Source organism: Streptomyces sp. NPDC031100 (genome assembly GCF_055570785.1).
The window spans coordinates 619,663-675,526 of sequence record NZ_JBVIGN010000002.1 but is presented as its reverse complement, the minus strand read 5'-3'; the positions used below and the strand labels follow the sequence as shown (position 1 = coordinate 675,526).

General features: G+C 71.6%; 53 protein-coding genes and 1 pseudogene (2 of these 54 running past the window's edge). 36 read left to right on the top strand and 18 right to left on the bottom strand.

Annotation, left to right across the window (positions count from 1 at the left end; genetic code table 11):
* Positions 1–307 carry the 5' portion of a DUF5955 family protein gene (locus ACZ5DS_RS07210; protein WP_468234886.1) on the bottom strand. 8 nt of this gene lie to the left of the window's left edge, so only the first 307 of its 315 coding nucleotides appear in the window; its start codon is at positions 305–307; its stop codon lies off the left edge, out of view.
* Between the two features lie 131 nt (positions 308–438).
* Between ACZ5DS_RS07210 and ACZ5DS_RS07205 the strand changes: the two genes are divergently transcribed.
* Together ACZ5DS_RS07205 and aceB are read left to right on the top strand one after the other, a co-directional pair.
* Complete coding sequence (locus tag ACZ5DS_RS07205) at positions 439–1,047, top strand: nucleotidyltransferase family protein (RefSeq protein WP_468234884.1); 609 nt, start codon at positions 439–441, stop codon at positions 1,045–1,047.
* A 184-nt stretch (positions 1,048–1,231) separates the two neighbouring features.
* The gene (gene aceB / locus ACZ5DS_RS07200; protein ID WP_468234882.1) at positions 1,232–2,857 is read left to right on the top strand and encodes a malate synthase A; all 1,626 of its coding nucleotides are present in this window, start codon (positions 1,232–1,234) and stop codon (positions 2,855–2,857) included.
* A 3-nt stretch (positions 2,858–2,860) separates the two neighbouring features.
* Here aceB and ACZ5DS_RS07195 read toward each other — a convergent pair whose 3' ends face one another.
* The gene (locus ACZ5DS_RS07195) at positions 2,861–3,136 is read right to left on the bottom strand and encodes an Rdx family protein (protein ID WP_468234880.1); all 276 of its coding nucleotides are present in this window, start codon (positions 3,134–3,136) and stop codon (positions 2,861–2,863) included.
* Positions 3,137–3,146: 10 nt separating this feature from the next.
* The gene (locus ACZ5DS_RS07190) at positions 3,147–4,061 is read right to left on the bottom strand and encodes a HipA family kinase (RefSeq protein WP_468234879.1); all 915 of its coding nucleotides are present in this window, start codon (positions 4,059–4,061) and stop codon (positions 3,147–3,149) included.
* A gap of 129 nt (positions 4,062–4,190) precedes the next feature.
* Here ACZ5DS_RS07190 and ACZ5DS_RS07185 point away from each other — a divergent pair, with 129 nt between their 5' ends.
* Positions 4,191–5,405 carry an FAD-dependent monooxygenase gene (locus tag ACZ5DS_RS07185; RefSeq protein ID WP_468234878.1) on the top strand — a complete coding sequence of 405 codons (1,215 nt, stop codon included), beginning with the start codon at positions 4,191–4,193 and terminating at the stop codon, positions 5,403–5,405.
* On the opposite strand, the gene ACZ5DS_RS07180 is transcribed toward ACZ5DS_RS07185, so the two are convergent.
* Complete coding sequence (locus tag ACZ5DS_RS07180; protein WP_468234876.1) at positions 5,402–6,928, bottom strand: IucA/IucC family protein; 1,527 nt, start codon at positions 6,926–6,928, stop codon at positions 5,402–5,404. The two genes, ACZ5DS_RS07185 and ACZ5DS_RS07180, sit on opposite strands and share 4 nt — an antisense overlap.
* Positions 6,929–7,026: 98 nt before the next feature.
* On the opposite strand from ACZ5DS_RS07180, the gene ACZ5DS_RS07175 reads away from it, so the two are divergent.
* The 3 genes from ACZ5DS_RS07175 to ACZ5DS_RS07165 all read left to right on the top strand — a co-directional run bounded on the left by ACZ5DS_RS07175 (position 7,027) and on the right by ACZ5DS_RS07165 (position 10,674).
* Complete coding sequence (locus ACZ5DS_RS07175) at positions 7,027–8,526, top strand: IucA/IucC family protein (RefSeq protein ID WP_468234875.1); 1,500 nt, start codon at positions 7,027–7,029, stop codon at positions 8,524–8,526.
* A gap of 73 nt (positions 8,527–8,599) precedes the next feature.
* Complete coding sequence (locus ACZ5DS_RS07170; RefSeq protein WP_468234874.1) at positions 8,600–9,862, top strand: VWA domain-containing protein; 1,263 nt, start codon at positions 8,600–8,602, stop codon at positions 9,860–9,862.
* The gene (locus tag ACZ5DS_RS07165) at positions 9,862–10,674 is read left to right on the top strand and encodes a hypothetical protein (RefSeq protein ID WP_468234872.1); all 813 of its coding nucleotides are present in this window, start codon (positions 9,862–9,864) and stop codon (positions 10,672–10,674) included. Before ACZ5DS_RS07170 ends, ACZ5DS_RS07165 begins: the two co-directional genes overlap by 1 nt.
* Positions 10,675–10,816: 142 nt before the next feature.
* Here the strand turns inward: ACZ5DS_RS07165 and ACZ5DS_RS07160 are convergent, their stop codons facing one another.
* On the bottom strand, positions 10,817–11,443 hold the full coding sequence (locus ACZ5DS_RS07160) for a winged helix-turn-helix transcriptional regulator (protein WP_468234871.1): 627 nt from the start codon (positions 11,441–11,443) through the stop codon (positions 10,817–10,819).
* Between the two features lie 81 nt (positions 11,444–11,524).
* On the opposite strand from ACZ5DS_RS07160, the gene ACZ5DS_RS07155 reads away from it, so the two are divergent.
* The 6 genes from ACZ5DS_RS07155 (at position 11,525) to ACZ5DS_RS07130 (ending at position 16,400) form a co-directional block, all read left to right on the top strand.
* A complete protein-coding gene (locus tag ACZ5DS_RS07155; protein WP_468234869.1) occupies positions 11,525–12,733 on the top strand; it encodes a pyridoxal phosphate-dependent aminotransferase in 1,209 nt (402 codons plus the stop codon).
* An 84-nt stretch (positions 12,734–12,817) separates the two neighbouring features.
* Positions 12,818–13,846, top strand: a complete 1,029-nt coding sequence (locus ACZ5DS_RS07150; RefSeq protein ID WP_468234867.1) for a trypsin-like serine peptidase — start codon at positions 12,818–12,820, stop codon at positions 13,844–13,846.
* Positions 13,847–13,878: 32 nt separating this feature from the next.
* Positions 13,879–14,457, top strand: coding sequence for a DUF4232 domain-containing protein (locus ACZ5DS_RS07145; protein WP_468234866.1), 579 nt, complete (start codon positions 13,879–13,881; stop codon positions 14,455–14,457).
* Positions 14,458–14,545: 88 nt separating this feature from the next.
* Positions 14,546–15,145, top strand: a complete 600-nt coding sequence (locus tag ACZ5DS_RS07140; RefSeq protein ID WP_468234865.1) for a histidine phosphatase family protein — start codon at positions 14,546–14,548, stop codon at positions 15,143–15,145.
* Between the two features lie 159 nt (positions 15,146–15,304).
* Entirely contained in the window at positions 15,305–15,925 is a 621-nt protein-coding gene (locus ACZ5DS_RS07135) for a hypothetical protein (protein ID WP_468234864.1), read from the top strand.
* A 52-nt stretch (positions 15,926–15,977) separates the two neighbouring features.
* On the top strand, positions 15,978–16,400 hold the full coding sequence (locus ACZ5DS_RS07130; RefSeq protein WP_468234862.1) for an acyl-CoA thioesterase: 423 nt from the start codon (positions 15,978–15,980) through the stop codon (positions 16,398–16,400).
* Between the two features lie 12 nt (positions 16,401–16,412).
* On the opposite strand, the gene ACZ5DS_RS07125 is transcribed toward ACZ5DS_RS07130, so the two are convergent.
* The gene (locus tag ACZ5DS_RS07125; RefSeq protein ID WP_468234861.1) at positions 16,413–16,814 is read right to left on the bottom strand and encodes a winged helix-turn-helix transcriptional regulator; all 402 of its coding nucleotides are present in this window, start codon (positions 16,812–16,814) and stop codon (positions 16,413–16,415) included.
* A 91-nt stretch (positions 16,815–16,905) separates the two neighbouring features.
* On the opposite strand from ACZ5DS_RS07125, the pseudogene ACZ5DS_RS07120 reads away from it, so the two are divergent.
* Positions 16,906–17,491: pseudogene (locus ACZ5DS_RS07120) on the top strand (MFS transporter); the annotation flags it as partial.
* 50 nt (positions 17,492–17,541) lie between these two features.
* Here the strand turns inward: ACZ5DS_RS07120 and ACZ5DS_RS07115 are convergent.
* Positions 17,542–18,396 (bottom strand): NAD(P)H-binding protein, encoded by an 855-nt coding sequence (locus tag ACZ5DS_RS07115; RefSeq protein ID WP_468234860.1) that lies wholly within the window; start codon positions 18,394–18,396, stop codon positions 17,542–17,544.
* Between the two features lie 95 nt (positions 18,397–18,491).
* Between ACZ5DS_RS07115 and ACZ5DS_RS07110 the strand changes: the two genes are divergently transcribed.
* Positions 18,492–19,280 (top strand): helix-turn-helix domain-containing protein, encoded by a 789-nt coding sequence (locus ACZ5DS_RS07110; protein ID WP_468234859.1) that lies wholly within the window; start codon positions 18,492–18,494, stop codon positions 19,278–19,280.
* 49 nt (positions 19,281–19,329) lie between these two features.
* On the opposite strand, the gene ACZ5DS_RS07105 is transcribed toward ACZ5DS_RS07110, so the two are convergent.
* Complete coding sequence (locus ACZ5DS_RS07105; RefSeq protein ID WP_468234857.1) at positions 19,330–20,151, bottom strand: TMEM175 family protein; 822 nt, start codon at positions 20,149–20,151, stop codon at positions 19,330–19,332.
* A gap of 256 nt (positions 20,152–20,407) precedes the next feature.
* Between ACZ5DS_RS07105 and ACZ5DS_RS07100 the strand changes: the two genes are divergently transcribed.
* A complete protein-coding gene (locus ACZ5DS_RS07100) occupies positions 20,408–23,296 on the top strand; it encodes an AAA family ATPase (protein WP_468234856.1) in 2,889 nt (962 codons plus the stop codon).
* Between the two features lie 29 nt (positions 23,297–23,325).
* On the opposite strand, the gene ACZ5DS_RS07095 is transcribed toward ACZ5DS_RS07100, so the two are convergent.
* The 7 genes from ACZ5DS_RS07095 to ACZ5DS_RS07065 all read right to left on the bottom strand — a co-directional run bounded on the left by ACZ5DS_RS07095 (position 23,326) and on the right by ACZ5DS_RS07065 (position 29,048).
* Entirely contained in the window at positions 23,326–24,720 is a 1,395-nt protein-coding gene (locus ACZ5DS_RS07095; RefSeq protein WP_468234855.1) for a nucleobase:cation symporter-2 family protein, read from the bottom strand.
* Positions 24,721–24,952: 232 nt separating this feature from the next.
* Positions 24,953–26,332, bottom strand: coding sequence for an 8-oxoguanine deaminase (locus tag ACZ5DS_RS07090; protein WP_468234854.1), 1,380 nt, complete (start codon positions 26,330–26,332; stop codon positions 24,953–24,955).
* Between the two features lie 124 nt (positions 26,333–26,456).
* Entirely contained in the window at positions 26,457–27,380 is a 924-nt protein-coding gene (pucL, locus tag ACZ5DS_RS07085; RefSeq protein WP_468234852.1) for a factor-independent urate hydroxylase, read from the bottom strand.
* A gap of 4 nt (positions 27,381–27,384) precedes the next feature.
* Positions 27,385–27,795 (bottom strand): hydroxyisourate hydrolase, encoded by a 411-nt coding sequence (gene uraH, locus ACZ5DS_RS07080; protein ID WP_468234851.1) that lies wholly within the window; start codon positions 27,793–27,795, stop codon positions 27,385–27,387.
* 4 nt (positions 27,796–27,799) lie between these two features.
* Positions 27,800–28,312 (bottom strand): 2-oxo-4-hydroxy-4-carboxy-5-ureidoimidazoline decarboxylase, encoded by a 513-nt coding sequence (gene uraD / locus ACZ5DS_RS07075; protein WP_468234850.1) that lies wholly within the window; start codon positions 28,310–28,312, stop codon positions 27,800–27,802.
* A 122-nt stretch (positions 28,313–28,434) separates the two neighbouring features.
* Positions 28,435–28,803, bottom strand: coding sequence for a helix-turn-helix domain-containing protein (locus ACZ5DS_RS07070; RefSeq protein ID WP_468234849.1), 369 nt, complete (start codon positions 28,801–28,803; stop codon positions 28,435–28,437).
* The gene (locus ACZ5DS_RS07065) at positions 28,800–29,048 is read right to left on the bottom strand and encodes a hypothetical protein (RefSeq protein WP_468234848.1); all 249 of its coding nucleotides are present in this window, start codon (positions 29,046–29,048) and stop codon (positions 28,800–28,802) included. The genes ACZ5DS_RS07070 and ACZ5DS_RS07065 overlap by 4 nt, the downstream gene beginning before the upstream one ends.
* A 256-nt stretch (positions 29,049–29,304) precedes the next feature.
* On the opposite strand from ACZ5DS_RS07065, the gene ACZ5DS_RS07060 reads away from it, so the two are divergent.
* The 18 genes from ACZ5DS_RS07060 (at position 29,305) to ACZ5DS_RS06975 (ending at position 47,355) form a co-directional block, all read left to right on the top strand.
* Complete coding sequence (locus ACZ5DS_RS07060) at positions 29,305–30,312, top strand: lytic transglycosylase domain-containing protein (protein ID WP_468234847.1); 1,008 nt, start codon at positions 29,305–29,307, stop codon at positions 30,310–30,312.
* Positions 30,313–30,412: 100 nt separating this feature from the next.
* On the top strand, positions 30,413–31,423 hold the full coding sequence (locus tag ACZ5DS_RS07055) for an RNA polymerase sigma factor (protein ID WP_468234845.1): 1,011 nt from the start codon (positions 30,413–30,415) through the stop codon (positions 31,421–31,423).
* Between the two features lie 121 nt (positions 31,424–31,544).
* Complete coding sequence (locus ACZ5DS_RS07050) at positions 31,545–32,474, top strand: ABC transporter ATP-binding protein (RefSeq protein WP_468234844.1); 930 nt, start codon at positions 31,545–31,547, stop codon at positions 32,472–32,474.
* The gene (locus ACZ5DS_RS07045) at positions 32,471–33,241 is read left to right on the top strand and encodes an MlaE family ABC transporter permease (protein ID WP_468234843.1); all 771 of its coding nucleotides are present in this window, start codon (positions 32,471–32,473) and stop codon (positions 33,239–33,241) included. The genes ACZ5DS_RS07050 and ACZ5DS_RS07045 overlap by 4 nt, the downstream gene beginning before the upstream one ends.
* A 3-nt stretch (positions 33,242–33,244) precedes the next feature.
* Entirely contained in the window at positions 33,245–34,060 is an 816-nt protein-coding gene (locus ACZ5DS_RS07040) for an MlaE family ABC transporter permease (protein ID WP_468234842.1), read from the top strand.
* Positions 34,061–34,065: 5 nt separating this feature from the next.
* Positions 34,066–35,322 (top strand): MCE family protein, encoded by a 1,257-nt coding sequence (locus ACZ5DS_RS07035; protein ID WP_468234840.1) that lies wholly within the window; start codon positions 34,066–34,068, stop codon positions 35,320–35,322.
* The gene (locus ACZ5DS_RS07030; protein ID WP_468234839.1) at positions 35,319–36,359 is read left to right on the top strand and encodes an MCE family protein; all 1,041 of its coding nucleotides are present in this window, start codon (positions 35,319–35,321) and stop codon (positions 36,357–36,359) included. The genes ACZ5DS_RS07035 and ACZ5DS_RS07030 overlap by 4 nt, the downstream gene beginning before the upstream one ends.
* Positions 36,356–37,540: an MCE family protein gene (locus ACZ5DS_RS07025; protein WP_468234838.1), complete on the top strand. Its 1,185-nt coding sequence runs from the start codon at positions 36,356–36,358 to the stop codon at positions 37,538–37,540. The genes ACZ5DS_RS07030 and ACZ5DS_RS07025 overlap by 4 nt, the downstream gene beginning before the upstream one ends.
* Positions 37,537–38,646, top strand: coding sequence for an MCE family protein (locus tag ACZ5DS_RS07020; RefSeq protein WP_468234836.1), 1,110 nt, complete (start codon positions 37,537–37,539; stop codon positions 38,644–38,646). Before ACZ5DS_RS07025 ends, ACZ5DS_RS07020 begins: the two co-directional genes overlap by 4 nt.
* The gene (locus ACZ5DS_RS07015) at positions 38,643–39,908 is read left to right on the top strand and encodes an MCE family protein (RefSeq protein WP_468234835.1); all 1,266 of its coding nucleotides are present in this window, start codon (positions 38,643–38,645) and stop codon (positions 39,906–39,908) included. The genes ACZ5DS_RS07020 and ACZ5DS_RS07015 overlap by 4 nt, the downstream gene beginning before the upstream one ends.
* Positions 39,905–41,113, top strand: coding sequence for an MCE family protein (locus tag ACZ5DS_RS07010; RefSeq protein ID WP_468234834.1), 1,209 nt, complete (start codon positions 39,905–39,907; stop codon positions 41,111–41,113). Before ACZ5DS_RS07015 ends, ACZ5DS_RS07010 begins: the two co-directional genes overlap by 4 nt.
* A complete protein-coding gene (locus ACZ5DS_RS07005; protein WP_468234833.1) occupies positions 41,086–41,595 on the top strand; it encodes a hypothetical protein in 510 nt (169 codons plus the stop codon). Before ACZ5DS_RS07010 ends, ACZ5DS_RS07005 begins: the two co-directional genes overlap by 28 nt.
* 39 nt (positions 41,596–41,634) lie before the next feature.
* A complete protein-coding gene (locus ACZ5DS_RS07000; RefSeq protein ID WP_468234832.1) occupies positions 41,635–42,381 on the top strand; it encodes a hypothetical protein in 747 nt (248 codons plus the stop codon).
* Positions 42,382–42,543: 162 nt separating this feature from the next.
* On the top strand, positions 42,544–43,374 hold the full coding sequence (locus ACZ5DS_RS06995) for a TIM barrel protein (protein ID WP_468234831.1): 831 nt from the start codon (positions 42,544–42,546) through the stop codon (positions 43,372–43,374).
* Positions 43,375–43,434: 60 nt separating this feature from the next.
* Positions 43,435–44,325: a 2-hydroxy-3-oxopropionate reductase gene (locus ACZ5DS_RS06990; protein WP_468234829.1), complete on the top strand. Its 891-nt coding sequence runs from the start codon at positions 43,435–43,437 to the stop codon at positions 44,323–44,325.
* A 208-nt stretch (positions 44,326–44,533) separates the two neighbouring features.
* The gene (locus ACZ5DS_RS06985) at positions 44,534–45,991 is read left to right on the top strand and encodes a catalase (protein WP_468234828.1); all 1,458 of its coding nucleotides are present in this window, start codon (positions 44,534–44,536) and stop codon (positions 45,989–45,991) included.
* 396 nt (positions 45,992–46,387) lie between these two features.
* Positions 46,388–46,621 carry a hypothetical protein gene (locus tag ACZ5DS_RS06980; RefSeq protein WP_468234826.1) on the top strand — a complete coding sequence of 78 codons (234 nt, stop codon included), beginning with the start codon at positions 46,388–46,390 and terminating at the stop codon, positions 46,619–46,621.
* A gap of 161 nt (positions 46,622–46,782) precedes the next feature.
* Positions 46,783–47,355, top strand: a complete 573-nt coding sequence (locus ACZ5DS_RS06975) for a TIGR04222 domain-containing membrane protein (protein WP_468234824.1) — start codon at positions 46,783–46,785, stop codon at positions 47,353–47,355.
* 84 nt (positions 47,356–47,439) lie between these two features.
* On the opposite strand, the gene gcl is transcribed toward ACZ5DS_RS06975, so the two are convergent.
* Complete coding sequence (gene gcl, locus ACZ5DS_RS06970) at positions 47,440–49,218, bottom strand: glyoxylate carboligase (protein ID WP_468235114.1); 1,779 nt, start codon at positions 49,216–49,218, stop codon at positions 47,440–47,442.
* 279 nt (positions 49,219–49,497) lie between these two features.
* Here gcl and ACZ5DS_RS06965 point away from each other — a divergent pair, with 279 nt between their 5' ends.
* Complete coding sequence (locus ACZ5DS_RS06965) at positions 49,498–50,193, top strand: hypothetical protein (RefSeq protein ID WP_468234822.1); 696 nt, start codon at positions 49,498–49,500, stop codon at positions 50,191–50,193.
* A 64-nt stretch (positions 50,194–50,257) separates the two neighbouring features.
* Here the strand turns inward: ACZ5DS_RS06965 and ACZ5DS_RS06960 are convergent, their stop codons facing one another.
* Positions 50,258–51,850: an AMP-binding protein gene (locus ACZ5DS_RS06960; protein ID WP_468234820.1), complete on the bottom strand. Its 1,593-nt coding sequence runs from the start codon at positions 51,848–51,850 to the stop codon at positions 50,258–50,260.
* The gene (locus tag ACZ5DS_RS06955; protein WP_468234818.1) at positions 51,847–53,520 is read right to left on the bottom strand and encodes an AMP-binding protein; all 1,674 of its coding nucleotides are present in this window, start codon (positions 53,518–53,520) and stop codon (positions 51,847–51,849) included. Before ACZ5DS_RS06955 ends, ACZ5DS_RS06960 begins: the two co-directional genes overlap by 4 nt.
* A 147-nt stretch (positions 53,521–53,667) precedes the next feature.
* Between ACZ5DS_RS06955 and ACZ5DS_RS06950 the strand changes: the two genes are divergently transcribed.
* Together ACZ5DS_RS06950 and ACZ5DS_RS06945 are read left to right on the top strand one after the other, a co-directional pair.
* Positions 53,668–54,504, top strand: coding sequence for a helix-turn-helix transcriptional regulator (locus ACZ5DS_RS06950; protein ID WP_468234816.1), 837 nt, complete (start codon positions 53,668–53,670; stop codon positions 54,502–54,504).
* A gap of 179 nt (positions 54,505–54,683) precedes the next feature.
* A protein-coding gene (locus ACZ5DS_RS06945) for an ATP-binding protein (RefSeq protein ID WP_468234814.1) crosses the window boundary here: on the top strand, positions 54,684–55,864 show its beginning. The gene runs 1,654 nt beyond the window's last position; only the first 1,181 of its 2,835 coding nucleotides appear in the window; the start codon lies at positions 54,684–54,686; the stop codon falls past the right edge of the window.

Below are 55,864 nucleotides of genomic sequence, written 5' to 3'. Positions count from 1 at the left end.
TCGGTGGTTCACCGAACAGGTCCACCGCCTCCCTGACCCCCGACAACCCCCGCGCCAGCGCGCTCACCGAGCCGATCGCGCCTGCGATCAGTAAGAGGGACCTGCGCAGTCGGAGGATCTCCGGTATGCCGCCGGCGGCCATCGCGGCGAGGGTCGCCAGTTCGTCCTCGGCTATGTCCCGGTCGGGGAACTCCGACGGGAGCGCGGCGAGTTCGCGGCGCAGCCGGGAGACCGCGGTCCGCAGTTCCGCCACCCTCTGGTCCTCGTCGCCGCCGGTCACTGGCCTCTGCCCCAAGCTCCGCAACACAGCCCTCCCCCTCCCGCACCCCGTCGTGCGCGGGTCAGTAAACGCCACGCCGTCCGGCAGCGCCACAGCACGGACCGAAATTCAGCCCAAGGGAACCGGCCTCGGCGGCCCGCGTCAGGTATGCAGGACGTATGACGGACAAGCGGGACCATCGTGAGGAGATCGCCGGGCTGCTGCTCGCGGCCGGCGGCGGCAGACGGCTCGGCGGGCGGCCCAAGGCGCTGCTGGAACACCGGGGGCGCCCCCTGGTCGAGCACGCGGTCGGGGTGCTGCGCGCGGCCGGGTGCGGCCGGATCCACGTCGTACTCGGGGCGCGGTCGGACAGTGTCCGCGTCCGCGCCGACCTCACCGGCTGCGTCGTCGTGGACAACCCCGACTGGGCCGAGGGCATGGGCTCCTCCCTGCGCGCCGGGCTCGACTCGCTCGCCGGTACGGGCCTGCGCGCGGCCCTGGTGAGCCTGGTCGACCAGCCCGGCATCGGGCCGGAGGCGGTCGCGCGGGTACTCGGCGCGTACGAGGGCGACGGCTCGCTGGTCTCGGCCGCCTACGACGGCGAGCGCGGGCACCCGGTCCTGTTCGGCGCGGCCCACTGGGCGGGCATCGCGGCGACCGCCACCGGCGACCGCGGGGCACGCGCCTACCTGAAGGACCACGCGGCGGAGATCCGGCTCGTGGAGTGCGCGGACGTGGCCGAGCCCTATGACATCGACACCGAGGCCGACCTGAGCCACCTTGAGTGAACGGGGTGGCACTGGGCGCCACCTTGCCTCGACTCAGAGAATCTCGACATCAACAAACCATTGAAGTTCCACAATGAGGAAACTACTATCCACTGCTCAGAAGCGTCTGACCGCACAGCGGACGCTGACTGCCCTATTCGTGCCACTTGGCACCCGGTGCCACCGCTGAAGGAAGTGACAGCTCATGTCCGCACCAGCGCCGTCCCCGCTGGCCATCGTCGACGCCGAGCCCCTGCCCCGGCAGGAGGAGGTCCTCACCGACGCGGCGCTCGCCTTCGTGGCGGAGCTGCACCAGCGGTTCACCCCGCGCCGTGACGAACTCCTCGCCCGCCGGGCCGAGCGCCGCGCCGAGATCGCCCGCACCTCCACGCTCGACTTCCTCCCGGAGACGGCCGCCGTCCGCGCGGACGACTCCTGGAAGGTCGCCCCGGCCCCGGCCGCGCTGAACGACCGGCGCGTCGAGATCACCGGCCCCACCGACCGCAAGATGACCATCAACGCGCTCAACTCGGGCGCGAAGGTCTGGCTCGCCGACTTCGAGGACGCCTCCGCGCCCACCTGGGAGAACGTGGTCCTCGGCCAGATCAACCTGATCGACGCCTACACCCGGAACATCGACTTCACCGACCCGAGGTCCGGGAAGTCGTACGCGCTGCGCCCGAACGAGGAGCTCGCGACGGTCGTCATGCGCCCGCGCGGCTGGCACCTGAGCGAGCGCCACCTCGTCGACGCCGACGGCAAGGCCGTCCCCGGCGCCTTCGTCGACTTCGGCCTGTACTTCTTCCACAACGCCCAGCGCCTGCTGGACCTCGGCAAGGGCCCGTACTTCTACCTGCCCAAGACCGAGTCGCACCTCGAGGCCCGCCTCTGGAACGACGTCTTCGTCTTCGCGCAGGACTACGTCGGCATCCCCCAGGGCACCATCCGCGCGACCGTCCTGATCGAGACGATCACGGCGGCGTACGAGATGGAGGAGATTCTCTACGAACTCCGCGACCACGCCGCCGGGTTGAACGCCGGCCGCTGGGACTTCCTGTTCTCCATCGTGAAGAACTTCCGCGACGGCGGGACGAAGTTCGTGCTGCCGGACCGCAACGCCGTGACGATGACGGCCCCGTTCATGCGGGCGTACACCGAACTCCTCGTCCGCACCTGCCACAAGCGCGGTGCGCACGCCATCGGCGGCATGGCGGCCTTCATCCCCTCCCGCAAGGACCCCGAGGTCAACAAGGTGGCCTTCGAGAAGGTCCGCGCCGACAAGGACCGCGAGGCGAACGACGGCTTCGACGGCTCCTGGGTCGCCCACCCGGACCTGGTCCCGATCGCCATGGAGTCCTTCGACCGGGTCCTCGGCGACAAGCCGAACCAGAAGGACCGCCTGCGCGAGGACGTCCACGTCGAGGCGGCCGACCTGATCGCCATCGACTCGCTGGAGGCGAAGCCGACGTACCACGGTCTCGTCAACGCCGTCCAGGTCGGCATCCGGTACATCGAGGCCTGGCTGCAGGGCCTCGGCGCGGTCGCCATCTTCAACCTGATGGAGGACGCGGCCACCGCCGAGATCTCCCGCTCCCAGATCTGGCAGTGGATCAACGCGGGCGTCGAGTTCGAGAACGGCGACAAGGCCACCCCCGAGCTGGCCCGCAAGGTCGCCGCCGAGGAACTGGACGCCATCCGCAAGGAGATCGGCGAGGAGGCCTTCGCGGCCGGCCACTGGCAGGAGGCCCACGACCTGCTGCTCCAGGTGTCCCTCGACGACGACTACGCCGACTTCCTGACCCTGCCGGCGTACGAGCAGCTCAAGGGCTGACGGTCACGCAGGCTTGTCCGAGTGGCCCAGGGACTTTCCCGGGGCCACTCGGTCGCGTACGGCCTGCTTGACGGCCGTGGGCTCCGGGAAGCCCTGTTCGCGGCGGTCCCAGACGACCTCGTCGTTCACCCGGACGACGAAGACACCGCCGGTGCCGGGCTTGAGCGACAGCTCGGTCAGCTCGGTCTCGAAGGTGGTGAGCAGCTCCTGCGCCAGCCAGGCCGCGCGGGGCAGCCACCGGCACTGGGTGCAGTACTCGATCTGGACGCGATGGCTCATCCGAAGTGCCTCATCCCAGGTGCACCGACCAATCCCTGTCCGCCGCCGGCTTGCCGTGCAGGTCGGGGACCTGCTTGAGCCAGGCCGGGCGGCCCGCTTGCGTCTTGGCCGCACGGGCGGCCTCCTCGGCCGCGAGTTCCTCGCGGCTCGGGAAATCGGTGGGCAGCCACTCCCTCGACAGCCGTACGCGCGCGAGGAGGTAGTCGACATAGGCGGCACGGACGTCGTCGGGCGTGGCGAAACCGGCGTCCTCGGCCAGCCAGGGGTCCGGCACCTCGGCGACGACGGCCCGCAGCAGCTCCTCGGTGAGCCGGGGGGCCAGGTCGGCGTCGGCGGCCCGGACGTCGGGGGCGTAGTGGCCGAGGGCGTGGTGGCGGAAGTCGTACTTCTTGCCGGGGGTCGTGGTGTCCCAGCGGTGGTGGAAGACGAGGGCGGCGCCGTGGTCGATGAGCCACAGGCGCGGGGGCGCGGTGCCGAACGTCGGCCAGACCATCAGGTTCGAGCTGTGCACCGTACGGTCCACGTTGACGGTCAGGGCGTCGAGCCAGACGATCCTGCCCGCCTCCAGGGGGTCCACGGGGAAGATCTTCGCGATCTCCGGGGTGAAGTCGGCAGCGCCCGGCAGATAGTCCATCCCCAGGTTGACGCCCGCGCTGGCGCCGTGCAGCTCGCGCACCTCCTGGTGCGGCTCGTCCGCGGCGATGGCCGGGTCGAAGTGGACGAGGACCAGTTCGGGGAAGCGCAGGCCGAGCGCGCGGGCGAGTTCGCCGACGATCACCTCGGCGACCAGCGCCTTGTGGCCCTGGGCCGAGCCGGTGAACTTCACGACGTAGGTGCCGAGGTCGTCGGCCTCGACGACTCCGGGGACGGAGCCGCCGGACCTCAGGGGGGTCACGTATCGAACGGCAGTCACATCGCGCAGCACACCGGCCAGCGTAAGGCAGGGCGGGATCCAGCCGTCGGCGCGTATTCCAGGGTCATGTGATCGCCGGGCTGGCAGCATGGTCCCGCGCGGCGCACCGGACCGGCGCCGGGGACGACGAGGGGGCGCGGAATGCGTGGTGGCAGGGTCGCGGTCGTGGGCGGGAGCATCGCGGGATGCGCGGCGGCGCTCGCGCTGGGGCGGGGCGGGACCGAGGCGATCACGGTGTACGAGCGTGCGTCGGGTCGCCTGGCCGACCGCGGGGTCGGGCTCGCCGTGCACAACGCCCGCTACGCGGAACTGGAGGCGGCCGGCCATCTCGACGCCTCGATGCCGTGGGTACGGATGGTCCGCCGCCGCTGGTACGTCCGCGACGACGCGGCGGCGAACGGTTCGCTGGGCCGCGTGATCGCCGTGATGGCCTTCCCGTTCCGCACCTACACCTGGGGCCCGCTCTGGCACGAGCTACGCCGCCGGGTGCCCGGGACGGCGGACTTCCGGCCCGGCTCGGCCGTCGAGGCGGTCGAGGTGACACCGGACGGCGCCGAGGTGCACGCGGGCGGGCGCACCGAGCGATACGACGTGGTGATCGGCGCGGACGGCTACCGCTCGATGGTGCGCGCGGCGATGTACGCCGACGTCCGCCCCGAGTACGCCGGATATCTGGCCTGGCGCGGCGCCTACCCGTCGGCCCGGCTGCGCGACCCGGAGCTGTGGGCCGAGGACGAGTGCGCGTACGTCGTCTTCGAGGGCGGCCATCTCATCGTGTACCGGATCCCGGACGGGACGAGCGGTGGCCACCGGGTCAACTGGGTCCTGTACACGGCCCCGCCGCCGGGCCTCGACCAGGGCCTTCAGACCCCCACGAGCCTGCCTCCGGGCACGGCGGGCGACGGACTGCGCGCCCATCTGGCGTACGTCGCCGCCGAGTTGCTGCCTCCCTACTGGGGCGACCTGGTACGGGAGACGACCCACGACGAGCTGTTCCTGCAGCCCATGTACGACTTCACGGCGCCCCGTTACGCGGTGGGCCGTGCGCTGCTCATGGGCGACGCGGCCGCGGTGGCGCGCCCGCACACCGGCGCGGGTGCCGTGAAGGCGCTGCAGGACGCCACGGTTCTGGAGTCGGCCCTGACGTCGACGGCCACCTGGTCCGATGCCCTGGCCGCGTACGACGCCGAACGTGCGCCCGCCGGCCGGGTCATGGTCGACCTGGGGCGACGGCTCGGCCGGGCCCTGGTCCAGGAGACCCCGAACTGGCGGACGCTCGACCAGACGGGCCTGGAGACCTGGTGGCAGCAGGCGGACGGGACTGGAGCGTTCGGGGGGCGGGAGTTGAAGGGCTAGGGCTGCCCCGCGTCTCCGACAAACACCTGGGCGTTTTCCGCCAGCGGGTTGGGCAGCGGCAGATAGCGGGCGTCCGCGCCGTCCGCTCCCGTCCAGCGCAGCAGCAGGTTGGTCTTGCCGGGCAGGGTGGGCGAGGCGAGCAGGGCGGGGATCTCGGGCAGGTCGTGGCGGGCGAGCTCGCGGCGGACGGCGGGCCAGGGGTCGAGGCCGGGGTGGTGTTCGGCGAGGGCTGCGGCGATCTCGCCGAGGTGGTTGACGACCAGGGTGTACACCAGCCGCTCCCAGCCGGCGGAACGGGAGACGTCCGGCAGCACCTTGACGCCCTCGGCGTCCCGGAACAGCGCCTGCACGGGCGTACCGGCCGTGTCCACGGCGACCAGGGAGTTCTGCAGATGCGCCTCAAGGACGACCCCGTGGTCGTGGAAGGCCGTGAGGGCGGGCGGGACGACCTGGCGCAGGTACGCCTCCCACCAGGCCTCCGGATCGGGCGCGCAGCCCAGTGGGCTGTCCTCGAAGCCTTCCGCGAGCCCGGCCGCGAGGAGTGGGGTGGCATCCGGCAGAAGGTGCTCGCGCAGCCCGTCCCTGACGAGCACGGCCAGTTCCTCGAAGGCGAAGGCGGCGGTGCGGTAGCCGCGGTCGCTCAGCCATGCCGTGGGGCCGCCCATGGCGGCGAAGGCGCCGGTGGCGGCCGTGTCGGTGCGGCGCAGCTTCAGCAGGTCGTGCCGCCACAGCCGGCGAATGTCGTTGGTGATGCGCACATCCAGGCTGAACTTCAGGAACAGGTCGCGGCGGGGCTCGTACACCGTACGGATCGCCGCCGTGGGCCACGTGTCGAAGGCGGTGCCGCCGAGCCTGAGCAGGCGGCCGTCGGCGAAGGCCGGGGCGAGGTCGCCGCCGACGAGGTCGAGCTGCCAGGGGTGGGCGGGCAGCAGCCGGTAGCCGGGCGGGGCCGTGCCGAGGGCGTCCAGGGCGCGGGTGTCGCCCTCCTCGGCCACCTGGTCCTCGCGGACGCCGAGCAGCACCAGCGGGAAGTGCGCGTGGGCCTCGGGGGCGTACGGCAGCCAGGCCGCGGCCGGGCCCCCGCCGCGTGCCTTCGGCGCCGGGTGGCAGGGGTGCCCGGTGATCAGGGACTGCTCGGAGCGCAGGTACGGGTCCTCGGGCGCGGTCGCCCGGGCCCGGGCGGTGAGCAGGGCGGCGACGGTGTCCCGGCTGTCGATCATCTCGCCGGGCAGATCGCCGCCCGAGAACCCGGTGTGCCGGCGCAGCTCCTCGGCGACCAGTTTGACCAGCTCGGCGTGGCTCAGCCGGTGCCAGGACCCGGCGGCGTGCACCTCGGGTTCGGCGGGCAGCCGGCCGGGACGTACGCGCAGCAGGCGGCCGGTGCCGGGCAGCAGGTGGACCGGGCATTCCCCGGGGTCCGGGAGCGGCTCGGCGACCTCCCGCAGCAGGCAGTTGAGCAAGGGGGCGGCCGCGTATGCGTCGGCGCGCTGTCCGACGGTGTCGGCGGGAGGCTGGAAGTCCACGCGATCCTTCGTACGTCATTCGTCCTGGGCCGGTGCGATCAGTATGAATGTCGTCCCTGACAATCGTGCCCTGAGCTGCCCGTACCCGAGGAGCCCCCGTGTGCCACTCCCCCACCGCCGAGGCCGAGGTCGCCGAGGAGCTGGCCGCCGTGCGACCGGGCCTGCTGCCCCGGTACACGGCCGAGCTGCCGGGCGCCCGTGCGGCGGTGCTGACCCGCCTGTGGCGGGCGTTCGCCCACGAGCCCCTGCCGTGGGTCGGGAGCCGGGTCCGCGGGGCGCACAGCCTCGCCCTGCGGCTGGCCGACGGCCGGACGCTGTACGGCCCGCACGCGGACCCGTTCGCGACCGGCGCGTATGTCACCGCCATCCGCCTGGACCAGGAGCGCTACGACGATCCGGCCCGGCTGATGACGGACCTCGCGGTGCCGCACGCGGCGGGCCTCGCGGCGGAACTCGGGCACAGCGTGGCCTCGTTGGCGCTGTCGCGGGCCGACGCGGATCATCCGAAGGAGTGGCCCGAACAGGGCTGGGAGTGGGAGCAGCGGGTGGTCGACGGGCACCCCTTCCACCCCAACTGCCGTGCCCGGCCCGGTTTCTCGGTGGCGGACCAGCTGGCGTACGGGCCCGAGCACCGCCCGCTGGTCATGCTGGGCACGGTCGCCGTACCGGCCGACGAGTGCCTGGTGTCCGGGGGCTGGCCGGAGGAACTGCGGGACGGGCAGGACCTGTTGCTGCCGGTGCACCCCTGGCAGGCGGCCCATGTGCTCAAGCGGTCGTACGACCCCTGGCGCCCGGCGCATCCGCTGATGGCCCTGCGCACCCTCGCCCTGCCCGGCGGACCGCACGTCAAGACCGCGCTGAGCGCCCGGCTGACCTCCTCGGTGCGGGACATCTCCACGTACTCCGTCAAAGCGGCGGCGACGCTGTCCTCCTTCGCGGCGGACCTCGCCACGCGCACCGACGGGCTGCTGCACATGACCCGCACGCTGGGCGCGGTCACCGCCCACTCCCCCGATCTGGCCGCGCTGCTGCGGGAGTCGCCCGAGGTGTACGCGGGCCCGGGCGAGCGGGTGGTGCCGGTGGCGGCGCTCCCCGCCACCGGTCTGCCGGACTCCGCCGCCTGGCTGGCCGCCTTCGCCCGCCTCGCCCTCACGGTGGGTCTGCGCCTGCTGGACCTCGGGGTGGCCCTGGAGGCCCACGGCCAGAACCTCCTGGTGGTCCTGTCGGCCGACCACGAGCCCCTCCGCCTCGTCTACCGCGACCTCGCCGACCTCCGTATCAGCCCCGCCCGTCTGACCCGCCACGGCATCACCCCGCCCGCCCTGACCGGCCGCCTGATCACGGACGACGTGACGACCCTGCGCCGCAAGCTGTTCGGCTCCCTGGTGGCGGGGGCGCTCGCGAGCACGGCGGGCTCGGGCCGGGCGCTGGGGGCGGCGCTGGCGGCGGCCGTACCGGACCTGCCGGGCACATCCGACCTGGCGGCGCTGCGCGAGGGCCCGGTGCCCACGAAGGCGTTGACGCTGATGCGGCTGTCCCCCGGGCATGTCGGGGACATCTGGGCCACTCTGCCCAACCCGCTCACCTCCACGGACTGATGTCGACTCCTGTTCCTCTGCTGGTCGGCCTCCCGTTTTGGCACTCGGTGCGTGTGATCAATAGGATCCGCCGATGATCAGAAGACAACGGCTGGCGGCGGGCGTCTGTGCTCTGTTCGCCGCCCTGACGGCCGGGCTCGCGGTCCCGTCCACGGCTGTGGCCGACGAGACGGAGCAGGCCGCTCCGAAGGTCGAACTCGTCCTGGACGTCAGCGGTTCCATGCGGGCACGGGACATCGACGGCGGCTCCCGGATGGCCGCGGCGAAGCAGGCGTTCAACGAGGTGCTCGACGCGACGCCCGAGGAGGTCCAGCTCGGCATCCGCACGCTGGGCGCCAACTACCATGGAAACGACCGCCTCACGGGCTGCAAGGACACCGCGCAGCTCTACCCGGTCGGCCCGCTGAACCGGACCGAGGCGAAGACGGCGGTGGCCACGCTGGCGCCGACCGGCTGGACGCCGATCGGTCCCGCGCTGCAGAAGGCGGCCGCCGATCTCGACGGCGGCGACGGCACCCGCCGTATTGTCCTGATCAGCGACGGCGAGGACACCTGCCAGCCGCTCGACCCGTGCGAGGTGGCCCGGGACATCGCGGCCAAGGGCATCGGGCTGACCATCGACACGCTCGGCCTGGTGCCGGACGCCAAGACCCGCAACCAGCTCAGCTGCATCGCGCACGCGACCGGCGGCACCTACACCTCCGTCCAGCACAAGGAGGAACTGACCGACCGCGTCGGGCAGTTGGTGGACCGGGCAGCCGATCCGGTGGTGACGCCGGTGGCGACCGAGGGCGCCGCGGAGTGCGTGAAGGCACCGTCGCTCAAGTCCGGGCTGTACACGGACCGTGAGGAGTTCGGGCAGCAGCGCTGGTACAAGGTGGACGTCAACCCCGGCCAGGAGCTGCGCGCTTCGGTGAGCGTGGCGGACGACCGTGCCGTCAACCCCGGCTACGGGGTGCTGCTGCGGGCGGTGACGGTGCACGGCCGCGAGATCGTGCGCGGCGAGGCGGCGGGCAACGGCCGTACGGACGTCATCTCCACGGGCCTCAGGTACCCGCGGCCCGAGAGCGACGACGACACCGCGACCGCCGAGACCGTGTGCCTCCAGGTCACCAGCTCCTTCTCGGCCGCCTCGGGCGTCAAGACGACCCCGGGTCTGCCGCTGGAGCTGACGGTCGACGTCGTGGACGGCCCGAGCAAGGCGAGCGACGTGGCCTCCTTCGGCCTCGGGCGCGGCTGGTGGCTGCTCGGCGCGCTGGTGCTGACCGGCTTCGTGGCGGGTCTGCTGTGGGGCTGGCTGTCGCGCTGGCGGGTCGCGGTCTGGAGGACGAACTGATGCGTATCACGCGAGTACTGGGCGCCGCGCTGCTGGCGCTGGGACTGGGCGCCGGACCGGCGGCCGCCGACTCCTCCCCGACAGCGTCTGCGTCGAGTCCCTCGGCCGACGGCAAGGCGCCCACGCAGGCGGGCACCTCCTTCCGTACGGCGACCGAGATCGAGCAGGGGCAGCAGGCCACCGCGTCCGCCTCCACGGGCGACTACCTGTACTGGTCGTTCCCCGCGGACGCCGGGCAGCGCCCGACCGTCAAGGCGACCGTGAAGCTGCCCGCGACGCACGGGCGGCAGACCTGGCAGATCGACGTGTACGACGGTCTGCGGCGCCGCCAGGCCTGCCAGTACGGCGCGGCGACGCGCACCGCCGCGCAGGGGGCGTCCTCCGTCGAGCCGGTCTGTGTGCTGCGCACGGTGCGCGCCTGGTCGGAGCCGTGGGCCAACGACCCGCTGCCGGGCACGTACTACGTCCGGCTGACGGTGACGGACCTCAGTGGTTCCGCCGATCTCGGTCTGCCGGTGAGCGCCGAGGTCCGGGTCGACTCCAAGGACATCGGCGGCGCGGCGGCGGTGGACGGCTCGCTGGCCGAACCGCTCGTCCCGGGCGTGGCCGTCAAGTCCGCGGCGAAGAAGGACGGCGCGAAGTCGGCGGTGCTCTCCAGCATCGAGCCCGACGACGGCTGGTCCTCCGGCTGGTGGTCCGACCGCTGGGTGTGGACCGCGGTGGGCGGGCTGCTCGCCGCGCTCGCCGGCATCGGCGGATACGCGCTCACGCGCGGCTCGGGACGACCGTCCCGGGTACCGCCGAACGTCTGAGCCGAAGCAGTCGAAGGCCCGCCTGCCGGCGGGCCTTCCGTGCTGCCCACCCAGCGACCCGACTCGGTCGGCTGAAAGACGGGCGTCCAGGCGCCCGACTCGGCCGGCCGAACAGTCGGCGACCTCGGCGGCAGCCCGTATTTCACATCTCCCGCAGCGCCTTCGCGAGCGTGCCGTCCCCGGTCACCGTCACCCGCCCGTCCCGTACCGCGTCCGGCAGACCCACCTCGCCCCGGGCGATGGCCTCGCACGCCGCTGCGTCCATCACCAGCCGTGCATCGGCCTCGCCTGGCGCGGGCCCGTCGCCGTACAACGGGCCCTCCTGCGCCCCGACCCGCAGATGGAACTCGCCTTCCTCCAGGTGGACTTCGACCAGCCCCTCCCCCTCCAGGGCCCGCAGCAACGGCAGCGCGAACCAGTGCGCGCGCACGGCGTCCGTGGGCCGCCGCTCCCCCAGGTCCGGCTGCCCCCACCGACCCAGCGCCTGCAGCACGGGCAGCAACTCCCGGCCCCGCGAGGTGAGTTCGTATACGTAGGCCGCACCGGGCGGAGGCAGCCGCCGCCGGGTGGCGAGCCCGTCCCGTTCCATGTCCTTCAGCCGGGAGGCGAGTACGTCCGTGCTCACACCCGGCAGGTCGGCGTGCAGGTCCGTGTAGCGGCGCGGGCCGGCCAGCAGTTCCCGGACGATCAGCAGGGTCCAGCGGTCGCCGACGAGGTCGAGGGCGCGGGCTGCGGAGCAGTACTGATCGTAGCTTCGGCGAGGTGACATGCGGCGCAGTCTAGACGGGTTGTTGGACTTTCCAAGCTCCCACTTGGTAAAACCAATCAACCCGAGTTCCCGGAGGGACGCATGGAGTTCCGGCAGTCGAACAAGCTCAGCGAGGTCTGTTACGAGATCCGCGGCCCGGTGATCGAGCACGCCAACGCGCTGGAGGAGGCGGGCCACAGCGTGCTGCGGCTGAACACGGGCAACCCCGCGCTGTTCGGCTTCGAAGCGCCGGAGGAGATCCTCCAGGACATGATCCGGATGCTCCCGCAGGCGCACGGCTACACCGACTCGCGCGGCATCCTCTCCGCCCGCCGGGCGGTCGCCCAGCGCTACCAGAACCTGGGCCTGGAGGTGGGTGTCGACGACGTCTTCCTCGGCAACGGCGTCTCGGAGCTGGTCTCCATGGCCGTCCAGGCGCTGATCGAGGACGGCGACGAGATCCTCATCCCGGCCCCCGACTTCCCGCTCTGGACGGCGGTGACGACCCTGGCGGGCGGCAAGGCGGTGCACTACCTGTGCGACGAACAGGCCGACTGGAACCCGGACCTGGCCGACATGGCGTCGAAGATCACCGACCGCACCAAGGCCTTGGTCATCATCAACCCCAACAACCCCACGGGAGCGGTGTACCCGAAGGAGGTCGTGGAGGGCATCCTCGACCTGGCCCGCCGGCACGGCCTGATGGTCTTCGCCGACGAGATCTACGACCAGATCCTGTACGACGACGCCGTCCATCACTCGGCCGCGGCCCTCGCCCCCGACCTGGTGGTCCTCACGTTCTGCGGCCTGTCGAAGACCTATCGGGTGGCGGGCTTCCGCTCCGGCTGGCTGGTGGTGACCGGCCCCAGGCAGCACGCGAAGGACTACCTGGAGGGCCTGACCATGCTGGCCTCCATGCGCCTGTGCGCCAACGCGCCCGCGCAGTACGCCATCCAGGCCGCGCTCGGCGGCCGCCAGTCCATCCACGAACTGACCGTGCCCGGCGGGCGGTTGTACGAGCAGCGCAACGTGGCCTGGGAGATGCTCAACGAGATCCCCGGGGTGACCTGCGTGAAACCCAAGGGCTCGCTGTACGCCTTCCCGCGCCTGGACCCGAAGGTCCACAAGATCCACGACGACGAGAGGTTCGTCCTCGACCTGCTGCTGCGCGAGAAGATCCAGGTCGTCCAGGGCACCGGCTTCAACTGGCCGACCCCCGACCACTTCCGCATCCTCACCCTGCCCCGCGTGGACGACCTGGAGGCGGCGATCGGGCGGATCGGGCGGTTCCTCGGCGGCTACCGGCAGTAGTGGCCCGTTTTCGATCGTCCGTGCGAAGATCACCCGGGTCTGCCGTCATCCGGCGGCAGACATGACCAGGGGGGAACGCACGTGGTGTCGTACCGAAGACGACGGACGGTCCTCGGCGCGCTGAGCGCGGCCGTGCTCGGACTCGCCGCTCCGGCCGCAGGGGCCGAGGCGGCCGCGCCGCCGAACAAGGGGGCGGGCCAGGAGGCCCGGGAGGCCGCCCGGTTCTGGACCGCGCAGCGCATGGCGGACGCGCGGCCGCTGGACCAGGTCCGCTCGGCGCCGTCCGGGTCGAGGCAGCCGGGGTTCGCGGCAGCGGCCGGACCCCAGGGCACGATGTTCGCCGGGACCCGGCTCATAGGGACCTTCTTCGGCTCCAGCCCGCGTGGCACCGCCTGGCACTGCACCGGCAGTGTCATCGCCACCGCGTCGAAGAACATCGTGCTCACCGCCGCGCACTGCGGACTGAACATGCGGGGCGACTACGTCTTCGTACCGAAGTTCAAGAAGGGGGCCGGACCCGACCAGCAGCCCTACGGCATCTTCCACATACAGAAGATCTTCATCGACCCCCGTTACGTCCCCGACAGGGGCTCGACCACCACCAGGAAGCCCTGGTCGGACCTGGACACCGCGTTCGCCCGTGTGTCGGCCAACCAGCACGGCAAGAAGCTCCAGGACGCCGTCGGAGGCGGACTGACCTTCGCCCGGCCGTCCGGCTACACCCACCGCAACGTCACCGTGGCCGGGTACCCGTCGTACGCGCACAACGGCGCCGGACGCGCCGTCAAGTGCACCGTCCCGACGCAGCAGCTGCGCGGGTACCGGCAGATGTCCATGACCTGCGGCGGCTACTACGGCGGTGTCTCCGGCAGTCCGTGGATCACCGACTACAAGGACGACGCCCGCACCGGCCACGTCATCGGCAACCTCGGCGGCTACAACGGCGGCGGAAACGACGCGAACGTCGACTACATCAGCTACGCCCCGGCGTTCGGGTCCGACCACGCCTCCCTCCTCGCCCACGCCGTCGCCAACAAACCCATGCCGTCCGACCTTCCTCCGTACCAGGGCAAGCTCGGCACCGGGACCGCGCTGGTCCACCCGGGCACATGACCGCCCGCACACCCAGAGTTCCAGGGGGAACGATGCGAGCTTCGACTCGTCCGACCGGCGGCATGGCCGTCCTCATGACCGTCCTGACCCTGACGTCCTGCGCCACCACCACCGAGGCACAGGACACCAAGGCACAGGACACCAAGGCACAGGGCACGGGGGCACACGACACCGAACGGAGCAACTGCCGGACCGCATCCCTGGAGTGGACGCTGGTCCTGCTCGACAAGGAGAAGGACGGCAGCCGGCCAGGCGCACGGCTGACAGCCGTCAACAAGGGCCCGGACACCTGTGTGTTCGACGGCTACCCGGGCATCGAGATCCACAACGGCAAGGCGGAGAGCATCGAGGGGGCCGGACACGGGCACGCGGCCTCGTTCCCGCTGGCCGAGAAGGCGACCGTCACCGTCGACCTGCACTACACGCCCCAGGGCACGAAGGGCGCCGGCGACTGGTGCGTGCGGCAGAGCGAGGCGGTGGTCCGGGCCCCGCACGACTCCGACCGTACCGTCGTCCCGGTCCTGGACCGGCACGGGAAGACCGCCGTGATCGACGCCTGCGGCGAGACCCTGTCCATGGCGCCACCGCGCCGCGCGCCGGCGGGCAACTGAGCGCGGCGGCCCGTCCGGCCCATTCCGTCCTGCGGAGCGCCACGAGCGTGTGACACCGTGCTGGGAAGCGAGCGGGAAAGGCGCTGACGTGGGTGACCTCTTTCTCGTCCGGCACGGTGAGACCGAATGGTCGCGGTCCGGACGGCACACCGGCTGGACCGACGTGCCCCTCACCGAGCACGGGCGTCAGGAGGCGCGCCGGCTGGTGCCGCTGATCCGCTCGCACCGCATCGGTGCCGCCTTCGTCAGCCCCCTGAAGCGGGCCCGGGAGACCGCCGAACTCATCGGGATCCACGATGTGCGGGTCGACGCCGACCTGCGCGAATGGGACTACGGCGGGTACGAGGGCGTCACCACCGCGGAGATCCGGCGCACCCGGCCCGACTGGTTCCTGTTCACCGACGGGGTCGCGCCGGGCCCGCCCGAGCACCCCGGGGAGACCCCGGAACAGGTCGGGGAGCGCGCCGACCGGATGCTCGGCAAGGTGGACGCCGCCCTCGCCGACACCGAGGGAGTCGTCGTCCTGGTCGCCCACGGCCACTTCCTGCGGGTTCTGACCGCGCGCCGACTCGGCCTGGCCCCGCAGCACGGTGCCCTCTTCCAGCTGGCGACGGGCACGTTGTGCCGCCTCGGCACGGAACACGGGCGCCCGGTGATCGCGGGCTGGAACATCCGGGCGCACGACTGACGGGCCGCTGACGGCACCCCGGTCACCGGGCCCCGGTCACCGGCACTGATCCGCCCTGCGAGCTTCGGCCACGACCCGTTGTCAGACCCCCGTCGTACGCTTCGAATGGGCCGCCTGCCTGGGCGGTTCCAGGATGCCGAGACACCGGAGGGAGCCGCCGTGAGCCGACCGCCGACCGCCGCGCAGCGGCGGGTGATCGAGGCCGCCGATCCTGTCACGGGGCGGCTGCGTGCGACGGATGCGCAGCTGGCCGCGCTGGTGAAACGGGGGCTCGCCTTCCGGCACCCGCGGCCGCCGCACGATCACTTCCTCACTCCGGCGGGCCACCGCATACGGGAGGCCGTGCCTGAGGCGCCGGAGGAGCCGACACCGTCCGCCGGAGTCTTCGCGGCGCGCGTCGGCGGCGAGGAGGAGGCGCCCGCGTCCGGTCCCGCCCGGCTGCGGGAGGTGCACAGCGCCTGGCAGGGGCTCCTGGAGCTGCGCCGGATGACCAACCCGGGCGGTGCCACCGACCGACCCTGCGGCTGGGAGCGGGCGCATCTGGTGCGGGCCGCCGCGCTCGCCCTGGAGGCGGCCGGGCACCGGCCGGCGGGGCCGGACGACGACGGTTACCGGGTGCGCGCGACCCCGCAGCCGGAGGCGGTCTCCGTGTACGCGCCGGACGGGGAGGCGCTGCGGGCGTGTGCGGCCACGTTGGAGAGGGCGGGCTGGCAGGCCGGCGAGTACACGGAACCGCGGACGAGGACGCGCTATCTGCTGGCGTCCCCGCGCCGGGCGTGAGCCACGTGCCAGGATCGGGGAATCAGTGCGTCGTACACGAGAAGGGGAAGTCGTGAGCGAACCGTATTCCGTCCGCGTGACCGTCCGCGGGTACGAGACCGACGTGCAGGGTCACCTCAACCAGTCGGTGTACGTCAACTACGCGGAGCACGCCCGCTGGTCGCTGCTCAAGGCAGCCGGGGTGTCCCAGGCCGAACTCGTCGGCCGGGGCGTGGGCCCGGTGTCGCTGGAGACGACGATCCGCTACCACCGCGAGCTGCTCGCGGGCGACGAGGTCGACGTGACCTGCGCGTTCGAGTGGGGCAGCGGTAAGACCTTCCGGATCCGCCAGGAGATACGCAAGACCGACGGCACGGTGGCGGCCGAACTCACCGCGGTCGCCGGCGTGCTGGACCTCACGGCGCGGAAGCTGGTTGCCGATCCACGGGAGATCTTCAAGGAGATGGCGACGGATCTCGGCCTGTTCGGCCTGTGAGGGCCGGCCGGCCTACGCGTCGAGCAGCTCCGGCCGGTGCTCGGCGTCGTAGGCCGCCCGCGCCTCGGCGATGTACACCCGGTTGTGCTCGGCCCAGTCGGTCAGCCGCCGCAGCGTCTCGTGCAACTCCAGGGCGACCGGGGTGAGTTCGTACTCCACCTTCGGCGGGACGGTCGGATACACGGTGCGTTTCACCAGGCCGTCGCGCTCCAGGTTGCGCAGGGTGAGGGTGAGCATGCGGCGGCTGATGCCCTCGATACCGCGCTCCAACTCGGTGAAGCGGATGGGCCCCTGGGCGGCCGCGACAAGGATCTGCACGCTCCATTTGCCGGCCACCCTGTCAAGAACTTCGCGGACGGGGCACGCCTGCGTGTTCACTGCCTGGACGGTGACACCGGTGTTCCTCAGGGACATCGCACTGCCTCCTTACGTCGGCCTCCACGGTCACATTCGATGGACCCCGTTACCAGTCGTGCACCAAGATGCGCCAGAGGAACGGGGAGCCATGACGGCCTCGGTCGAGCACAGCCCGTCACCGGCAACGGTGGCACCTTCACGAACCTACTCCCGCCGGACGTCCCTCGCCGTCCTGTGCGCGGGCACCCTGATGACGATCCTGGACGGCACCATCGTCACCGTGGCGCTGCCCGCCATCCAGAACGACCTGGGATTCAGTGCGGTGGGCCTGGCCTGGGTCGTCAACGCGTACCTGATCGCCTTCGGCGGTCTGCTTCTGTTGGTGGGCCGAATGGGTGATCTCGTCGGCCGCAAGCCGGTGTTCACGACGGGGCTCGCCGTGGTCGGCGCGGCTCACCGTGTACGCCATCGTCGGCGCCGGCAGCCGCTCCCTGACCGGCGCCAACGCGATCCAGGTGCTGATGGTCGGCGCGATGTACGGTTTCCAGTTCATCGGCGCGCTCTATCTGCAACGCATGTTCGGCTACGGCGAGTTGGCGACCGGGACCGCCTTCCTTCCGGCTCCGGTCGCGATCGGGGTGCTGATGCTGGGTCTGTCCGCGCGCACCGTCGCCCGGTTCGGCGGTCATCGGGTGCTCCTGGCCGGGCTGGTGCTGATCACCGATGGGGTGAGCGAGGCCGACGGGCCACGCCCCCGCCGCCTCGCGCCCCCCTTTCCCCGCGCTCACTCCCCGGTGAACGCCCCTCGGTGGTCCTGCGCCCACTCCTGGTACGACCTGGCCGGCCTCCCCAGCAGCCGTGGCGCGTCCTCGGTGACGAGGGCGTTGCGCCCGTCGCGGACATACGTGTTGGCGGTGACCACTCCCTGCGCCCGGAACTCGTCCAGTCCCCAAGTGACCCGCAGATGGCCGAGCGTCTCGTCCGGAGTGAGGTCGCGGGTGGCGACCGGGCGGCCCAGGACCGCGGCGAGCACGGCGGCCTGGTCGGGCACGGTAATCGCCTCGGGGCCGGTCAGGGTGTACGTCCGTCCCGCGCAGCGGCCGTCGGTCAGGGCCAGCGCGGCGACCGCGGCCACGTCACGGGGATCGATCACCCCCTGCGCGCCCGCCCCGGTCATGTTCGGCACCGGCTCACCGGCCGCGATCGCCGGGGCCCAGCTCAGGGTGTTCGAGGCGAAGGACGAGGGCCGCAGGACGGTCCACTCGGCGCCGCTCTCCATCAGCGCCTGCTCCCCGGGGACGTGCCACATGCCGAACGGGCCCACGTCCGGGTCACCCGTGGCGATCGCGGAGAGCAGCACCAGCCGCGGCACCCCCGCCGCACGGGCCGCCGCCACCAGGGCCCGGTCGTGCCGCGCCTCCGGGTCCGGGACCCCCACCAGGTACGCGGCCTCCACCCCGGACATCGCGCGCTCCAGCGCGTCCGCGTCCAGGTAGTCCCCGCGCACGACCTCCACTCCCGGGGGCACCGTGGCCCGCGCCGGGTCGCGCGTCAGGGCGCGTACCTTCTCGCCGCGCACCGCGAGCTGTCGTACGACTTCATTGCCGGTGGTGCCCGTGGCACCCGTCACCAGGATCATGACCACCACGGTGCCCCGGTCCGGGCTCCGCTCTCTTGGAAATTCCGGCACGGTTGGCGGCCTCGCCGGGCCGTCGACGCGCCTAGGGTGGAGGGGTGAGGAACACCACCGCCGAGCGGGCGCTGCCCGAGGTTCTGCGCCCGTGGATCACCGGGATCCGGGCGGTGTCCGACGCCGTCCCGCCCGAGGAGACGTTCGTCCATCTCCCCGACGCCGTCCCGAAGGTCGTCGTACGGGTGGGCCGGCGCGGGCAGCGCGACGTCCTGGCCGTCGGCCCGCGGGTGCGTGCCTCGTACCACGACACCGGCCTCCCCGCCTCCTGTGTCGAGTTGCGGCTCGCCCCCGGCACGGCCCTGCCTCTGCTGGGCGTTCCGGCGGCCGAACTGGTCGGCCGGGTGGTGCCGGTGGAGCTGCTGCCGGGCCGGGCGGGGCGCCGGCTGGCGGGTGAGGCGCGGTGGCTGGATCCGGAGGAGGTCCCCTCCCGCCTTGCGGAGCTGCTCCCGGAGCTGCTGACCGATGCCGACGCGGCGCGTACGGCGCTGCTGCGGGCCGGGGTCAACGCCCTGTCGGTCCGGTCGGACCGCGCACCCGCCCGGGTCCTCGACGTGGCCCGCGAACTCGCCGTCAGCGAGCGCCAGTTGCGCAACCTGTTCACCGAGGGGGTCGGTGTCTCCCCGAAGCACTACGCCCGCATCAACCGCGTACGCGCCGTCATCACCCGCGCCCCGACCGCCCCCTGGTCCGAACTCGCCACCGCCACCGGCTACTACGACCAGTCGCACATGACGTCCGACTTCCGCGCCCTGATGGGCGTCCCGCCCCGCTCCTACTTCACCGGCCGGCTGCCCGCGGCCACCCCGTGCCAGGCGGGCTCCCGGACGTGAATGCGGATGCGGGCAGCAGATCCCGGCGAGCCGTCGGTGCCCGCCCGCCTCACGGCGTGGCCTGGTCCTGGTCCTGGTCCTGGTCCTGACGGGTCGGTACCGGGACCTGGTTGAAGCCGTAGTACAGGGCCAGGAGGCCGTGTGCGGCCAGGGTCAGGGGTGCGGAGACGAAGGCCAGGCCGACCGTGAGGGGATAGCCGAGGGAGCCCAGGGCGAAGCGGGCGCGGGTGGCCCTGGCCGCGGCGACGTCCACGCGGGCATCGAAGAGGTGGCCCGTGCGGGTGAGGTGCCACCACACGGCCTGGAAGGTGAGCGCCATCGCAACCATCACCAGGCTGTACACGGCCGCCGCCGCGTGCGAGGCCGTGTCCTCGCGCAGGTACTCCGCGAGCATCGCCGTCGGCCAGGGCACCGCGGCCACCACCATCAGCAGAAGCAGGTTCAGGAACATCAGCGTGCGGTCGATGCGGGCGACGTAGCTGAACACCTGGTGGTGGTTGACCCACATGATGCCGATGACCAGGAAGCTCACCACATAGGCGGCGTACGACGGCCACTGCGCGCCCAGCGCGTGCCACAGGCCGCCGTGCTCGTCGGCCTCGGGGACCTTGATCTCCAGGATGAGCAGGGTGATGGCGATGGCGAACACGCCGTCGCTGAAGGCCTCCACGCGGCCGGACTCGTTCATGACGTACTCCCCCGTCGGGCGGATGGTGACGTCCTGGGTCATGTCGCCGCTGTCCCGGGACGCGCAGCCATTCTGGCCTGTGCCGTGCCGTACCCGTCGCACCGCGCGCCAGACCGTCCCGCTCAGCCGGAGGGCGAAGGCGATCTCCGCCCAGTGCTGGTCGATGAACTGAAGAATGTGCACTGCTGGTTCCTCCCGTTGGGTGCCGAACTCCCGTGTGCGGGGCCGGTGTCCGGCCTCGCATCTCCGGTCTACGAGGCACCGCGTCCGGCCTGAAGTGCGTTCGGACAGGGCCTGGACACTGCGGCCGTGAGCTGGGACGACGCGCGCTGTCCGGGTGTCCGGAGGTGTCCGGGGCCGGACATCCGCGGGAGTGGGGCGGACGGGTCCGCCGACCACGTAGGCTCGGTCGACAGGCACCACGGGGGCGGAGGAGCGTATGAGGACGGGCCGGGAGCGCAGGCCGTCGACGCGGGGACTGGCGTTGGCGCCCCCCGACCCGGATGCGCCCGACGCGATGCGGAAAGTGGCCCTGCGGCTGCGGCAGCTGCTGTCCGACGTGGGATTCAGCGGCGTCCGGGACATCGCGGCCTCCTGCGACGTGAGCCGGACGACAGTCTCGGATGCCCTGTCGGGCACGCGGGCGCCGAGCTGGACCACCGTCGCGGCCCTGCTCAAGGTCGGCGGGGTGAGGCCCGACACCTCGTGGCAGCGGGCCGTGGAGGAGGCGAAGGAGGCCGAGAAGCAGTGGAAGAGCGCCCGGCGGGACCGGCCGGCCACGGCGGCCGGTGTGCGGACGGCGACCCTCGGGGTCACGGCCGCCGGGCGCGAGGGTGCCGCGGAGGTGCCCGGCACCTTTTCCGTCCGCGCGCCGTACGGTGAGCTGCCGGGCCAGGTGCGGGGCCGGGACGACCTGCTGGCCACGCTGGAGCGGGAGTTGCTGGAGGGCACGGACCGGGTCCAGGTGCTGCACGGGCTCGGGGGCTGCGGCAAGACCACGGTGGCCCTGCGGCTGGCCCAGCGGGCTCACCGGCAGGGGCGCCGGGTTTTCTGGATCTCGGCCACCACCCGGGACCGGCTGGCCACCGGAATGCGTCAGGTCGCGCGGGAGCTGGGGGTCTCCGAGCAGGAGGTCGAGGCGGCCTGGTCGGGACGATCGAGTGCGACGGACCTGGTGTGGCGGGCCCTCGACCGGGCGGGCGAGCCGTGGCTGCTCGTGGTCGACAACGTCGACGAGCCGGCGGTGGCCGCCTCGCAGGACGGTGCGGTGGGTGACGGCACCGGCTGGATCCGGACCAGCCCGGCCGGGCTCACCGTCGTCACCACACGGATCGGCAACCCGGTGGTGTGGGGTGGACAGGCTCGGCGCCGGGCCGTGGACGTCCTGTCACCGGCGGACGGGGCCGCCGTCCTGATGGACTTCGCGGGCGACGCGGGTCCGACGGGGGACGCCCGGCTGCTCGCCGAGCGGCTCGGCGGGCTGCCGCTGGCGCTGCGGCTCGCGGGGTCGTATCTGGCCCGCACCCGGCGCGGGTTCGGGCTGCTGCGCGGGTCCGTCCAGGACTTCGCCGGATACGCGCGTGAACTGGACCGGCTGGGTGCCGAGTTGCTCGATCTGGGCGAACCGGAGGGCGGGGCTGCGGGGGAACGGCGGCTGCGCCGGCTGGTCAGCCGTACCTGGGAGATGAGCCTCGACCTGCTCGCCGAGCAGGGGCTCCCGGAAGCGCGGGTGCTGATGCGGCTGCTGTCCTGCTTCGGCCGGGCGCCGTTTCCGGTGCCGGTGCTGCAGCGGGCCGTGGAGACGAAACCAGACCTCTTCCCCGAGGGGGCCGAGCGGTGCGAGGCGGCTCTGGAAGCGCTGGTGGACCTGAGTCTGCTCACGGTGGAGGACGTCACGGTCGCGGTCGATCACGAGACCGGTACGCACGGGGTGATGCCGTGCCTGACGGCGCATCCCCTGGTGCTGGAGACGAACGCGCAGCAGATGCGGGCCGCCGCCGGACCCGCCCGGGCCGAGCTGTGGCGGGGCGCGTCCTGGATCGCCGAGGTGCTGGCCGAGGTGTCTGTCGCCCCGGAGATGTGGAAGGTCTGGCAGCTCCTGGTACCTCACGTCATGGCCGGGATCCGCGCGGTGCCACCGGAGGACGGCCCCTCACTCACCGCTTTTCTGAAGGCCGGGGTAGCGGCTGATTTCTTCAGCGCCTCCTCCAACAGCCACGATCTCGGCCGGGAACTGGTCGCCCTGCTGATGGAGCGCTCCGGCACGCTCCCGCACGACGATCGGCTCAGGGCCACCATTCACCGCTTGCACCACGACGCTTTCAGGGGCCCCGAGTGGGTGGCCGCGACCCACGAACTGTTCCTGGGGCTCTGCCAACAACTGGGGCCCGACCACAAGGAGACGGTTCTGGCGCGCTTGGGGTGGGCGAGGGCCCTGCGGAGTGTGGGCGAACTCGGCCCAGCCGAGCGTGAGTTGAAGGGCACCGTCGAGTCGTTGCGGCAGGCGCAGCAGGCTTCGGGGCATGTGGTCGTGGCCGTGGCCGACCTGGTCGGTACCCTGGCCGCACTGGGCAGGACGGAAGAGGCCGCAGCCGAGGCACGTGCCCTGAAGCGGGAGATCGAGCTGCGCGAGGACGCCCTCGACGTCTCCGTCGCTCACCACGCGGCCCATGCGCTCGACTCCGCGCGACTGCTGCCCGAAGCCGAGGAGCTGTATCGCGGCATTCTCGCCGAGCTGGAGGCGGCGGCGGAGACCCGGTCACCGCTCTACCAGGACATGTGCCGGCACCTGGCCGAGAATCTCGTCCGCCAGGACCGTGCCCGCGAGGCGCTGGACCTGCTCGGTGACGTGCTCGAACGCTACCGGTCGGACCCGCACACCACCGCCGAGGCTCTGCCTGCCCTGATCCGTCTGCACCGTGCGCGTGTGGACCTACGGGTCAGGTTGGGCGAGGCGGCTCAGGCCGAGACGGAGCTGCGGGCCTTGCTGGACCAGGACCTCGCCGTACTCGACTCCTCGGACACGGCCGTCGTCAAGGTCCGGATCGCCCTGGTCCGTGTCCTGCTCCACCGCCGACGGGCCGATGCCGCCGCCCATGAGATGGACCGGGTGGAGGCGGCGGTGACCGCGGCGGGCGAGGAGCAGGTCCCTTGGAACGTCCGGCTGTGGCGGGCCCGCTGCCACCGCGCGCAGGGCCGGTACGCGGAGGCGGTCGCCGTGTACGACGAGGTGATCACCGCGGTGGCCCACGACGCGGACCTGCTGCGCTCTGTCACCGAGGAGTCCGCGAAGTGCCGAGGGGCGGCCGTCGACGAGGCCGGGGATTGACCGCGGCCTCGTCGACGGGCCGGTACGGCTCAGTGTGCGGAAGCCAGCTCCTCCCCCGCTTCCATCGGATGGGTCACGTCCTGCGCGTCCCGCTGCTTGCCGAGGTGGTTGAAGACCAGGTTGAGCAGCACGGCCGCGACACAGCCGGTGGAGATGCCCGAGTCCAGGACGATCCGAGCGGTCTCGGGGAACGCGTGGTAGAAGTCCGGCGCCGTGATCGGGATGATGCCGACCGCGAGGGAGACGGCGACGATCAGGACGTTGTTGTCCTTCTCCAGACCCGCCCGCACCAGGGTCTGGATGCCGCTGGCCGCCACCGAGCCGAAGAGGACGACGCCGGCTCCGCCGAGGACCGGGCGGGGTACGACCGCGATCAGTGAGGCGGCCATCGGGCACAGGCCCATCAGGACCAGGAAGGCGCCGCCCGTGGCGACGACGAACCGGCTGCGGATCCTCGTCATCGCGACCAGGCCGATGTTCTGCGCGAAGGCGCTGCACATGAAGCCGTTGAAGAGGGGGCTGAGGGCCGAGCCGAGGGTGTCGGCGCGCAGGCCGGCGGCGATCGTCCGCTGGTCGGCCGGGCGTTCCACGATCTCGCCCAGCGCCAGCATGTCGGCGGTCGACTCGGTCATCGAGACGACCATCACCACGCACAGGGACAGGATCGCGGCGAGCTGGAACTGGGGTGCGCCGAAGTGGAACGGCGTCGGGAAGCCGATCACGTCCGCGTCGGCGACCGGTCCGAAGTCCGTGGCGCCGAAGGGGATCGCGACGAGCGTGCCGATGACCAGGCCCAGGAGTACGGCGATCTGCTTGACGAAGCCGCGGGTGAAGCGGCGCAGCAGCAGGACGATCAGGAGCGTGGCGGCCGCGAGGCCCAGGTTGGTGCCCGAACCGTAGTCGTGCGCGGCGGGGTTGGGGCCCTGGGCCCAGTTGAAGGCGACCGGGAGCAGGGACACGCCGATGAGGGTGATCACGGAGCCGGTGACGACCGGCGGGAAGAAGCGGACGGCCTTGCTGAAGAAGGGGGCCGCCAGGAAGCCGAGGAGGCCGGCGACGATGACCGCGCCGTAGATGATCGGCAGGGCATCGGACTTGTCGTGCGCGGAGGCGACGATCGCGGTCATCGGGGCGACACCGGCGAAGGTGACGCCGTTGACGAACGGCAGCCGGGCGCCGATCTTCCAGAAGCCGAGGGTCTGCAGGAAGGTGGCGAGGCCCGCGGTGAACAGGCAGGCGCCGGTGAGGAAGGTGAGGTCGGTGCCGGACAGGCCTATGGCCGCGCCGACGATCAGGGGTGGGGCGACGACTCCCGCGTACATGGCGGCCACGTGCTGCAGACCGGTGGTCGCCATCTTGAGGGCGGGGAGTTTCTCGTCGACTGGGTGGGTCTCGTCGACGGGGTCAACGATCTGGGCGGACACGGGCGGCTCCTCCGGTCGGGTAACACTGGCTGCGAGAAAGGCGAACCGTGGGTTTCAGGGAGGTGGTGCGCGGTCGTGCGGGACCGGAGGCCCTTCGAGGGGCCTTGAGGACGGTGACCGTTCCGGGGCGCGCGCTTGCTACGCGCGCCCCGGAGACGGCCGCCATGGACCCCGCTCGGGTCCACGGCTGCCGGCCGGGAGCCGTCCCTCCCGGCCGGAGTTCGGTGGTGGCTCAGCCCTGGGCGGCGATGCGCGCCAGGCGCTGGGCCTCGTCCCGCGTGGAGCGGGCGATGGCGTCCTCGTCGACGGTCAGCAGGCGGCCGTTCTCGACGATCTGACGTCCGTTGACGAAGGAGGCGGTGACCGGGGCCGCCGCACCGAAGACCAGCGCGGTCACCGGGTCGGCGATGGAGGCGTGGGCGAGCGTGTCCAGCTTCCACAGCACCAGGTCGGCCAGCTTGCCGGCCTCCAGGGAGCCGGTCTCGGCCGCGCGGCCGAGCACCTGGGCGCCGCCGTAGGTGCCGAGGCGCAGCGCCTGGCGGGCGTTGAGCGCGGCCTCGCGGTGGGCGCCGAGGCGGTTGATGAGGAGGGCGTTGCGCAGCTCGGTGTGCAGCTCACCCGACTCGTTGGACGCCGTACCGTCGACGCCGAGGCCGACCGGGACGCCGGCCGCCAGCATGTCCGGCACCCGGGCGATGCCGGCCGCGAGGCGGGCGTTGGACGACGGGCAGTGCGCCACACCGGTCTTGGTCCGGCCGAAGGCGGCGATGTCGGAGTCGTTCATGTGGACGCAGTGCGCCATCCACACGTCCTCGCCGAGCCAGCCGGTGGACTCGAAGTAGTCGGTCGGGCCCATGCCGAACAGCTCGTGGCAGAACTTCTCCTCCTCCACGGTCTCCGAGCCGTGGGTGTGCAGCCGCACGCCGAGTCGGCGGGCCAGCTCCGCGCCCTGCCTGAGCAGTTCGGTGGAGACGGAGAAGGGGGAGCAGGGGGCGACGGCGACCTGGGTCATCGCGTCGAAGGAGGCGTCGTGGTGCTCCTTGACCGTCGCCTCGGTGGCGGACAGCGCGCCCTCGAGGGTCTCCACGGCGAAGTCCGGGGGCAGGCCGCCGTCCTTCTCGCTGCGGTCCATGGAGCCGCGGGCCAGGGTGAAGCGGACGCCCATCTCGCGGGCGGCGCGGATGATCGCGCCGGACAGGTCGCCGGAGCCCTGCGGGTAGACGTAGTGGTGGTCCATGGCGGTGGTGACGCCACCGCGGGCCATCATCGCGAGCGAGCCCTGGGCCGCGGAGTACGCCATCTGCTCGTCGATGCGCGCCCAGGTCGGGTAGAGCGCCACCAGCCAGTTGAAGAGGTTGTGGTCCGTGGCCAGGCCCCGGGTGATCCACTGGTAGAAATGGTGGTGGGTGTTGATCAGGCCGGGGGTCACGAGGTGCCCGGTGGCGTCGATACGGCGTACGACGTTCTCCAGGCCCTCGGGGGCCTTGCCCGCGCCGATCGCCTCGATGCGGTTGCCGGCGATGACCAGGTACCCGGAGGCGTACTCGGTGTCGTCGGCGTCGACGGTCGCGATCGAACAGTTCTCGATGACGATGCGCTGGGCTGCTGCCATGATTCGTCCTTTTCGCTCAGTGGACTCTGGGGAGAGGGCACGGCAGGACCCTAGGAGTTTTGAGTGCCGCGACCGGGGAGGACAGCTCCCCGGTCACGGGTGCCGAAGATTCGATTCGATGAGGTCAGAGGTTGGTGAGGTCCACCGGGATCTTCGGCTCGCAGCCGTCCCGGAGGATGGTCGCCTCGATCAGGCCGTAGGGCCGGTCGGCGGCGTAGTAGACCTCGTTGTCGTTCTTGAGCCCGAAGGGCTCCAGGTCGACCAGGAAGTGGTGCTTGTTCGGCAGGGAGAAGCGGACCTCGTCGATCTCGCTGCGGTTGTTGATGATGCGCGCGCCCATCTGGTACAGCGTCTGCTGCAGGGAGAGGGAGTACGTCTCGGCGAAGGCCTGGAGCATGTGCTTCTTGACCTGCTCGTAGGACTTCTCCCAGTTGGGCATCTTCTGCTCGTCGTCGGTCCAGTTGAACCGCCAGCGGCCGGAGACCTGGGTGGCCAGGATGCGGTCGTACGCCTCCTGGAGGGTCGTGTACTTGTCCTTGACGTAGCCCCAGAACTCGGAGTTGGTGGAGTTCATCACGATCAGGTCCTTCAGACCGGAGATGACCTCCCACTTCTCACCGTCGAAGGTGATCTGGGTGACCCGGGTCTCCTGGCCCTTGCGGACGAAGGAGTGCTTGACCTCGTCGGAGCCGATGAACTTGGAGTTGGCGTCGGAGGTCGCGATCCGCTCCCAGGCGTACTCCTCGATGCGGATCCGGGCCTGGTGGATCGGCTCCTGGCTCGTCACGAAGTGGCGGGCCAGGTGGATGCCGAACTGCTCGGCCGACTCGATGCCGTACTCCTTGGCGAACGCGTACACCGTGTTCTTGGTGGTGTCCGTCGGCAGGACGTTGGCGTTGGAGCCGGAGTAGTGGACCTCGTCCATGTCGCCGCTCAGGGCGACGGAGACGTTGAGGTCCTTGATGTGGTGGGTGGCGCCGTCCCGCGTGATCTTTACGACTCGGTTCTCGGCCTTGCCGTACTGGTTCTGTCCCAGGATGGTGGGCATTTAGCTAGCTCCCTCGGTAAACGGAGTAGCCGAACGGGTTGAGCAGCAGCGGTACGTGGTAGTGCTCCCCGGGGTTCACGGCGAAAGTGATCGCCACCTCGGGGAAGAACACGGCACCGCTGTCCCGATTCGCGGGGGCGTCCTGCTGCGCATCGGCTTGCTTCTTCTCGAAATACGCCTCGACCGCGAAGTCGAGCCGTACGTGTGTCGTCCCCTCCGGCAGGTCCGGAAGGTCCTTGCACCGGCCGTCGGCGTCGGTCGCGGAGCCGCCGAGCGCCTGCCAGTCCCCTCCTTGCCCGTAATGGGCGATCCGGCCCGAGCGGGCGGAGAGCTGGATGGCGACGCCCTCGGCGGGGCGGCCGACGGAGGTGTCCAGGATGTGCGTGGACACGGAGGCGGTGGTGCTGGTGCTCATGGTCTCAGGCGTCCTCTTCGACGAGTCGGGCCAGCCGGATGCGGTTGATCTTGCCCAGCTCGGTGCGGACGATCTCCCGCTCCTGCTCCGGCGAGTTGCCGATCCGCTCCTTGACCGCGTCCCGCATCTGCTCGCCGGTCCGGCCGGTGGCGCAGATGAGGAAGACGTGGCCGAACTTCTCCTGGTAGGCCAGGTTCAGTTCGAGCATCTCCGCCTTGAGCTCCTCGGCGGCGCCGGCCATGCCGGCCTGCTCCCTGGCGGAGGTCGGGTCGCCGGGCTTGGGGCGGCCGATCGGCGGGTGGCCGGCCATCGCCTCTTCCAGGTCCGCGGTGCTCAGCTCGGCCATGGCGGCGTCGCTGGCGGCGTAGAGGTCGTCGGCGCTGGCGTACGGGCGGGCGGCGAGCAGCCGCCGGCCCCACTCGGTGGAGGCGCACGCCTCGTGGAGGGCGACGAGAGCCGCGTGCTCCTCCAGGACGTTGAACCGGGCCAGGCCCGGGGGCGTGGAAGTCGTAGTCACGGGAGCCTCCGTGGCCGGAAACGGCCGTCGTGCTGAACGGGCTGCGAACAGCTAACGCCCTCCGAAACACAACGTCAACACTTTGTTGAAAATTCCGCGTAACAAGACGGATCCCGTTGCGCTCAGGCGCCTTTCTCCCGGTTGAGGTAGTTGTAAACCGTGAAGCGGCTGACGCCCAGCGCGCTCGCCACGGTCTCCACCCCGTGCCGCACGGCGAAGGCGCCCCGCGCCTCCAGTATGCGGACGACCTCCTGCTTGGCCTTGCGGTCCAGGTCGGCCAGCGGCCTGCCCTGGCGGCGTTCCATGGCGGCCAGGATGTGGTCGAGGGAGTCGGCGAGCTGGGGCAGGCGTACGGCGACGACGTCGACGCCCTCCCAGGCGAGGACGACGTCCTCGGCGCCGGCCTCGTCCGGCGGGAGCAGCTCCCCGCCCATGGCGTCGACCAGCGGTTTCACGGCCGTGATGAAGGGCTCGTCCCCGTTGCCGGTCATTCGCCCTCTCCGATCACGTTGACCTGCAGCGAGATCCGGGTGGCACCGGCCTCCAGGGTCCTGCGCAGCAGCGCGTCCACGGCGGTCAGTACCGAGTCCGCGCCGCCCTCGGCCGTGTTGCCGAACGGGCCGACGTCCACCGCGTCCAGCTCCGCCGCCTCGATCACCTCGCGGGCCGCCAGCGCGTGCGCCGGCGCCTCTTCCAGGTCGAAGGGCTCGGTCGTGAACTCCACTCTCAGTCGCACTGTGCCCCCATGGCATCTGCTCCGACCCGCGCGTTCCGCCAGGTCCGCGGCGACGGGGTCGGACCGCCCCGGCCGCTTGGGGAGACCTTAACGGACATGGGGGCCGACCCGGCCTCCCGAGGAGGTCCGGCTTCCGGCGACCTTCCTGCGACCTCCTGCGGCCTTCCCGCGACGGACGGACCGCCCGCCCGCGTAGAGCAGGGGACGGCAATCCACACAGGGAGGGGATCACGAGGTGCGCACACTCCGAAAAGGCGTGTTCAGAGGTGCCAGGGGTACGGCGATCGCGGCGGCGGCGATGGCCGCGCTGACCGCGTCCCAGGCGCCGGGGGCGGTACCGGCGCAAGCCTCGGAGCCCGCGCGGAAGGCGGCACCCGCCGATCACGGCCCCAGCGTCTCCGGCGACGCCCCCTACGGCACCGATCTGCCCCCACTGCGGACCCGTAAGGGGGCCTCGGCACAGGGAGTGACGGGCGGCGCCCTGCCCGCGACCGTGTTCGCCGCGTACCGGCGTGCCGAGGCGGAGCTGGCGCGCACCGCGCCCGGCTGCCGGCTGCGGTGGCAGCTGCTGGCCGCGATCGGCCAGGTGGAGTCCGGGCAGGCGAGGGGCGGCCGGGTGACCCCGGACGGTACGACCGTGACGCCGATCCTCGGGCCCCGGCTGACCGGCGGTGCCTTCGCCGTCGTCCGGGACACCGACGGCGGCGCCTACGACGGGGACGCGGTGTACGACCGCGCGGTCGGCCCGATGCAGTTCATCCCGTCGACCTGGACCCGCTGGGGCGCCGACGGCAACCGCGACGGGCACGCGGACCCGGACAACGTCTACGACGCGGCGCTCGCCGCCGGGCGCTATCTGTGCGCCGGCGGCCGGGACCTGTCGAACCCCGCCGAGCTGGACCGGGCGATCCTCGGCTACAACCGCTCGGAGGCCTATCTGCGCACGGTCAGGGCCTGGTACGCGTACTTCCTGACCGGGCACCGGGTGGTGCCGGACGCGTCCGGCGAGTCCCGGGACCGGCCGGAGCCGTCCCGCCCGAAGACCCCGAAGCCCTCGCCGAAGCCGTCGGACGACCGGAAGCCGGGGCCGGGCCCCTCGCGCGCGCCGTCCACGCCCCCCGCCTCGCCCTCCCCCAGGCCGTCCTCCACGGCCGACGCCCCGAAGGAGTCGGAAACGCCGCTGATCCCCGTCCCCGAGCCGACCCTCACGCTGCCCGGCGACGACGTGCTGCCCGACGCGGGTCCGCTGACCGGCAACGGCTAGAACACGATGGGTCTGCGCCCCCTCCACAACCGCCGATACTCGGCGGTAATGTCGCCACCCGCCGGAAGCACCGACCGGTGGTGAGCGCAAAGGGGCCCTCATGGCGACGGACATGCCTGCGGAGACACAGGCCGCCGACGAGCGTTGGCAGCGCATGTGGAGCCACCGTGAGCAGTTGCTCAAGGTGGCCCGGCGCCGGTCGATGAGCCTGGAGGACGCCGAGGACGCCGTGCACGAGGCGATGCTGCGCGCCGCGGAGCGCCCGGACCTCGACGACGAGCGCCTCGGCGCCTGGCTGACCACGGTGACGATGCGGCTGTGCGTCGACCGGTACCGGCAGGTCAACCGGGAGGCCGAGGTGCGCACGAGCCCCACGCTGCACGCGCCGGGCCCCGTGCCGGTCGAGGAGGCGGTGTGCGACCGGGCCGAGGCGAAGTGGGTGGCCGTCCGCAGTGGGGAGCTGCCCGCCCGGCAGGCGGAGGCCCTGCGGCTGAGGTCCGAGGATCTGGACGTGAGCCAGGTCGCCGTGCGGATGGGGCTCAGCTACCGGACGGTCGAGTCGCTGCTGGCCCGGGCCCGGCGGACGCTGCGCGCCTCGCTGGCCGGGACGCTCGGGCTCGTGCTGTTCCTGCTCGGACGCGGGCGGCCGCGCGGAGCGGGGAAGGCGCAGGCCGTGGCGGTCACCTCGACTGCGGCGACCCTGGCGGTGGCGGGCTTCGTGCTGCCGTACGCGCTCGACGGGGGCGGTGGCGGGCATGCTCCGGCTCCGCGGCCTGCCGTGTCCGGCGGGGCGCAGGTGCTGCGGACGGAGAGCACCGGGCAGGTGCGTACGCCGGAGGCGCACACGCCGTCGGCGACGGCGGCCCCGAGCCGGGCGGCGACTCGGTCACCGGCCGACGGATCTGCCGTACCGGTCTCCGTCCCGCCCCTGCCCAAGGTCCCGTCGCCTCCGCTTCCGGACCTGCCGGTGGAGTCGGCGGTGCCGTCGGTGCCGGCGCTTCCCTCGGTGCCGGCGCTCCCGTCGGTGCCGGCGCTCCCGTCGGTCACGGGTGCTCCCGCCCTGCCGTCCGTTCCCGTGGCCCTACCCACGCCTTCCGTGACCGTGCCGTAGCCCCCGTAAACGCGCCCGCCGAAACGCGGCCGAAAAAAACTTGCCTCCGCCGCGACGGACGCCCCGCCCCTCCCCGTAGAGCAGATGTCGGAGCTGCTCCACGGGCGAAGGGTGGGACCGGATGGGTGTCGAGATCTGTGTGGAAGGGCTGACCAAGTCCTTCGGCCACCAGGTCATCTGGCAGGACGTCTCGCTGACGCTGCCCGCCGGGGAGGTCTCGGTGATGCTCGGCCCCTCGGGGACGGGCAAGTCGGTGTTCCTCAAGACGCTCGTCGGGCTGCTGAAACCGGAGCGCGGCTCGGTCAAGGTCGCGGGCCGGGACGTCACCCGGCTGCGTGAGCACGACCTGTACGAGGTGCGGAAGATGTTCGGCGTGCTGTTCCAGGACGGCGCGCTGTTCGGCTCGATGAACCTGTACGACAACATCGCCTTCCCGCTGCGCGAGCACACCCGCAGGTCCGAGAGCGAGATCCGGCGGATCGTGCTCGAGAAGATGGAGATGGTCGGGCTGATCGGCGCCGAGGGGAAGCTGCCCGGCGAGATCTCCGGCGGCATGCGCAAGCGGGCCGGTCTCGCCCGCGCCCTGGTGCTCGACCCGGAGATCATCCTCTTCGACGAGCCGGACTCGGGTCTCGACCCGGTGCGCGTGGCCTACCTCAACCAGCTCATCGTCGACCTCAACGCGCAGATCGACGCGACCTTCCTGATCGTCACGCACGACATCGCCTCGGCCCGCCAGGTCCCGGACAACATCGGGCTGCTGTTCCGCCGTGAGCTGGTGATGTTCGGGCCCCGCGAGCAGCTGCTGACGAGCGACGAGCCCGTCGTACGGCAGTTCCTGAACGGCCGGATGCAGGGGCCGATCGGCATGGCCGAGGAGAAGGACGCGGCGCAGGTCGAGCAGGAGCTGGCGCAGATCGACGAGGGCGGCTCGGTCGATGTCCTGACTCCCCGCCTGCTGCCGAGCCCCGGCATCCCGCGCCCGCCCCGCTGGCAGGCCATCGCGAGACGGGAGGCCGAGCTGCACGGGAAGGAGGTGAAGGGCGCATGAGCCTCTCCCCGACGGGTGCGCTGCGGCACTCCGGCAATCTGTTCGCGATGGCGCTGGACGTCGTACGGACGCTGCCTCGACGCCCCTTCCAGGCACGGGAGTTCATCCAGCAGGCGTGGTTCGTCGCGAGCGTGACGATCCTGCCGACGGCCCTCGTCTCGATCCCCTTCGGCGCGGTGATCGCCCTCCAGATCGGCAGCCTCACCCGGCAGTTGGGAGCGCAGTCCTTCTCGGGTGCCGCCTCGGTGCTCGCCGTACTGCGCGAGGCCTCGCCGATCGTGACCGCGCTGCTGATCGCGGGCGCGGGCGGCACGGCGATCTGCGCGGACCTCGGGGCGCGGAAGATCCGGGACGAGATCGACGCGATGCAGGTCCTCGGCATCGACCCGATCCACCGGCTCGTCGTGCCCCGCGTGCTGGCCTCCATGGTCGTAGCCGTGCTGCTCAACGGCCTGGTGTCGGTGGTCGGCGTCGCGGGCGGCTACTTCTTCAACGTCGTCCTGCAGAACGGCACTCCGGGTGCCTACCTCGCCTCCTTCACCACGCTCGCGCAGCTCTCCGACCTGTGGGCGGCCGAGATCAAGGCGCTGGTGTTCGGGGCGATCGCCGCGATCGTCGCCTCGTACAAGGGACTTACGGCGCAGGGCGGCCCGAAGGGCGTGGGCGACGCGGTCAACCAGTCCGTGGTGATCACCTTCATGTTGCTGTTCGTGACCAACTTCGTGATGACCGCGGTGTACTTCCAGGTCGTCCCGCAGAGGGGTTAGCCGATGAGACTTCTCGATCGCCCCTTGCGCTCCCTCGAAGAGCTGGGCACCCAACTCTCCTTCTACGGCCGCTCGCTCGCGTGGACCGGCCGCACCCTGCGCCGCTACAAGAAGGAGATCCTGCGCCTGCTGGCCGAGGTCAGCTTCGGGCGCGGCGCGCTCGCCGTCGTGGGTGGCACGGTCGGCGTCATCGCCTTCCTGTCGTTCTTCACCGGCACCGAGGTCGGCCTCCAGGGCTACGCCGCCCTCAACCAGCTGGGCACCTCCAACTTCGTGGCGTTCCTGTCGGCGTACTTCAACACCCGGGAGATCGCCCCGCTGGTCGCCGGGCTCGCCCTGTCCGCGACGGTCGGCGCCGGCTTCACCGCGCAGCTCGGCGCGATGCGGATCAGCGAGGAGACCGACGCACTGGAGGTGATGGGCGTCCCGTCGCTGCCGTTCCTGGTGACGACGAGGATGATCGCCGGTTTCGTCGCCGTGATCCCGCTGTACGTGATCGGCCTGCTGTCCTCGTACCTGGCCGCCCGCACCATCACCACCGGCTACTACGGGCAGTCGACGGGCACCTACGACCACTACTTCCAGCAGTACCTGCCGCCGGTGGACGTCCTGTGGTCGTTCGGCAAGGTGATCGTCTTCGCGGTCCTGATCATCCTGGTGCACTGCTACTACGGCTACTACGCGAGCGGCGGCCCGGCGGGCGTCGGCGTCGCGGTGGGCCGTGCGGTGCGGACGTCCATCGTCGCCATCAACGTCCTGGACTTCTTCCTGAGCCTCGCGATCTGGGGCGCCAACACGACCGTACGGATCGCGGGGTGAGGGCTGTGAGAGTGCTGAGACTCAGGCTGTACGGCATCGCCTTCATCGCCGTGCTCGCGCTGCTGCTGTCGCTCGCCGTGGCCGTCTACCAGCAGGCGTTCACCGCCGTCGTGCGCATCACCCTGGAGGCCGACAGCCTCGGCAACCAGCTCGATCCGCGTGCCGACGTCAAGCTGCGGGGGCTGCTGGTCGGCGAGGTGCGCGAGGTGCACACGGACGGTACGAAGGCCACGCTCGACATCGCACTCAAGCCGGAGTACGTCACGTACATCCCCTCGGACGTGCACGCGAGGCTGCTGCCCAAGACGCTGTTCGGCGAGAAGTACGTCGACCTGGTGGCGCCCGCCCGCTCGGCGCACTCCTCGGCTCGGCCCATCCGCGCCGGGGACGTCATCACCCAGGACCGCACGAAGACCGGCATCGAGGTGCAGCAGCTGATGAACGACCTGCTGCCGCTGCTGCGCACGGTCAGGCCCGGTGAACTGAACGCCACGCTCTCGGCGTTCGCCACCGCACTGGAGGGCCGCGGCGACCGGATCGGCGACAACCTCACCCGGGTCGAGGGCTATCTGCGGCGCCTGAACCCGCACCTGCCGTCGATCAAGGAGGACATCGCGCGCTTCGCCGATGTCGCCGAGGTCTACGGCGACGCCGCGCCCGACCTGATGCGGATCCTGCGCAACACGGTCACCACCAGCCGCACGATCGTGGAGAAGAGGGACCAGCTGGCCACCGCGCTCCGCACGACCGCGACCGTGGCCGGCACCGCCGAGGACTTCCTCGACAAGAACGGCGACCGGCTGCTCACCCTGGGCCGGGTCTCCCGCCCCACGCTGGAGCTGTTCGCCCGCTACTCCCCCGAGTACCCGTGCCTGTTCCAGGGCCTGGTCCGACAGGAGAAGGCCTCGGAGGAGGCGTTCCGGGGCGGGGAGATGCGGATCACCCTCGAGGTGGTCCGGCCGCAGGCGGCGTACCAGCCCGGTGAGGAGCCGGTCTACGGCGAGCGGTCGGGCCCGAACTGCCGTGGCCTGCCGCATCCGCAGGTGCCCGGGCCGAAACCCCATCTCAACGACGGTACGTCGACCGGCGGTTCCGGCGGCGCGCTCCCCGGAGGTGTCAACGTGTCCGCCACACGGGCCGAGCAGCGGGCCGTCGGCTCGCTCGTGTCCCCCGTCATGGGCGTCCCCGCGGACGAGGTGCCGCCCGTCGCGACCCTGCTGTTCGGTCCGCTGGCCCGCGGAACGGCGGTGAGCGTCGCATGAGGACCACAGGAGCCCGGCAGACCGCGGGACCTCTGCTCAAGTTCAGCCTCTTCGCGCTGGTCACGATCGCGGCGACGGCGCTGCTCGCCGCGACCATCGTCAATGTCTCCTTCACCTCGAGAGACACGTACCACGCGGTGTTCACCGACGTGACCGGGCTGGAGGAGGGCGACGACATCCGGGTGGCCGGGGTGCGGGTCGGTGAGGTCGAGGGCATCCGGATCAAGGACCGGACCCTGGCCGAGGTCACCTTCACCGTCACGGCGGACCGCCCGCTGCCGGCCAGCAGCCATGCGGTCGTCCGCTACCGGAACCTGGTCGGGCAGCGGTACATCGCGCTGACCGAGGGCGCGGGCGACGGCACCCGCCGGCTACGGCCGGGCGGCACCATCCCGCTGTCCCGGACCCAGCCCGCGCTGGACCTCAACGCGCTGCTGAACGGCTTCAAGCCGCTGTTCGCCGCGCTCAGCCCGAGCGACGTCAACCAGCTCGCCACCGAGATCATCAAGACTTTGCAGGGCGAGGGCGGCACGGTGAACAGCCTCCTCGCGCACACGGCCTCGCTCACGACGACCCTGGCCGACCGCGACGAGCTGATCGGCTCGGTGATCGACAACCTCAACACCGTCCTGGGGACGCTCGACCGGCGCGGCGCCCGCTTCTCCGGGCTGCTCAAACAGCTCCGACGGGTGATCTCCGGGCTGTCCGCCGACCGCAAGCCCATCGGGGACTCCCTGGTGAACATCGGCGCCCTCGCCGACGCCACTTCCGGGCTGCTGAAGGACGCGCGCCCGTCGCTGAAGGACGACATCGCCGGGCTGACCGACCTGACCGGAACGCTGAACGACAACGAGAAGACCGTGGAGGGCGTGCTGAAGCGGCTGCCGAACAAACTCAACGCGCTGACCGGGACGGCGTCCTACGGCTCGTGGTTCAACTTCTACCTCTGCGACTTCGACGGCCGGATCGTGCTGCCGAAGACGAAGCAGGTGCTCACACCCGAGCTGCACGTGGCACGGGCGAGGTGCGGCGGATGAGCCTGCGCATCGTACGGCACCGTCGCCGCCGTCCCGAGCCGTTGGTGAAGGTACGGATCCTGCCCCCGAAGCTGCCGAGGCTGCCGCAGCTCCCCGGACTTCCTCGCTTTCCGAAGGGCAGGCCCCGCCGACCCGAGCCCCTCGTGAAGGTCCGCATCCTGCCGCCGAAGCTGCCGCGGATCCGGCTGAAGCGCCCGCGCCTGAAGCCGTTCCGCGAGCGGAACGCCGTCATCGTGGGCGCCGTCGGCCTCACCGTCCTCGCGCTGCTGACCGTCGCCGCGTTCAACGCCGACAGCCTGCCGCTGATCGGCGGCGGCGAGACGTACAGCGCGGCCTTCTCGGAGGCGGGCGGGCTCAAGCCGGGCGACGAGGTGCGGATCGCCGGGGTCAAGGTCGGCAAGGTCGAGGGCGTCGACCTGGACGGCGACCACGTCAAGGTGACCTTCAAGGTCAAGGGCGACCCGGCGTTCGGCACCGACACCGGCGCGTCGATCCGGGTCAAGACGATCCTCGGCGCGAAGTACCTGGCCCTGCACCCCGAGGGACCCGGCCAGTTGAAGCCGGGCAGCGAGATCCCGCTGCGGCGGACGGTGTCGGCGTACGACGTCGTGCAGGCGTTCAGCGACCTCACGACCACCACCGAGGAGGTCGACACGGACCGGCTCGCGAAGGCGCTGGACACGATCTCCGTCACCTTCCAGGACTCGCCCGAGGAGGTGCGCGCGTCGATCGAGGGACTGTCGAGGATCTCCCGGACGGTCGCCTCCCGGGACAAGGCGCTGCGCGACCTCCTCGACCACGCGAACGGAGTCACCAAGGTGCTGGCCGGCCATACGAAGGACTTCTCCGCGCTGGTGACGGACGGGAACGAGCTGTTCAAGGAGATCAGCAAGCGGCGCACGGCGATCCACAACCTCCTCAAGAGCTCCGCCGTGCTGGGCATCGAGCTCTCCGGCCTGGTCGAGGACAACCGGAAGGAGATCGGGCCGGCGCTGAAGAACCTCCACACCTTCGTGAAGATGCTCGAACGCAACCAGGCGAGCCTCGACCGGAGCGTCAAGCTGCTCGCGCCCTACGTGCGGCTCTTCACCAACACCCTCGGCAACGGCCGCTGGTTCGACTCCTACGTCCAGAACCTGGTCGCCGCCCCGGTCACGCCACGGACGGGAGGCACCCGATGACCCGCAGACTCCTCGCGCTGTTCACCGCACTCGCGGTCGCCGTCGCACTCGCCGTCCTCCTGTGGCCGCACCCCGACCCCGTCCGCGTCACGGCGTACTTCCCGCGCACCGTCGGCATCTACCCCGGCTCCGACGTCCGCGTCCTCGGCGTCCGCATCGGCGAGGTCAAGGAGATCACACCGGAGGGCGGCCGGGTGCGGGTGGAGCTGGAGTACGACCAGGGGCGCAAGGTCCCCGGGGACGCGCAGGCCGCCATCGTCAACTCCTCGGTGGTCAGCGACCGTTACGTGCAGCTGCTGCCGGTGTACCGGAGGGGCCCGGTGCTGCGGGACGGCGACGTCATCCCCGAGTCGCGTACGGCCGTACCCGTCGAGCTGGACCGGATCTTCGACAGCCTGCACACCACGGCCGAGGCGCTCGGCCCGAAGGGCGCCAACAAGGACGGCGCCCTGTCGCGGCTGCTCGGGGTGAGCGCGGACAACCTCGCAGGTCAGGGCCGGAACCTCAACCGGACGGTCGAGGACCTTTCCCAGGCGGTCACCACGCTGTCCGACGGCCGCGGCGACCTGTTCGGCACCGTGCGGAACCTCCAGGTGTTCACGGCCGCGCTGGCGGCGGACGACAAGAGCGTGCGGTCGTTCAACACCAGCCTCGCCGAGGTGGCCGCGCAGCTGGCCGGGGAGCGGGGGGACCTCGCGGCGGCGCTGAAGAACCTCGGCGCGGCGCTCGGCGACGTGTCCGACTTCGTGAAGAACAACAAGAAGGCGCTGACGTCGGACGTGCGGGGCCTGGCCAAGGTCACCAAGGTCCTCGTCACCCAACGGGCCGCACTGGAGGAGCTGTTGGACGTCGCCCCGACGGGCCTGTCGAACCTGCAGAACGCCTACAACCCCGCCGCCGGCACCCTCGACACCCGCAACAACGCGCAGACGCCACAGGACCCGGCGTCCCTGCTGTGCTCGCTCCTGAGGACGACCGGGGACGACCACGGCAACTGCGCGGAGCTGAAGAAGCTCTTCGACTCCCTGCCCGAGGTGCCGTCGGCCCCGGCGGCGACGGGCACGGTCGACAGGACCCTCGGCGGAATCCTGGGGGCCCGGGCATGAACGTGGTGCGCAAGGGGCGGGTGGCCGCCTGGGCGGCAGTCGGTTCGCTGCTGCTGACCGGCTGCGAGTTCAACGGCTGGTACGACGTTCCCCTCCCCGGAGGTGCTGCCGCGGACGGCCGCGCGTACCACGTCACGGTCGAGTTCAGGGACGTCATGGACCTGGTGCCGCAGTCGGCGGTCAAGGTCGACAACGTCACCGTGGGCGCGGTCGAGAAGGTGGAGCTGGACGGCTGGCACGCGCGCGTGCGGCTGCGGATCGCCGACTCGGTGAGGCTGCCCGGCAACGCGGTCGCCGAGCTGCGGCAGACCAGCATGCTCGGCGAGAAGTACGTGGCGCTGTCCGCCCCGGCCGGCACCACGCCGGCCGGACGGCTCCGCGACGGCGACCGCATCCCGCTGTCCCGCAGCGGCCGCAACCCGGACGTCGAGGAGGTGCTGTCCGCCCTGTCCGCGCTGCTGAACGGCGGCGGGGTGGCCCAGCTCAAGACGATCACCGTCGAGCTGAACAAGGCTCTGGACGGCCGCGAGAGCCGGGTCAAGTCCCTGCTCAAGCAGCTCGACACGTTCCTCGGCGGCCTCGACGACCAGCGGGCGGACATCGTCCGCGCTCTCAAGGGCGTCGACCGGCTGGCCGAGCGGCTGAAGAAGGAGAAGAAGACGATCGCCCAGGCCGTCGACACCATGCCGCCCGCCCTGAAGGTCCTCGCCGACCAGCGCCGCGACCTGACGAAGATGCTCACCGGCCTGTCCCGGCTCGGCAGGACCGGCACCAGGGTCGTGAACGCCTCGCGGGACGACACCGTCGCCAACCTCAAGAGGCTGCGGCCCATCCTGCAGGAGCTGAACAAGGCGGGCGACGACCTGCCCAACTCCCTTGAGCTGCTGACCACTTATCCGTTCCCGCGCAACGTGGTGGACGCCGTCAAGGGCGACTACGTCAACCTGAAGATCACCGCCGATCTGGACCTCGCAGGGGTCTACGGCAACGTCACCGACAAGCCGGGCAAGGGCAGGACCTCCCCGAAACCGGGGGTCCCGGATCTTCCGGGCGTCCCCACTCCCACCCCGCTCCCGTCCACCCCGTCCCTGCCGGACACCCCGTCCGTGCCCGCCGTGCCCTCGACGCCCACGGACGGCAGCACCCTGCTGTGCCCGCCGGTGTGCACCGCGGCCTACGGCACCGGAGCCGATGCGCACCGCCTCCCGCAGGGGATCGACCTCGGCCTCGCCGAGCTCATGCTGAAGGGGATACTGCCGTGATCACACGTACGGTCAGGGCCCAGCTGCTCGCCTTCGCGGCCGTCACCGCCGTCGGGGTGTCGTACGTCGGTGCCGAGTACACCGGCCTGGTGGACGACCTCCTCGACCGCGGCTACACCGTGCACGCCGACTTCGCCGAGTCCGGAGGCGTCTTCCCCGGCTCCGAGGTCACCTACCGCGGGGTGCCGGTGGGCCGGGTGGGCGATCTGCGGCTGACCGGTTCCGGGGTCTCGGTGTCCCTGAAGATCGAGGACGGTGCGCCGCGGATCCCGGCCGACACGCTGGCGGTGGTCGCCAACCGTTCGGCCGTGGGTGAGCAGTACGTCGACCTGCAACCGCGAGGCTCGGGCGGGCCGTATCTGATCGACGGCAGCCCGATCCCGCGCGGCCGCACCCGGACCCCGCTGCCCGTCACCGATCTCGTCCTCGGCCTCGACCGGCTGGTCAACTCGGTCGGCAAGGACGATCTGCGCACCACCGTCGACGAGCTGGGCAAGGCCTTCGCCGGTACCGGGCCGAACCTGAGCCGCCTGGTGGACTCCGGCAACGAGCTGGTCGAGTCGGCGTCCGCGTCGCTCCCGGAGACGGTCTCGTTGATCGAGGACTCGCGGAAGGTGCTCAAGACACAGGCCGACCAGGGCTCGGCCATCAAGGCGTTCTCCCGCGATCTGGCCGCGCTCACCGAGCAGGTCAAATCGAGCGACGGAGATCTGCGCCGGCTGATCGGCAACGCCACGCCCGCCGCGCAGGAGGTCAACTCGCTGCTGAACTCCGTGCGGCCCGAGCTGGGGGTCCTGCTGGCCAACCTCATCAGCGGCGGCCAGGTCACCGTGGCACGGCTGCCCGGTGTGGAGCAGGCCCTGGTCACCCTCCCGCTCACCGTCGCGGGCAGCTACACCGTCGTCCCCGGCGACGGCACCACCCATTTCGGGATGGTGCTGGGCGCCGACGACCCGCCGCCGTGCACCCAGGGCTATGGCACGCGGCGCCGCGACCCCGCCGACACCGGCAGGCGCCCGGCGAACACCGGCGCGCACTGCTCGGCGCCGCGCGGCGGCACGACCTCGGCGCGCGGAGCGCAGAACGCCCCCGGTGCGTCGGCCGCTTCAGGACAGACATCCGTCGGGATCGGCTCGACGGGCGGCGAACAGGCCGTATTCGGAAAGGAGTCGTGGCAATGGCTGCTCGTGGGACCGATGGTGTGAACGGGATGCGCCGCAAGGTGACGGCGGGACTGGTCGTCGCGACGGTCCTGACGACGGCCCTGTGCGGATGGCTCGCCGTGGGGCTGGCCGGCCGGCACGGGGAGGAGCAGCGCCGCCAGGACGTTCTGGCCGCGGCCCGCCAGTCGGCGCTGAACTTCACCTCGCTCGACTACCGGCACTACGACCGGGACAGCGGCAACGTGCTGAAGGGCGCCACCGGCGCCTTCAAGAAGCAGTTCGCCGCGCAGACCGCGGAGCTGACCAAACTCGTCGCCCAGAACAAGTCGGTGTCCGAGGGACAGGTCCTGGAAGCGGGCATCGTGCGGTCCGACGAGCGCTCGGCCCGGGTCCTGGTGGTGGCCGACAGCAAGGTGACCAACACCGCCGCGCCCGAGGGACAGGCGCGGACCTACCGGCTCCAGCTCGACCTCGTGCGCGTCGACGGCCGCTGGCTGACCTCCGACGTCGAGTTCGTGGGCTGACCCACCAGTGACGCCGACCCACCAGTGAGGAGACACACCATGGCGAACCCGACCACCCGCACCCGCGGCACCGGCTCCCCGGCCCGCCGCACCCTGACCGCGGCCGCCCGCGCGGCGGCCAAGCGCGCCAGGCGGCCGGAGCACGACGAGACGACCACCCAGCGGGTCGAGGAACAGCTCTCGGGACGCACCGTGCTCATCGAGCCCCCGGGCGGCTGGGACGACCCGCCGGAGCCGGCGCCCGAGGCCGACGAGCAGGAGAGCGCGCCCGCGCGCCCGCCCCGCCCCCGGAGGCTGCTCACCGCGGCCCTCTGCCTGGCGCTCGTGGCGGCCCTGGCCGTGGCCGCCGTACTCGGGTGGCAGTACCGGCAGGGACAGCAGGCGGCACGGGCACGCACCGAGGCCCTCGCCGCCGCCCGGAAGGCCGCGCCGGTCGTCCTGTCGTACGACTACCGTCACCTGGACCGCGACTTCGCCCGGGCCCGTGCCCTGCTGACGGGTGCGTTCCGCAACCAGTACGGCAAGACCACGAGGACGGTGGTCGGGCCGACCGCGAGGAAGTACCACGGCGTGGTGAAGGCGACGGTGGCGGCGCCCACGGACGGCGGCGCCCCGGCGGCCTCCGTCGTGTCCGCCGCACCGGACGAGGTGGTCGTTCTGCTCTTCGTCAACCAGGTCACCGAGAGCACCCAGGTGTCGGGCTCCCGCCTGGACCTCAACCGGGTGCGGATGACGCTCACCCGTACCTCCGACGGCTGGAAGGTGAGTGCCGTAGACGCCCTCTGACCAGGCCATGACCAGGCCACCGGAAGTGCCCCCGCGCAGCCCGCGCGGGGGCACTTTTTCGTGGCCGCTCTTGACAGTCACCCCCAACCACAGGCAATCTTCCATTAAGCAGAAACGAACTTCCGCAATACGGAATCCCTAACGGAAGGGAGCGCGGCCCGAATGGGATTCGCAGACCAGCGCTTCAACGTCAACCTGTCGATCCTCTTCACGGAACTCCCGCTGCTGGAGCGCCCCGCGGCCGCCGCCGCGGCGGGCTTCACGGCGGTCGAGCTGTGGTGGCCCTGGGTCGACTCGGCCACCCCCGAGCAGTCCGAGCTCGACGCCCTGAAGAAGGCGATCGAGGACGCGGGCGTCCAGCTCACGGGGCTGAACTTCTACGCCGGGCAGCTGCCGGGCCCGGACCGCGGCGCCCTGTCGATCCCGGGCGAGGAGTCGGAGAAGTTCCGCGCCAACATCGACGTGGCCGCCGACTTCGCCGCCTCCCTGGGCTGCAAGGCGCTCAACGCGCTCTACGGCAACCGCGTCGAGGGCGTGGACCCGGCCGAGCAGGACGCGCTCGCCCTGGAGAACCTCGTGCTCGCGGCCCGGGCCGCGGACCGGATCGGCGCGATCCTGCTGATCGAGGCGCTGAACCAGCCGGAGTCGCCGCTGTACCCGCTGGTGTCGGCGCCGGCCGCGATCGGCATCGTCGACAAGGTCAACGGGGCGACGGGCCTCGGGAACGCGAAGTTCCTGATGGACCTGTACCACCTGTCCATGAACGGCGAGGACCTGCCCTCGGTCATCGAGCAGTACGCGGCGAAGACCGGCCACGTCCAGATCGCCGACAACCCCGGCCGCGGCGCCCCCGGGACGGGTTCGCTCCCGCTGGAGGAGCTGCTTGACCAGCTGAAGAAGGCCGGTTACGGCGGCTGGGTCGGCCTGGAGTACAAGCCGGGCGACCGCCCGAGCGCCGAGGCCTTCGAGTGGCTCCCGCGCGACGCGCGCTGAACGCGCTGACGCGCTGAACCCCCCGACTTCGCAGAGCAGTTAGAGAGGCACCCCCAAATCATGAGCAACCTCCCCAAGATCGCCTGGATCGGCCTCGGCATCATGGGCTCCCCCATGTCCGAGAACCTGATCAAGGCGGGTTACGACGTCACCGGCTTCACTCTGGAGCAGGACAAGCTGGACCGCCTGGCCGCCGCCGGCGGCACCGCGGCCGGCTCGATCGCCGAGGCCGTGCGCGACGCCGACGTGGTCATCACGATGGTGCCCGCCTCCCCGCACGTCGAGGCCATCTCCTACGGCCCCGAGGGCATCCTGGAGAACGCCAAGCAGGGCGCGCTGCTGATCGACATGTCCTCGATCACCCCGCAGACCTCGGTCGACCTGGCCGCGGCCGCCAAGGACAAGGGCATCCGGGTGCTGGACGCCCCGGTGTCCGGCGGTGAGGCCGGCGCCATCGAGGCCGTACTGTCGATCATGGTCGGCGGCGAGCAGGCCGACTTCGACGAGGCCAAGCCGATCCTCGAGGCGCTGGGCAAGACCATCGTGCTGTGCGGCCCGCACGGCTCCGGCCAGACCGTGAAGGCGGCCAACCAGCTGATCGTCGCCGTGAACATCCAGGCCTGCGCCGAGGCCGTGGTCTTCCTGGAGAAGTCGGGCGTGGACCTGCAGGCCGCGCTGGACGTCCTCAACGGCGGTCTCGCGGGCTCGACCGTGCTGACGCGCAAGAAGGACAACTTCCTCAACCGCGACTTCAAGCCGGGCTTCCGCATCGACCTGCACCACAAGGACATGGGCATCGTCACCGACGCCGCCCGCAACGTCGGCGCGGCCCTTCCGGTCGGCGCCGTGGTCGCCCAGCTGGTCGCCTCGCTGCGTGCCCAGGGCGACGGCGGCCTGGACCACTCGGCCCTGCTGCGGGCCGTGGAGCGCCTGTCCGGCGCCCAGGTCTGACGGCCCCGTGAGACTTCCGGGCCGCGGTGCCGCTGACACCTGTCCTGTCGCGCCCAGGCGGCACCGCGGCCCGGAATCGACTTCAACAAACTGTTGACGTCTCGTTCACCCAAATCTAGGCTCACGCCAGCGGAAGCTCCATAAAGCGGAAATCTGTTTCCGACGTTTCCCGAAGATTCCCGCTGCCCTCTCGCACGGAAGGTCCACGATGTCGAAGCGCGTGCTCACGACAGAGTCCGGCGCACCGGTCGCCGACAACCAGAACTCCGCCTCCGCCGGCGTCGGCGGCCCGCTCCTGCTCCAGGACCAGCACCTCCTGGAGAAGCTGGCGCGCTTCAACCGCGAGCGGATCCCGGAGCGCGTGGTGCACGCCCGTGGCTCGGGCGCGTACGGCCACTTCGAGGTGACGGACGACGTCACCGGCTTCACCCACGCCGACTTCCTCAGCGAGATCGGCAAGCGCACCGAGGTCTTCCTGCGCTTCTCGACGGTCGCCGACTCCCTCGGCGGCGCGGACGCGGTCCGTGACCCGCGCGGCTTCGCGCTGAAGTTCTACACCGCGGAGGGCAACTACGACCTCGTCGGCAACAACACCCCGGTGTTCTTCATCAAGGACCCGATCAAGTTCCCCGACTTCATCCACTCGCAGAAGCGGGACCCGTTCACCGGCAAGCAGGAGCCGGACAACGTCTGGGACTTCTGGGCGCACGCCCCCGAGGCCACGCACCAGGTGACCTGGCTGATGGGCGACCGCGGCATCCCGGCGTCGTACCGCCACATGAACGGCTACGGCTCGCACACCTACCAGTGGACGAACGCCGAGGGCGAGGCCTTCTTCGTCAAGTACCACTTCAAGACGAACCAGGGCATCCGCTGCCTGAGCAGCGAGCAGGCCGCGGAGACCGTGGGCAAGGACCCCAACTCCCACCAGACGGACCTGCTCCAGGCCATCGAGCGGGGTGTACACCCGTCCTGGACCCTCTACGTCCAGATCATGCCGGCGGCCGAGGCGGCCGACTACCGCTTCAACCCGTTCGACCTGACCAAGGTGTGGCCGCACAAGGACTACCCGCTGCAGCGGGTCGGCCGCCTGGTGCTGGACCGCAACCCGGACAACGTCTTCGCCGAGGTCGAGCAGGCCGCCTTCTCCCCGAACAACTTCGTTCCGGGCATCGGCCCCTCCCCCGACAAGATGCTCCAGGGCCGCCTGTTCGCCTACGCGGACGCGCACCGCTACCGCCTGGGCGTCAACCACACCCAGCTGGCCGTCAACGCCCCGAAGGCGACGACCGCGCAGAACTACGGCCGCGACGGCTTCATGGCGTCCAACGCCCAGGGCCGCGGCGCCAAGAACTACGAGCCGAACTCGTACGACGGCCCGGTGGAGACCGGCCGCCCGCTGTCGGCCCCGCTGGCGATCAACGGTTACACGGGCACCCACGAGGCCCCGCTGCACACCAAGGACGACCACTTCTTCCAGGCGGGCGAGCTGTACCGCCTGATGTCGGAGGAGGAGAAGTCCCGTCTGGTCGCGAACATCGCCGGCGGCCTCTCGCAGGTCTCCCGCGACGACGTGATCGAGAAGAACCTGGCCCACTTCCACGCCGCCGACCCGGACTACGGCAAGCGCGTGGAGGAGGCGGTCCGCGCCCTGCGCGAGGACTGAAGACCATAGACGGCGTCCGGGTTCCGACGGGGAGGTCGGGCCCCGGACGCAGACGACCCGCAACCGAGCGGTCCGGATGAGGGGTGACCACTCGGTACGGCGGGCAGGGCGAGGACCGCGGCGGTGTGCGAGCCAGTGCGGTGGTGAAGGATCCGAGTCCCCTTCTCGACCAGAGGGAAGGGTCCCGGCTCCGTCGCCTCCGCCGCGGTCCCCAGCCACCACCTCCTGCGGGAGGCCCCCGGCCCCGTCCGGCGGCGCGAATGTCCTGTCGCGCCCAGCCTCGTGCCGTCGGACGGCCAGCACACGACAGAGGAAGCGCCCCCCTGCTCAGGGGGGCGCTTCCGTGCTGTCCGGCCTCCGGGTGCGGGTCCGCCGCTTCCGCAGGACGCTGAACCCATGGGCAATCCGACGCAGCATCCGCACATCGTGGTCCACGCCCCGGCCCTGGACGGCTCCAGGCGAGTCACCGAAGGGGACGTGACCCTGGGCCTCGCCTCCCACCTGGACGACGTCGTCGAGATCCTGCGGCTGGCCGACCTGGACCGGATCGAGGTCGAGGAGAGCGACCTCGTCGAGTGGCAGGGCGGCGGGCCGGAGGACTGGCCGGGCCTGTCCGAGCACGAGGTGTAGCGACACCGGGTACGACAACGGCCGTACCCGGCCTACGTCATGCTCAAATCAACCTCTGAACACCGCCGCGGGAGGCTTGGACCACCGGGGCCGGCGGGAACACCGTCTGTCAGACGGGGCCCGTCGGCACGGGGGCGGCGGGCCCCGCACGGGGGTGTGCGATGGCTGGTACGACGAGGATCCCGACGGAACCGTACGCGCTCGCTCTGCTGCGCGGAGGATCCCGGGCCGCCGTGACGGTGGCGGTGCTCGGCCTGCATCTGCGGGGTGCGGTGCAGGCCGGGCGGGCGGGCACCATGCGGACCTCGGGCCCGGCGCCCGGGGCGCCCCTGCCGGCCCTCGTGAAGGCGGTCCACGCGAGCCTCTACCGGCCCGCGGGCATGGGGCAGTTGCTCGACCGGCACGGCGTGCGGGAGGCGCTCGGCGCGCTGCACGCGGACCTGGTCTCAGCAGGCCTGCTGCGTTCCGTGCTGCCGGGCCGCACCCGGGCCGGCCGCCGCGCCCTGAAGGACCTGCGCGCCCGGCATCCGCTGCCCGAACGCCACCCGGGCCTGTCCGTCGAGGAGACGCTGCTCCTGGCGGCTCTGCACGGCGAGAGGGCCCTGTCCCTGCTGGCCCCCCGCTTCACCCGCGAGGCGGGCCTGACGGGCCGCGGCGGCACCACGGAACGGGAGCTGCGCCAGTCCTGGGGCAGTGGCGGCGGTGGCGGCGGCTTCACCTGCGGCGCGGCGTGAGCGCGGACACCGGCCGCCCGGCGCATGCGTGAGGGGCGGCCCGTCCCCCACGGAACGGGCCGCCCCTCATGCGCTGCTGCCGGATCAGACCTTCAGCGGCTTGATCGACGTCGGTGCGTGGCCGGGCTCGGTGGCCAGGTCCTCCCACTCGGTGATGTCGCTGATGTCCATCGTGCGGCTCATCGAGATGTTGGTGATCCGCTCCAGGATCGCCTCGACGACGACCGGCACCCGGTACTCGGCGGCCAGCTTCTTGGCCTCCTCGAAGGCCGCACCCAGCTGCTCCGGCTCGGTGACCCGGATCGCCTTGCAGCCCAGGCCCTCGGCGACCTTGACGTGGTCGACACCGTAGACGCCGAGCTCCGGCGTGTTGATGTTCTCGAACTCCAGGTTGACCTGGAAGTTGATGTCCAGGCCGGCCTGCGCCTGGCGGATCAGGCCCAGGTAGGCGTTGTTCACCAGGACGTGGACGTAGGGGATCCGGTGCTGCGCGGCGACCGCCAGCTCCTCGATCAGGAACTGGAAGTCGTAGTCGCCGGAGAGGGCGACGACCGGGGAGTCCGGGTCGGCCTTGGCGACGCCGATCGCGGCCGGGATGGTCCAGCCGAGCGGGCCGGCCTGGCCGCAGTTGATCCAGTGCCGCGGCTTGTAGACGTGCAGCATCTGCGCGCCGGCGATCTGGGAGAGGCCGATCGTGGTGACGTAGCGCGTGTCGGGGCCGAAGGCCTTGTTCATCTCCTCGTACACGCGCTGCGGCTTCATCGGCACGTTGTCGAAGTGCGTACGGCGCAGCAGGGTGGCCTTGCGCTCCTGCGTGGAGGCGACCCAGTCGGCACGGTCGGGCAGCTTGCCCTCGGCCTTCAGCTCCTTGGCGACCTCGACGAACAGCTCCAGCGCGGCCTTGGCGTCGGAGACGACACCGTAGTCCGGCGGGAAGATCTTGCCGATCTGGGTGGGCTCGATGTCGACGTGGACGAACTTGCGGCCCTCGCGGTACACGTCGAGCTTGTAGCCGGTGTGGCGGTTGGCCCAGCGGTTGCCGATGCCGAGGACGAAATCGGACTCCAGGAAGTTCGCGTTGCCGTAGCGGTGCGAGGTCTGGACGCCGACCATGCCGGCGTTCAGCTCGTGGTCGTCGGGCAGGGTGCCCCAGCCCATCAGGGTCGGGACGACGGGGGTCTGGGTCAGCTCGGCGAACTCGACCAGCAGGTCGGCGGCGTCGGCGCCGATGATGCCGCCGCCGGCGACGATCAGCGGGCGCTCGGACTGCAGCAGGAAGGAGATCGCCTTCTCGATCTGGGCGCGGGTCGCGGTCGGCTTGTAGACCGGGAGCGGCTCGTAGGTCTCCGGGTCGAACTCGATCTCGGTGAGCTGGACGTCGATCGGCAGGTCGATCAGGACCGGGCCGGGACGGCCGGAGCGCATCAGGTGGAAGGCCTGCTGGAAGACGCCGGGGACCTGCGCGGCCTCCAGGACCGTGACGGCCATTTTGGTGACCGGCTTGGCGATCGAGGCGATGTCGACGGCCTGGAAGTCCTCTTTGTGGATCACGGAGGTCGGAGCCTGGCCGGTGATGCACAGGATCGGGATGGAGTCACCGATGGCCGAGTACAGGCCGGTGATCATGTCGGTGCCGGCCGGGCCGGAGGTGCCGATGCAGACGCCGATGTTGCCCGGCTTGGTGCGCGTGTACCCCTCGGCCATGTGGGAGGCGCCCTCGACGTGGCGGGCGAGGGTGTGGCTGATGCCGCCACCCTCCTTGAGGGCCTTGTAGAAGGGGTTGATCGCCGCCCCCGGCACACCGAAGGCGTCCGTGACGCCCTCGCGCTTGAGGATCTCAACTGCCGCGCGGGCAGCGGTCATACGAGCCATCGAGTACTCCTGCTTCGGCTGTCGGATGCGTACTCCCGTCGCGCCCCGCGGTGAGCACAGCCTCCAGAGGTATCTAATTCCGCAATACGGAATTTCACTTCTACTATCTGGAAACAATGTAAGTGGGCAAGCGGACGCCGTCAAGGGACGCCCCAGGGCGGCGGGAGAGGGCAACCGGCGGACAAGCGGGGTGCGGCAGGAGGACGATGGGCAGCGCTGTCCTGCGACTGTCCCGACGCGACGATTTCGACGCGACGCCTTGGAGTGGCCATGCCCGAGAGCGTGCCGGTGCGCTGTCCGGCCTGTCGGCGCGAGCACGTCTACACCGCGCCGCCGTATCCCTGTGCCTGCGGCACTGCGGCCGCCCTGCGGCTGGACCCGGACACCGGGCCCGCCGTACTGGAGCACCGCACCTGGGACGAGGACTGGGTCACCGTGCCCTGCACCGCCTGCGGCCGCACCAACCAGTGGCCGCACCCGGAGCTGGGCTGCCCGTGCGGCACGGTCCTGCGCCTCGCGGTGAGCGCCGCCCCGGCGCCGCCGGGCGGGGCGGAACCGGCCGCCCCGAAGGCACCCGCTCCCCGAACCCCGTTCCGGCCCGTGACCATCCGCACCGCTCGCGACGCCGTGACCGCCACCGCGCTCTATCTGCGCTGGCTCGGCTTCCGGGACATCCGCCGCGCCGACCAGCGGCCCCCGTCGGGCATCGGCCTGGCCGCGCACGGTCTGGTCGCCCAGGTGGACCCGGCCGTGCGCCCGGCCTCGTCGCGGGACGTGGAGGTGTTGTGGCTGACGGCGATGACGGAGTCCGCCGGCTGTGTCTACTTCTCCCTGGCCGGATACGCCGAGGACGCCCGCGCCCGCGCCGACACACTGGGCGTCCCCTTGTTCGTCCTCGCCCTCACCGGCACCCCGACCCCGGTGAACGACCCGGGCCGAGAACTCGCCGAGTCGGGCGCCTCCTGACCGTCGGCCGTAGCCGCGGCGGCGCCGGTGCCGACCCTCGCTCCGCCGTGCGGCGCAGGCGGGCTCAGACGCCGTACGTCTCGCGCAGCTCCACCTTGCGCACCTTCCCGGACACCGTCATCGGGAAGGAGTCGAGGATCTGGAGGCGGCTCGGGATCTTGTAGTGGGCGAGCCGGCCCTGGCAGAAGGCGCGCAGGTCCTCCAGGGTGAGCGGGTCGGCCGCGTCGTGCGGGATCACGCAGGCGAGGACCTCCTCGCCGTACCTCTCGTGCGGCACCCCGACGACCTGGACGTCCCGGATCTTCGGGTGGGCGTGGAGGAACTCCTCGATCTCGCGCGGGTAGATGTTCTCGCCGCCCCGGATGATCATGTCCTTGATCCGGCCGACGATCTCGACGTATCCGTCCTCGCGCATCACCGCCAGGTCACCGGTGTGCATCCAGCGGCCGGGGTCGATGACCTCGGCGGTCTTCTCGGGCTCGTTCCAGTAGCCGAGCATCACGCTGTAGCCGCGGGTGCACAACTCCCCTGCGGTGCCGCGCGGTCGGGTCACGCCGGTCGCCGGGTCGACGACCTTCACCTCCAGGTGCGGCAGGACGCGGCCGACGGTGCCGGTGCGGTGCTCCAGGTCGTCGTCGATGCGCGTCTGCAGGGACACCGGGGACGTCTCGGTCATGCCGTAGCAGATGGAGACCTCCTCCATGTGCATCTCGGCGACCACCCGCTTCATCACCTCGACCGGACAGGGCGAGCCCGCCATGATCCCGGTACGCAGGGAGGAGAGGTCGTACGACGCGAAGTCGGGGAGGTTCAGCTCCGCGATGAACATGGTCGGGACGCCGTACAGCGAGGTGCAGCGCTCCTGCTGGACCGCCTCCAGGGTGGCCTTCGGCTCGAAGGACGGCGCCGGGATGACCATGCAGGCGCCGTGCGAGGTAGCGGCCAAGTTACCCATGACCATGCCGAAACAGTGGTAAAAGGGGACGGGAATACAAATCCGGTCCTGCTCGGTGTAGGCGATCGACTCGCCCACGAAATAGCCGTTGTTGAGGATGTTGTGGTGGGAGAGGGTCGCCCCCTTGGGGAAGCCCGTCGTCCCCGAGGTGTACTGGATGTTGATGGGGTCGTCGCAGGACAGTTCCGGGTACGAGGTGTCAGGGGTCCCGCGCCCGAGCAGTGCCTCCCAGCTCGGGTCGCCGATGTAGACGGTCTCCCGCAGCTGCGGGCACCTGCCCCGTACCTCCTCGACCATCGCTCGGTAGTCGCTGGCCTTGTGGCTGAGGGAGGCGAACAGCAGCGAGATCCCGGCCTGGTTGAGGACGTACTCGACCTCGTGGGTGCGATAGGCCGGGTTGATGTTCACCATGATCGCGCCGATGCGGGCGGTGGCGTACTGGACCAGCACCCACTCCGCGCAGTTGACCGCCCAGATGCCCACCCGGTCGCCCTTGGCCACTCCGCTCGCGAGCAGCGCGCTCGCCAGCCGGTCGACGTCGGCGGCGAATGCGGTGTACGTCCACCGCCGTCCGGAGGGTACGTCGACCAGGGCCTCGCGGTCGGGCCAGGCGGCGACGGCCCGGTCGAGGTCGGCGCCGATCGTGTCGCCGAGCAGGGTCGTCCCGCTCGTGCCGTGCGTGTACGACAACTCCGAGGTCACCGGAATTCCTCCTCGCGGTACTCGGCGTCCGACCCGGCGGCCGTCGCCTCGCGCAGCTCGATCCGGCGGATCTTGCCGGAGACGGTCTTGGGCAGCGCCCCGAACTCCAGACGGCGGATGCGCTTGTAGGGGGCGAGAGCCTCGCGGGAGTGCTCGAACAGCACCTTCGCGGTGTCGGGTCCGGGCTGCCAGCCCTCGGCGAGGACGATGTACGCCTTGGGCACGGCGAGGCGCAGCTCGTCCGGCGCGGGCACGACGGCCGCCTCGGCCACCGCCTCGTGCTCCAGCAGCGCGCTTTCCAGCTCGAACGGGCTGATCTTGTAGTCGGAGGCCTTGAACACGTCGTCCGCACGGCCGACGTACGTCAGATAGCCGTCCTCGTCGCGGGAGGCGATGTCGCCGGTGCGGTAGTAGCCGCCGGCCATGGCCTCGGCCGTGCGGTCGGGGTCGCCGTGGTAGCCGGTCATCAGGCCGACCGGGTGGCCGGACAGGTCGAGGGCGATCTCGCCCTCGGCGGCGCCGGGCGCGCCGGAGACCGGGTCGAGCAGTTCGACGCGGTAGCCGGGGCTGGGCCGGCCCATGGAGCCGGTCTTCAGGGGCTGGCCGGGGCTGTTGGAGACCTGGACGGCGGTCTCGGTCTGGCCGAATCCGTCCCGGATGGTGACGCTCCAGGCCCGCCGGACCTGCTCGATGACCTCGGGGTTGAGGGGTTCGCCGGCGGCGACGACCTCGCGGGGCGGGGCGGCGAGCCGGCTCAGGTCGGCCTGGATGAGCATGCGCCACACGGTCGGCGGGGCGCAGAAGGTGGTCACCCTGGCCCGGTCCATCTCGGCCATCAGCCGGGGCGCGTCGAAGCGCGCGTAGTTGTGGATGAAGACGGTCGCCTCGGCGTTCCACGGGGCGAACAGGTTGGACCAGGCGTGCTTGGCCCAGCCGGGCGAGGAGATGTTCAGGTGCACGTCGCCGGGCCTGAGGCCGATCCAGTACATGGTGGCCAGGTGGCCGATCGGGTACGAGGTGTGGGTGTGCTCGACCAGCTTGGGGCGGGCGGTCGTACCGGAGGTGAAGTAGAGCATCAGCGGGTCGTCGGCCCGGGTGGGGCCGTCCGGGACGAACGCGGCGGGGGCGGTGTACGCGTCCTCGTACGCCTCCCAGCCCTCCTGCGGCGGCCCGCCGACCGCGATCCGGGTGTAGCCGCCGGGCACGTCCGCGAACTTGGCGGTGTCCTCGGCCCGGACCAGCACGTGCTTCACACGGCCTCGCTCGACGCGGTCGCGCAGGTCGGCGGGGCCGAGCAGCGGGGTGGCCGGGATGACGACCGCGCGCAGCTTCATCGCGGCCAGCGCGGTCTCCCACAGCTCGGTCTGGTTGCCGAGCATGACGAGGATGCGGTCCTCGGCGGTGACGCCCCGCGCGCGCAGATGGTTCGCGACCCGGTTCGAGCGCTCGGCCATCTCGGCGAAGGACAGGCGGCTCTCGGTGCCGTCCTCCTCGACGATGTGCAGGGCGGTCCGGTCGTTGCCGTCGGCGATCACGTCGAACCAGTCCAGCGCCCAGTTGAAGTGCTCGGGACGCGGCCAGGCGAAGCCCTCGTAGGCGGTGGCGTAGTCCTCGCGGTGCTCCAGCAGGAAGTCCCGGGCACTCCTGAAGACCTCGGTCGCCGTGGTCATGACGTCCTCCTATGTTCCGGACCATTGCCGGGCGGCTCTCTGGCATCGTCTAATCCGTGATGCAGGTCTCACTACCCCCGAACGGGGGTGTGGTCCACACGTACGGGGGTCAGGTCCGCAGGTGAGCCGCGCCGAAGGAGCGATGAGGTGGCAGCACAGGCCGTGGCGGCGGTGGAGATACGCGGTGCGCTGGTCCGGCTGCGGCGGGCCACGGGGCTGCCCGTCGCCTTCGGCGGCCTCGTCGAGTCCGGCCGGCCGCAGATCCGCATCAGCGAGCTGAGCGGCACTACCACCGGCGCGCTCAGCTCGCTCGCGGTGACCTCGGGAAACGGGCTGGGCGGCAAGGCGGTCGCGCTGGCCCGGCCGTGCGCGGTCACGGACTACTCCAGCTCCCGGCAGATCAGCCACGAGTACGACGTCCCGGTGGCCGCCGAGGGCATCCGCTCGGTGCTCGCGGTGCCGGTCGTCGTGCGGCGGCGGGTGCGCGGGGTGCTGTACGGCGCGCTGCGCTCGGCCCAGCCGCTGGGCGACCGCACGCTGGGTGCGGCGATGGCGGCGGCGCGGGACGTGGAGCAGGCGCTGGTGGTGCGGGACGAGGCCGGGGTGCTGCTGGCGACGGCCCGGCCGGAGCCCGCGAGCGGCCACCGGGCCCCGGGGGCCGCCTGGGAGCAGGTGCGCGAGGCCCATGCGGCGCTGCGCGCGCTGGCGCCCCGGATCTCCGACCCGGGGCTGCGCGCCGAACTGCTCGCCGCCTGCGGGGTGTTGGCGGCTCCGCACCCGGCCGGGAGCGCGAGCCTGGCGCCGCGGGAGCTGGACGTGCTGTCCTGGGTGGCGGCAGGCGCCACCAACGCGGCGGCGGCCGAGCGGCTTGGCCTGCGTCCGGAGACGGTGAAGGGGTATCTGCGCTCGGCGATGCGGAAGCTGGGCGCGCACACACGAGGGGAGGCGGTGAGCGCGGCACGCCGGGCAGGGCTGCTGCCGTAGGTGGACCCGGCTCCTTCGGGGGCGTCCGCGGCAGCGGTGAGGAAACCTGTCCATTCATATCGTGCAACTTTGAATTTCCTTATGCGAGACCGTTTGTTATTTCCCTCACCACGGCTTCCGTCCGAATTTCAAGGATCGTTGCCTAGAATTTGGTCCGGACACGACACAGGAGGGGAGCGGTGACCGTGCGACGGGACTTCCAGGAGCCTGCCCGATGCCGCCCCGACCTGCTCATCGGCCGCGAGGATCTGTTCGCAACAGCCCGTGACCAACTCGCCTCCGGCGGCAGCGTGCTGCTGCACGGCCCGGCCGGAATAGGGAAATCGACCGTGCTGCGGGCATTGGCCGAGGAATACGGCGCCACCGCGCGCACCGTCCTGCGCTGCTCCGCCACGGAGTCCGAATCCCACCTCCCCTTCCTGGCGCTGGCCGACCTCCTCGGACTGGTCCTCGACGACGTCTCCCCGCGCCTGCCCGCCGCCCAGCGCACCGCCCTGGAGTCGGCGCTCACCGGACGCGGCGAGTCCAGCCTCCAGCGCGACGGCCTCGCCCTGCGCCTCGCGGTGCTCTCCGCACTGCGCGTGCTCGCCGCCGAGGGCCCGGTCCTGGTGGTCGCCGACGACCTCCAGTGGCTGGATCCGGCCAGCGCCGAACTGCTCGGCTTCGCCGCCCGCCGGCTGGAGGGCACCCCGGTGCAGCTGCTGTGCGCGGTGCGCACGGAGGGCCAGGAGAGCCAGGAGTACGACCGCCATCTGCGCGCCTGCCCGCCGGACACGGTCGCCGTCCGGCTCGGCCCGCTCTCGCGCACCCAGGTGGCCCAGCTGCTCGACCACCGCGGCCACGGCGCCCTGCCCCGCTCCACGGTCCGCGAGATCCACCGCACCAGCGGCGGCAACCCGCTCTTCGCCCTGGAACTCGGCCGCGCACTCGCCGACAGCCCCACCCCGCCCCGGCCGGGCGAGCCGCTGCCGGTGCCGACCTCGCTGCGCGCCCTGGTGCTCAGCCGTCTGGACATGCTGTCGGTCGAGGCCCGCCGCACCCTGCTGGTGGCCAGCGCCGGCGCCCGCCCCACCCCGGCGCTGCTGCACGCGGCCGGCCGGGAGAACGCCGAGGCCGAGTGCGCCCAGGCCGCCGAACTCGGGCTGCTGGCCACCGAGCAGGAGGCACCGGCCGTCCGGTTCGCGCACCCGCTCATCTCCGCCGCGCTGTACGCGGAGGCGCCCGCCCAGGAGAGACGGGCCGCACACGCGGCGCTGTCCACCGCGGCCTCCGACCCGATCGAACGAGCCCGGCACCTGGCCCTCGCCACCACCGGCACCGACCCCGAGGTGGCCGCCCGGCTCGCCGAGGCCGCGGCCCT

What these genes read in the sequence shown, in the direction of transcription:
- ACZ5DS_RS07205 (WP_468234884.1), top strand. Translation starts at nt 439, where the DNA reads ATGACGGACAAGCGGGACCATCGTGAGGAGATCGCCGGGCTGCTGCTC.
- aceB (WP_468234882.1), top strand. Translation starts at nt 1,232, where the DNA reads ATGTCCGCACCAGCGCCGTCCCCGCTGGCCATCGTCGACGCCGAGCCC.
- ACZ5DS_RS07195 (WP_468234880.1), bottom strand. Translation starts at nt 3,136, where the DNA reads ATGAGCCATCGCGTCCAGATCGAGTACTGCACCCAGTGCCGGTGGCTG.
- ACZ5DS_RS07185 (WP_468234878.1), top strand. Translation starts at nt 4,191, where the DNA reads ATGCGTGGTGGCAGGGTCGCGGTCGTGGGCGGGAGCATCGCGGGATGC.
- ACZ5DS_RS07170 (WP_468234874.1), top strand. Translation starts at nt 8,600, where the DNA reads ATGATCAGAAGACAACGGCTGGCGGCGGGCGTCTGTGCTCTGTTCGCC.
- ACZ5DS_RS07165 (WP_468234872.1), top strand. Translation starts at nt 9,862, where the DNA reads ATGCGTATCACGCGAGTACTGGGCGCCGCGCTGCTGGCGCTGGGACTG.
- ACZ5DS_RS07160 (WP_468234871.1), bottom strand. Translation starts at nt 11,443, where the DNA reads ATGTCACCTCGCCGAAGCTACGATCAGTACTGCTCCGCAGCCCGCGCC.
- ACZ5DS_RS07155 (WP_468234869.1), top strand. Translation starts at nt 11,525, where the DNA reads ATGGAGTTCCGGCAGTCGAACAAGCTCAGCGAGGTCTGTTACGAGATC.
- ACZ5DS_RS07145 (WP_468234866.1), top strand. Translation starts at nt 13,879, where the DNA reads ATGCGAGCTTCGACTCGTCCGACCGGCGGCATGGCCGTCCTCATGACC.
- ACZ5DS_RS07125 (WP_468234861.1), bottom strand. Translation starts at nt 16,814, where the DNA reads ATGTCCCTGAGGAACACCGGTGTCACCGTCCAGGCAGTGAACACGCAG.
- ACZ5DS_RS07115 (WP_468234860.1), bottom strand. Translation starts at nt 18,396, where the DNA reads ATGATCCTGGTGACGGGTGCCACGGGCACCACCGGCAATGAAGTCGTA.
- ACZ5DS_RS07100 (WP_468234856.1), top strand. Translation starts at nt 20,408, where the DNA reads ATGAGGACGGGCCGGGAGCGCAGGCCGTCGACGCGGGGACTGGCGTTG.
- ACZ5DS_RS07090 (WP_468234854.1), bottom strand. Translation starts at nt 26,332, where the DNA reads ATGGCAGCAGCCCAGCGCATCGTCATCGAGAACTGTTCGATCGCGACC.
- pucL (WP_468234852.1), bottom strand. Translation starts at nt 27,380, where the DNA reads ATGCCCACCATCCTGGGACAGAACCAGTACGGCAAGGCCGAGAACCGA.
- uraH (WP_468234851.1), bottom strand. Translation starts at nt 27,795, where the DNA reads ATGAGCACCAGCACCACCGCCTCCGTGTCCACGCACATCCTGGACACC.
- ACZ5DS_RS07070 (WP_468234849.1), bottom strand. Translation starts at nt 28,803, where the DNA reads ATGACCGGCAACGGGGACGAGCCCTTCATCACGGCCGTGAAACCGCTG.
- ACZ5DS_RS07055 (WP_468234845.1), top strand. Translation starts at nt 30,413, where the DNA reads ATGGCGACGGACATGCCTGCGGAGACACAGGCCGCCGACGAGCGTTGG.
- ACZ5DS_RS07050 (WP_468234844.1), top strand. Translation starts at nt 31,545, where the DNA reads ATGGGTGTCGAGATCTGTGTGGAAGGGCTGACCAAGTCCTTCGGCCAC.
- ACZ5DS_RS07045 (WP_468234843.1), top strand. Translation starts at nt 32,471, where the DNA reads ATGAGCCTCTCCCCGACGGGTGCGCTGCGGCACTCCGGCAATCTGTTC.
- ACZ5DS_RS07040 (WP_468234842.1), top strand. Translation starts at nt 33,245, where the DNA reads ATGAGACTTCTCGATCGCCCCTTGCGCTCCCTCGAAGAGCTGGGCACC.
- ACZ5DS_RS07030 (WP_468234839.1), top strand. Translation starts at nt 35,319, where the DNA reads ATGAGGACCACAGGAGCCCGGCAGACCGCGGGACCTCTGCTCAAGTTC.
- ACZ5DS_RS07025 (WP_468234838.1), top strand. Translation starts at nt 36,356, where the DNA reads ATGAGCCTGCGCATCGTACGGCACCGTCGCCGCCGTCCCGAGCCGTTG.
- ACZ5DS_RS07020 (WP_468234836.1), top strand. Translation starts at nt 37,537, where the DNA reads ATGACCCGCAGACTCCTCGCGCTGTTCACCGCACTCGCGGTCGCCGTC.
- ACZ5DS_RS07015 (WP_468234835.1), top strand. Translation starts at nt 38,643, where the DNA reads ATGAACGTGGTGCGCAAGGGGCGGGTGGCCGCCTGGGCGGCAGTCGGT.
- ACZ5DS_RS07005 (WP_468234833.1), top strand. Translation starts at nt 41,086, where the DNA reads ATGGCTGCTCGTGGGACCGATGGTGTGAACGGGATGCGCCGCAAGGTG.
- ACZ5DS_RS07000 (WP_468234832.1), top strand. Translation starts at nt 41,635, where the DNA reads ATGGCGAACCCGACCACCCGCACCCGCGGCACCGGCTCCCCGGCCCGC.
- ACZ5DS_RS06995 (WP_468234831.1), top strand. Translation starts at nt 42,544, where the DNA reads ATGGGATTCGCAGACCAGCGCTTCAACGTCAACCTGTCGATCCTCTTC.
- ACZ5DS_RS06990 (WP_468234829.1), top strand. Translation starts at nt 43,435, where the DNA reads ATGAGCAACCTCCCCAAGATCGCCTGGATCGGCCTCGGCATCATGGGC.
- ACZ5DS_RS06985 (WP_468234828.1), top strand. Translation starts at nt 44,534, where the DNA reads ATGTCGAAGCGCGTGCTCACGACAGAGTCCGGCGCACCGGTCGCCGAC.
- ACZ5DS_RS06980 (WP_468234826.1), top strand. Translation starts at nt 46,388, where the DNA reads ATGGGCAATCCGACGCAGCATCCGCACATCGTGGTCCACGCCCCGGCC.
- ACZ5DS_RS06975 (WP_468234824.1), top strand. Translation starts at nt 46,783, where the DNA reads ATGGCTGGTACGACGAGGATCCCGACGGAACCGTACGCGCTCGCTCTG.
- gcl (WP_468235114.1), bottom strand. Translation starts at nt 49,218, where the DNA reads ATGACCGCTGCCCGCGCGGCAGTTGAGATCCTCAAGCGCGAGGGCGTC.
- ACZ5DS_RS06965 (WP_468234822.1), top strand. Translation starts at nt 49,498, where the DNA reads ATGCCCGAGAGCGTGCCGGTGCGCTGTCCGGCCTGTCGGCGCGAGCAC.
- ACZ5DS_RS06955 (WP_468234818.1), bottom strand. Translation starts at nt 53,520, where the DNA reads ATGACCACGGCGACCGAGGTCTTCAGGAGTGCCCGGGACTTCCTGCTG.